This is a genomic window from Bacteroides sp. 11BF, assembly GCF_019633765.1.
In the GTDB taxonomy this organism is placed as follows: domain Bacteria; phylum Bacteroidota; class Bacteroidia; order Bacteroidales; family Bacteroidaceae; genus Bacteroides; species Bacteroides hominis.
The window spans coordinates 115,344-173,014 of sequence record NZ_JAFKPJ010000012.1; the positions used below are offsets into that span (position 1 = coordinate 115,344).

General features: G+C 49.0%; 35 protein-coding genes (2 of these 35 cut by a window edge). 23 read left to right on the top strand and 12 right to left on the bottom strand.

Annotation, left to right across the window (positions count from 1 at the left end; translation table 11 throughout):
- Positions 1-1,776, bottom strand: partial view of an ATP-binding protein gene (locus JZY04_RS13935; RefSeq protein WP_122142799.1) — the 5' portion only. It extends 594 nt beyond the left edge of the window; only the first 1,776 of its 2,370 coding nucleotides appear in the window; the start codon lies at positions 1,774-1,776; its stop codon lies beyond the left edge, outside the window.
- Between the two features lie 202 nt (positions 1,777-1,978).
- Between JZY04_RS13935 and JZY04_RS13940 the strand changes: the two genes are divergently transcribed.
- Complete coding sequence (locus JZY04_RS13940) at positions 1,979-3,505, top strand: M48 family metallopeptidase (RefSeq protein WP_005780648.1); 1,527 nt, start codon at positions 1,979-1,981, stop codon at positions 3,503-3,505.
- A gap of 109 nt (positions 3,506-3,614) precedes the next feature.
- On the opposite strand, the gene JZY04_RS13945 is transcribed toward JZY04_RS13940, so the two are convergent.
- The 4 genes from JZY04_RS13945 to JZY04_RS13960 all read right to left on the bottom strand — a co-directional run bounded on the left by JZY04_RS13945 (position 3,615) and on the right by JZY04_RS13960 (position 12,920).
- Positions 3,615-6,473 (bottom strand): alpha-amylase family glycosyl hydrolase, encoded by a 2,859-nt coding sequence (locus JZY04_RS13945; RefSeq protein WP_122142800.1) that lies wholly within the window; start codon positions 6,471-6,473, stop codon positions 3,615-3,617.
- Between the two features lie 174 nt (positions 6,474-6,647).
- Entirely contained in the window at positions 6,648-8,246 is a 1,599-nt protein-coding gene (locus JZY04_RS13950) for a SusF/SusE family outer membrane protein (RefSeq protein WP_122142801.1), read from the bottom strand.
- Positions 8,247-8,280: 34 nt separating this feature from the next.
- A complete protein-coding gene (locus JZY04_RS13955) occupies positions 8,281-9,900 on the bottom strand; it encodes a RagB/SusD family nutrient uptake outer membrane protein (protein WP_122142802.1) in 1,620 nt (539 codons plus the stop codon).
- 11 nt (positions 9,901-9,911) lie between these two features.
- The gene (locus JZY04_RS13960) at positions 9,912-12,920 is read right to left on the bottom strand and encodes a TonB-dependent receptor (RefSeq protein WP_122142803.1); all 3,009 of its coding nucleotides are present in this window, start codon (positions 12,918-12,920) and stop codon (positions 9,912-9,914) included.
- 488 nt (positions 12,921-13,408) lie between these two features.
- On the opposite strand from JZY04_RS13960, the gene JZY04_RS13965 reads away from it, so the two are divergent.
- Both JZY04_RS13965 and JZY04_RS13970 read left to right on the top strand, forming a co-directional pair.
- Complete coding sequence (locus JZY04_RS13965) at positions 13,409-14,419, top strand: LacI family DNA-binding transcriptional regulator (protein WP_032531661.1); 1,011 nt, start codon at positions 13,409-13,411, stop codon at positions 14,417-14,419.
- A gap of 142 nt (positions 14,420-14,561) precedes the next feature.
- Positions 14,562-15,878: an SLC45 family MFS transporter gene (locus tag JZY04_RS13970; RefSeq protein WP_044301019.1), complete on the top strand. Its 1,317-nt coding sequence runs from the start codon at positions 14,562-14,564 to the stop codon at positions 15,876-15,878.
- 169 nt (positions 15,879-16,047) lie between these two features.
- Here the strand turns inward: JZY04_RS13970 and JZY04_RS13975 are convergent, their stop codons facing one another.
- On the bottom strand, positions 16,048-18,375 hold the full coding sequence (locus JZY04_RS13975) for a PL29 family lyase N-terminal domain-containing protein (RefSeq protein WP_122142804.1): 2,328 nt from the start codon (positions 18,373-18,375) through the stop codon (positions 16,048-16,050).
- Positions 18,376-18,975: 600 nt separating this feature from the next.
- Between JZY04_RS13975 and JZY04_RS13980 the strand changes: the two genes are divergently transcribed.
- The 4 genes from JZY04_RS13980 (at position 18,976) to JZY04_RS13995 (ending at position 23,879) form a co-directional block, all read left to right on the top strand.
- Entirely contained in the window at positions 18,976-19,290 is a 315-nt protein-coding gene (locus JZY04_RS13980; RefSeq protein WP_234059284.1) for a hypothetical protein, read from the top strand.
- A gap of 115 nt (positions 19,291-19,405) precedes the next feature.
- Positions 19,406-20,383: a Lin1244/Lin1753 domain-containing protein gene (locus tag JZY04_RS13985; protein WP_122142805.1), complete on the top strand. Its 978-nt coding sequence runs from the start codon at positions 19,406-19,408 to the stop codon at positions 20,381-20,383.
- Positions 20,384-20,858: 475 nt separating this feature from the next.
- Positions 20,859-21,773 (top strand): Rpn family recombination-promoting nuclease/putative transposase, encoded by a 915-nt coding sequence (locus JZY04_RS13990; RefSeq protein WP_122142806.1) that lies wholly within the window; start codon positions 20,859-20,861, stop codon positions 21,771-21,773.
- Positions 21,774-22,010: 237 nt separating this feature from the next.
- On the top strand, positions 22,011-23,879 hold the full coding sequence (locus JZY04_RS13995) for a bifunctional DNA primase/helicase (RefSeq protein ID WP_122142807.1): 1,869 nt from the start codon (positions 22,011-22,013) through the stop codon (positions 23,877-23,879).
- 18 nt (positions 23,880-23,897) lie between these two features.
- Here the strand turns inward: JZY04_RS13995 and JZY04_RS14000 are convergent, their stop codons facing one another.
- Entirely contained in the window at positions 23,898-24,143 is a 246-nt protein-coding gene (locus JZY04_RS14000) for a DUF4248 domain-containing protein (RefSeq protein ID WP_005807688.1), read from the bottom strand.
- 372 nt (positions 24,144-24,515) lie between these two features.
- Here JZY04_RS14000 and JZY04_RS14005 point away from each other — a divergent pair, with 372 nt between their 5' ends.
- From JZY04_RS14005 to JZY04_RS14060, 12 genes are all read left to right on the top strand, one after another.
- Positions 24,516-24,995: an HU family DNA-binding protein gene (locus JZY04_RS14005; protein ID WP_250706995.1), complete on the top strand. Its 480-nt coding sequence runs from the start codon at positions 24,516-24,518 to the stop codon at positions 24,993-24,995.
- A gap of 28 nt (positions 24,996-25,023) precedes the next feature.
- A complete protein-coding gene (locus JZY04_RS14010; protein WP_005807693.1) occupies positions 25,024-25,119 on the top strand; it encodes a smalltalk protein in 96 nt (31 codons plus the stop codon).
- 141 nt (positions 25,120-25,260) lie between these two features.
- Positions 25,261-27,576: a family 65 glycosyl hydrolase domain-containing protein gene (locus tag JZY04_RS14015; protein ID WP_005780672.1), complete on the top strand. Its 2,316-nt coding sequence runs from the start codon at positions 25,261-25,263 to the stop codon at positions 27,574-27,576.
- Positions 27,577-27,859: 283 nt separating this feature from the next.
- A complete protein-coding gene (locus tag JZY04_RS14020) occupies positions 27,860-28,912 on the top strand; it encodes an efflux RND transporter periplasmic adaptor subunit (protein ID WP_005807695.1) in 1,053 nt (350 codons plus the stop codon).
- A gap of 160 nt (positions 28,913-29,072) precedes the next feature.
- The gene (locus JZY04_RS14025) at positions 29,073-32,108 is read left to right on the top strand and encodes an efflux RND transporter permease subunit (RefSeq protein WP_032535708.1); all 3,036 of its coding nucleotides are present in this window, start codon (positions 29,073-29,075) and stop codon (positions 32,106-32,108) included.
- Positions 32,109-32,134: 26 nt separating this feature from the next.
- A complete protein-coding gene (locus JZY04_RS14030) occupies positions 32,135-33,409 on the top strand; it encodes a TolC family protein (RefSeq protein WP_032530678.1) in 1,275 nt (424 codons plus the stop codon).
- A 229-nt stretch (positions 33,410-33,638) separates the two neighbouring features.
- A complete protein-coding gene (locus JZY04_RS14035; RefSeq protein WP_122142808.1) occupies positions 33,639-34,931 on the top strand; it encodes an LruC domain-containing protein in 1,293 nt (430 codons plus the stop codon).
- Positions 34,932-35,205: 274 nt separating this feature from the next.
- Positions 35,206-36,558: an LruC domain-containing protein gene (locus tag JZY04_RS14040; RefSeq protein ID WP_250706976.1), complete on the top strand. Its 1,353-nt coding sequence runs from the start codon at positions 35,206-35,208 to the stop codon at positions 36,556-36,558.
- Between the two features lie 237 nt (positions 36,559-36,795).
- Positions 36,796-40,500: a phosphoribosylformylglycinamidine synthase gene (purL, locus tag JZY04_RS14045; protein ID WP_122142810.1), complete on the top strand. Its 3,705-nt coding sequence runs from the start codon at positions 36,796-36,798 to the stop codon at positions 40,498-40,500.
- Between the two features lie 172 nt (positions 40,501-40,672).
- A complete protein-coding gene (locus tag JZY04_RS14050) occupies positions 40,673-44,668 on the top strand; it encodes a two-component regulator propeller domain-containing protein (protein WP_122142811.1) in 3,996 nt (1,331 codons plus the stop codon).
- 29 nt (positions 44,669-44,697) lie between these two features.
- Positions 44,698-45,240 (top strand): chromate transporter, encoded by a 543-nt coding sequence (locus JZY04_RS14055; protein WP_005807708.1) that lies wholly within the window; start codon positions 44,698-44,700, stop codon positions 45,238-45,240.
- Between the two features lie 25 nt (positions 45,241-45,265).
- A complete protein-coding gene (locus tag JZY04_RS14060; RefSeq protein ID WP_005780686.1) occupies positions 45,266-45,814 on the top strand; it encodes a chromate transporter in 549 nt (182 codons plus the stop codon).
- 141 nt (positions 45,815-45,955) lie between these two features.
- Here JZY04_RS14060 and JZY04_RS14065 read toward each other — a convergent pair whose 3' ends face one another.
- Positions 45,956-47,464, bottom strand: a complete 1,509-nt coding sequence (locus JZY04_RS14065) for a glycoside hydrolase family 10 protein (protein ID WP_005807709.1) — start codon at positions 47,462-47,464, stop codon at positions 45,956-45,958.
- A 169-nt stretch (positions 47,465-47,633) separates the two neighbouring features.
- Here JZY04_RS14065 and uvrA point away from each other — a divergent pair, with 169 nt between their 5' ends.
- Positions 47,634-50,411 carry an excinuclease ABC subunit UvrA gene (gene uvrA / locus JZY04_RS14070; RefSeq protein WP_122142812.1) on the top strand — a complete coding sequence of 926 codons (2,778 nt, stop codon included), beginning with the start codon at positions 47,634-47,636 and terminating at the stop codon, positions 50,409-50,411.
- Between the two features lie 168 nt (positions 50,412-50,579).
- Here uvrA and JZY04_RS14075 read toward each other — a convergent pair whose 3' ends face one another.
- From JZY04_RS14075 to JZY04_RS14085, 3 genes are read right to left on the bottom strand one after another with little or no spacing between them, the layout of a single operon-like run.
- Positions 50,580-51,062 carry an outer membrane beta-barrel protein gene (locus JZY04_RS14075; protein ID WP_005807711.1) on the bottom strand — a complete coding sequence of 161 codons (483 nt, stop codon included), beginning with the start codon at positions 51,060-51,062 and terminating at the stop codon, positions 50,580-50,582.
- A 7-nt stretch (positions 51,063-51,069) separates the two neighbouring features.
- Complete coding sequence (locus JZY04_RS14080) at positions 51,070-51,300, bottom strand: hypothetical protein (RefSeq protein ID WP_005807712.1); 231 nt, start codon at positions 51,298-51,300, stop codon at positions 51,070-51,072.
- Between the two features lie 7 nt (positions 51,301-51,307).
- The gene (locus tag JZY04_RS14085) at positions 51,308-52,753 is read right to left on the bottom strand and encodes a carbon starvation protein A (protein ID WP_101603395.1); all 1,446 of its coding nucleotides are present in this window, start codon (positions 52,751-52,753) and stop codon (positions 51,308-51,310) included.
- A 266-nt stretch (positions 52,754-53,019) separates the two neighbouring features.
- Between JZY04_RS14085 and JZY04_RS14090 the strand changes: the two genes are divergently transcribed.
- Complete coding sequence (locus JZY04_RS14090; RefSeq protein WP_122142813.1) at positions 53,020-54,528, top strand: glycoside hydrolase family 10 protein; 1,509 nt, start codon at positions 53,020-53,022, stop codon at positions 54,526-54,528.
- 6 nt (positions 54,529-54,534) lie between these two features.
- On the opposite strand, the gene JZY04_RS14095 is transcribed toward JZY04_RS14090, so the two are convergent.
- The gene (locus JZY04_RS14095; RefSeq protein WP_181996428.1) at positions 54,535-55,716 is read right to left on the bottom strand and encodes a hypothetical protein; all 1,182 of its coding nucleotides are present in this window, start codon (positions 55,714-55,716) and stop codon (positions 54,535-54,537) included.
- A 750-nt stretch (positions 55,717-56,466) separates the two neighbouring features.
- Between JZY04_RS14095 and JZY04_RS14100 the strand changes: the two genes are divergently transcribed.
- Complete coding sequence (locus tag JZY04_RS14100; protein ID WP_005780701.1) at positions 56,467-57,645, top strand: ATP-binding protein; 1,179 nt, start codon at positions 56,467-56,469, stop codon at positions 57,643-57,645.
- Between the two features lie 18 nt (positions 57,646-57,663).
- Positions 57,664-57,671: the 5' portion of a DUF4870 domain-containing protein gene (locus JZY04_RS14105; RefSeq protein WP_122142814.1), read on the top strand. The gene runs 568 nt beyond the window's last position; 8 of the gene's 576 nt are visible here — the first part of the coding sequence; it begins with the start codon at positions 57,664-57,666; its stop codon lies off the right edge, out of view.

Sequence of the window (57,671 nt, forward strand, 5' to 3'; positions counted from 1 at the left end):
GGCCGTCTCGTCTACCAGGATGTTGGTGAAACCGACGATGGCATTTAGCGGTGTACGTATTTCATGGCTCATATTAGCCAGGAACGACTGCTTCAGTTCAGCGTTTTCCGCAATCTCTTTCGCCCTGATCAGTTCGTCCTCCCTTCGTACCAGTTCCTGTACATTCTGGATGACACCTGCTATCACCAATTCTCCCTGATTATCCTTCAGGCTGTCGCAACGGCATTCAAACCACTCGTACCCTGCCTCATCAAAGCAGAACCGCAGCCGCTGCAGAGCCATCACCTGCAACTCTCTCGTCTCCCTGAATAATTTCTCAATGCACTTCATGTCATCGGGATGCAGAAACTTTAAAAAATGCCTGAAAGCATAGTGCCGGCATTTGATACCGGTAAGTTGTACAAAGTTCTCGTCCAGATTCAGCTCTCCCCTGCGTATATACCACAAAGAGATATTTCCTCCCGAGGTGGAAAGAGACAAATGCTCGTGTGCGCTCTTCAAAGCCTGTATATCTTCATGTTCACGACGGACTTTGCGCCGGATGCGCAGCAGGGCAACGATCAAGCCAACAAACAGGCAGACAAAAATAACCCCGGAAGCATACATTTCCCGGCGATATTTATCGTAGAAAGGCCGATTGAGTATCTTTACATTCTCCGGCACCGTGCCCACGTCGAAAACCTTAAAAGCAGAAAAGGGGGTCCAGTCCAATACATATTCCTTGGCAAGCTCCCGGCGTTTAGGCTCTTTGGCACCATTCCCCGACCAAAGGCCTTCTACCAAAGAAGCTACGGCTTCCGCCGATATTTCATCGGTAGCCATATATCCACCCACAATGCCGATATTTTCGTTAAAACCCTCACGGATGCAACTGAATGAAGGAATATTCAGCGTACGGGAAACAGGCATGGTAGAGACATCCCATTTATCCAGCAAGAAAGCCGTATCGTACTGCCGTTCTTCGGGCATGGAGGTGATCCCGAGCAGAACCAATCCTGCCATATAGCGGAAAGGGAACATTCTTATCGTAAAATCCCGGGGTTCTTTATTTTGAGGAAAATAGTCCTGTATGGTCAGATTTTCCTTTTGGGCCATATCATACAGTGACTGATAGATGTTTAAACTGAAAATACCGTTCTGTCTTCTCCACATCACAATATTCTTTTTATCCGTATCATCCAGTAACTTCTTCATTGAACATTTTCCCAGAAAAGTCAGATCCTGATTATAGACCACAGTGATATTGTCACGGTCAAACAACCGTTTCATAAATTCGATGTTCGACTTAAAATCGGGCTCGTCGGAAAGCAAATATACCGGAGCATCCGCATATTGCTTCAACTGTCCCTCGTTGGGAAAATGAATATTACTCAGCACCACAGGATGCTTCCACAGTAAAGGGTGTGCCGACTTCAAGACCGAATAAGCAGCCTGATCTCCCACAACCAGCAGCATATCCACACTATCTTCGCCAACTGTGTTGAGATAATCGCGCATACGTTCCACCTCTTCCTGCTCTCTATAGAATTCACAATTAAGATAAAATTCTGTAATCCGTGGAACAAATCCCCTTTCCTTCAACTCGTCTTCCAGATTCTGCCGGAACTTACCATACCCTATATCATCCGCGGCAAACGAATAAACCAATTGTATATTCAGTTGTATATTCTTCTTCCTCTGTTCCGTCCGCCGACTTTGTGCAGAATACACCCAACCGGCTGTTAAAATCAGAAGAAAGCCGATAACGGCGATGTATAGAATTCTGGAACGCTTCATTAAGACTCTTGCTGACGTTTGTTTTCCCTTTCAATTTTAAAAAGTACAAATATAGACTATATTATTTATATATAAATACAAAGAGGCACATTCTTTATAGGGAAAATCCTATTGCACAATAGGGAAAAAAGCTGTGACAGAGGGAACTTCTTTTGTATCTTCGTAACATCTAAATAATAAATTTACTAAAAAAGATACGACTATGAAACGACTTGCTATTCTGTTTGTGCTTGTTCTGACATCGTGCATCCTGTATGCCAGAAGTGGAAAAGGGGATAATCTCAGCGGTCCTATCGCGCTGAAAGGCGAATTGACGGAGAAATATCAAAACTACTCAAAAGGGACTCCGGTCGTCATACGCGGAGTGCGAAAGATGAGAATTTCGCCCAACGATGCGGTGGGCATCACTTACGGAGTGGAAATCGACGGACTGCAATATCCTATCGGAGAGGAAGAAGCCAACAAAATCATCCGGTTGAAACCGGAAACGGTCCTTGAGTACTGGCAGGGGATTTACCTGTCCCAAGGCATGTACGATTACTACGACCGGAAAGGATACCGCTATGACATGCGGCAAGAGCTGGACGAGGAGTGCCTGGACTATCTGGACAAATTAAACGAAATCAGTTATAAAGACGCTTACATCGAGGATTACGTACAAGCCATTTTTGCCAAAGTCAATCCGGGAGAGGTGGATTCCAAACGTCCGGAACGCCTGAATGTACGCATCATCCAGTCGCCCGAACCGGATGCTTATATGTTGCCCAACGGCGCTATGCTGGTAAGTACCGGTTTACTGTGCACACTCGACTCCGAAGAGGAACTGGAAGCCGTCATTGCCAACGAAATGGTTCACTTCATCCTCGATCATCAGGTGAACAACGTGTCACGTGCCGAAACCCGTGCCAAACGTGCCGCTTTCTGGGCAGACGTGCTCGGTACGGTAGCCATGGCGGCCGATGACACCAACTGGATGTACGGATACGACGAACGGGTGGGCGCCATTGAACTGGCCGCCAGCATCGGAACCATTGCGGCATTGGTCAACGTACGGACAGTAAACCGCCTGGGAATGGATTACAACAGCAAGCAAGAGATACAGGCCGACCGGATTGCAAGAGACTATCTGGCGTTCAAAGGATTGAACCCCGATGCATTATCCTCGGCTATCGCAAAAATAAAAGATTTCTATGGTTCAACGCACCGTTACAACAACCTGACACGATATGACAGCTATGCACGACTGAAAGAACGACTTGCCAAACTGGGAGAAAAAGAAAGCATCCACAGCCATGCTTATCAGAAAGCGACATCGGATATCGTGACGTTCAACGCAGCCATGTACCAGGGAGACAAACGCTACAAAATGGCCGAACAGCTTGTATGCAAGAACATAGACAACAAGGTGGCTTCGGACCACGATTACGTAATTCTGGTGAAAGCACGCATGGCACAGGAAAACACTCCCGAAAGCAATGAATCCTGCCTGAAACTGCTGGAGAAAGCCAAAGAGATCGCTACCGCCCGCAACCTGGACATCAACAAACAGGAGATCCTGCTGCTGATGCGCATGAACAAACAGGTAAAGGCTGCCGATAAGCTGAAGGAATACAGGGATCTGCTGATGCAATACCAACAGCAGAACGCACTCGGTTCGGAAGAATCCGGATGGATCGGTGAAGAGATGAACTGGACAGAGAAGATGCTGTCGAAGATCAGCCTGCTGTAAAACCCAGTCACCAATATTTCAAAGGGTGTAGCCATCCGACCGCCGTGGCTACACCCTTTGCTGTGTATGGCTACACCTTCCGGAACAGAGGGTGTAGCCCTTTTTATAATCAGAAGTTAGTATAGACGCGACATCCATGGGCAGGTATCGTCAGGCCGGTCTGCATCGAGGTCACATGGAGTTTCGTACCATTCAGATACTCCGTCCAGACTCCCGTTGCCGGGAAGGTAGTGATTGCTTCTATCGGCTTAGCGGTGAAATTGCCCACCACCACCAACTTCTTGCCGTTGGCTGCCTCGAGGGTGAGAAAACGTCCTCCGGTCCAGTTGGCCGTCTTCACCAGCCAGGAGAACGTGGCTCCGGGATCAAAGAGTTCAGCATGTTCCCTCCGCAGTTTCAACAGCTTTGCGTACGTATCACACAATTCTTTCCGGGCTCCATTATCCAGATATTCCCAATGCAGGGGTTTCTTACCGGTCCGCCCTCCCTCTTCAATCGATACATCATATCCCATTTCACCAAACTGCCAGACCATCTTAGGCCCGGGTGCCGTGAAAAAGAATGAAGCATTCGTGGCAAGCTGTTTCATACGGGCATTCAGATCCGATTTTAAAGGCTCCCCGCTGTAAGCAATCTGCTTGAAGGCTGTCCGTTCTTCGTCATGGCTTTCCATAAAACCAACCCATCCTCCGTAGGGCATGGTAGTTCCGAAAGTGACCAACGGAGTAAAATCACTGTCCGACTGATAGCCCATTGCCGACTGGCAATAAGCATTGTTCAGGTTGCGCCAAAGCTGCATGCCCTCTTCCGCCAACTCGCTCTCCTCTTTTTCGTCACAGAAATGCTCAAGGATGACGACAGCCTGCGGATTCACTTCACGAATTGCCCCGTTATAATCTTTCAGGATGGCAATACGCGAAGCATCATATTTTCCGGCGGTAGCCTCCGTACTGCTGTTCTGCGTGAATCCCTTCGTCATGTCGAAACGGAAACCATCGATGTGATACTCTTCCAGCAGGAACTTCAGATTCCGTTTTACAAATGCACGCACCAAGGGCGATTCATGGTTGAAATCGTGGAAGACACCGTAAGGATGGGGCTCTTTCACATTAAACCAGGGGTTATCGGCTGCCGTACGGTTGTTTTTGGTATCCCAATACAAACGGGCAAAAGGATGCGAACCACTGGCATGGTTGTAGACCACATCAAAAAGGACAGCCATACCCGCTTCGTGGCATTTATCGATGAAAGCCTTATACATGCGGTCCGTACCGTAAGCCTTGTCCAGAGCGAAATAGAAACAAGGATTGTATCCCCAACTGTCGTTTCCGTCGAACTCCTGCACCGGCATCAGTTCGACGGCATTGAAGCCCAGACTTTTCAGATACCCTATCTTCTCCATCGCCCCGTTCAGGTCGCCTGTAGCAGTGAAGTCGCGCAACAACAGTTCGTAGATCATCAGGTTCTCTTTATCGGGTATCCGGAAGTTTTTGACCTTCCAGTCATAAGCATCCTCCCGTATCTTGAACACAGAAGCAATGCCGACAGCCCCCGAAGGATACTCTTTCGCATCGGGATAGGTAGAAGAGGAAATGTATTTATCATTATCCTGATCGAGTATCTTACGGCTGTAAGCATCGGCCAGACGAAGGGTCTCCCCTTCCCTCGTACCTACATAATACTGAAAAGCATATTCACGGGCGGGCTGAAGTCCGGTCAGCGTAATCCACCAGCACCCCGCAGCGTCATCCCGGTTCATCTGGCTGTTGCTTTCATTGCTCAGCTTCCAGTCATTAAAGTCGCCCACGACATGTGCAAAGTCCTTATGTCCTCCCTTTTTGTCTTTATCATACAGCACCAGTGTGACAGTCGACGGGTCCACCGGATTGATGCCTTCCTGCAAACCGCCGGGCATGGAGGCATATTTGACAGCCGCCGGCTCAAAAGGTTTGTACAAACGATCGGTAACAGTGACAAACGAGTCCCCGTCCAGTCCCTTTTTGCTGCCGTCGGCACTGCGGATGACGATGCCCAGCTGCCGGACCGGAGTCTCGCCCGAATCGAACCATTGGCGTATCGAAGGCTCCAGCGTAATGCTCCAGATATTATCTGCCACCCGGTTCATTTTGCACTTGTCCACATTGGTATTCCAGTCCGCAGGCACATGCATCCAGCTCCCTTCCGACACCACTCCCGCATGTACATAAACATCACCCGTATAGTCATAAAGCGGAGAATCCTTCGTTGCTTTAAAGTACAGGGTCAGTGGGAGATCGGCATCCGGAGCCCCGGGCCGGAAACTCAGCCCGTCGTCACAGCTCCCCTCCTGTGTGATCCGGAGCTTTTCCGAAAGGCTGCCGCTCCTGATCACAATCTCTCCTTCACGCCCAGCCGGCCCCTGATTGGGAGCCACCGCAAAAGTCAGGTTGGCAGACACCAACCCGCGGGTATTGACCTGAGAAATCCAACTGCGGCCCGCTTCCGGGATTTCGACCTCAAATGCGATATTGGCTTTTACTTCCACCTGCACATTTCCTCCTTCTTTGCCTATTTCGAAGCGGGAGGCCGTCAGTGTCAGCGCATCTTTCTGCTTTTGTGAAACGGTAAAGCTCTTTTCAATTCCTCCTGTCACCAAGGTCAGTTTCACGCTCCGGCTGTCATAACCGGTGTTTTCCTGTGTACTGACAGTGACGGAAGCGTCGCCCGCCCCACCCGAAGACGGAGTCACCGTACACCAGTCTGCCGCCGTACGTGTATCCGCACCGGTCAGCGAGATCCGCCACGGACGCCCTGCCGAAAACGACAAAGTCCGTGTTCCCGAAGCAGCGGGAAAGTCAATGCCTTGCTCAAAATAAGTTTCACTATCAGACGAAAAGATCAGAGAATCGGTTTCTTCTTCATCCGACGAACAACCGAAACCAATCAGCGGAAGCAGGAGAAGCAGAAACGGAAAAGATAAATATTTCATAGATTAAAAGGTATTATTGTATATAAAAAGAAGAGAGGGGTATATAAAAATTCACCACAGAGGGTACAGCGTAACACAGAGTCGATTTTTATGTCACTGATTATCGACATGAATACTCTGTGTTACCCTGTGTTCTCTGTGGTGAGAAAATTACCTGTGGTAAAAAAGACAGGATTATTTCTTAGTCATGGTAGCCGTTTTGGCATCCGGATTCAACACAATGGTATAAGTTCCGGCTGCCACCTTCATATTGTCACCATCCTGAGTCAGTGCTCCCAGAGCGCCGCCCAGATTGACAGTCCATGCACCATCCCATCTGAACTTCATCTCACCGGCCACCAGAACAACATCCACCGACCAGAGTTTGGTTGCCGGATCATAATTCATCAAGGTTCCTTTATCCCATCCGCCGGGCGTGGCGTCACCGATCACTTCCCATCCGGTCTTGGTCAACGAAGCTGTCAGCTTCTTCATATCGGCACCTACCCGATAGTAACCGGCTGTTTCAATCTTGATGTTATCGCCGTCGCTGGGTTTCACAGTAAATGTCCCTACGTTCTTATCTCCATCCCAACTGATAGGGTCCATCATACCGATCCATACCCCGGCATCCCAGAATTTGAATTTGGTATCGGCATCGAAATAGTGTGTCCCGGTATAGATAAAGTCGCGGGCGGCAGACACTACTTTGTAGCAATCGTCTTTCTCGGCATCCCATCCCTGATAGCTTCCCGGCAGCGCCATTTCCGCACTGGACAGTTCAACGGTGGTTTCCACCATGCTATAAGAATATTTACCGGCATTTGTCAGATTCAGGGTAATCACGTACGGGCTGGCTTTCAGCACCTTGAAGTTAGTAGGCCCTGCCACCAGTTCGCCTTCAAGCTCAGACTCCTTACCGGGCACTGCTCCGTAGTTATCGGAATCCCAGCTATTGTTCGACCTGAATTTAAACTCTTTGTCAAGCAACGGAGTAGTCACCGTCCATAAGCGGGTAGTGGCATCATAATCCATTTGCGTGTCCTTATCCCAACCACCGGAAGTAGCGTCTCCCACCACTCCCCATACAAGGGGTTCGGTCTGTTCTACCTTACCTTCGGCATCTACTTTGATTCCGTAAAATCCTTTTTTCGCAACCGTCAGGTCCTTTGCCAGAACCTTGGTAAGATCACTTCCGTCCACAATGGCATACGAAGCGCCGTCCGCGTCAAAGTTGGCATATCCCTGATATACCCCGTCGCCATCCGGGTCGCCCAGGAGGTAAGCATTCATATAGTCCCAGTCGGGATAACCCACGGCTACATAAGCAAATTTCCAGTCAACCGCATTCGGATCAAAAGGAGTAGCCTTGAAAGTAATCGAGTTCGAAGCCGGATCAGCTGTCAAGTCATACGCCTTAGAAGTCAGCGTAATCGTAAAGTTATAAGTCTGTCCCGGATAAGCGCCCACTTTGGCCATCATAGCGTTCATCTGCGCATTGGTAAACTTCAGGACGGTAGCCCCGGTTTCACCTAATAAAACGGTTTTCGCATTCGCGTCATTCGTCAGCGTAACGTCATAGTTCACCACTGCCTTCACTCCATAGTCCGCCGGCGTCCATTTAATCTCGGGGAACTCCGCCGCAGCATTTTCATCGTTGAAAGTAAAGTCGCTTTGAGAGAAAGGCTCAAAAGCAGAGGCTTTCTGCAACTCCATGACGGGCGACTTCTCGTCTTCGCAAGCCGTAAAAGCCAGAAGCCCTAACAACAGTGTATAGAAATATATTTTTTTCATAATCTTATTCGTTGTTTTTAATGGTCATTCGATTTTAGTATCCTTCATTCTGCTTGAGATTCGTGTTAGAACCGATATCGTCTGACGGAATCGGGAACACGTTGTAGAAGCTCTCTACAGCCTTACCTTTGGCTGCACCGCCCTTCCAGGGCCATACATAACCGGCAGTAGTAAACAGTCCGAAACGTACCAGGTCCGTACGGCGTTGTCCTTCGAAGAAGAATTCACGGCCCCGCTCGTCAATGATGAAGTTCAATGTCAAATCGGAATCGGAGATAGGAGCCAGCGTTTTATCACTGTAAGCTCTTTTACGCAGATCGTTCACATAACGGAGAGCAGTAGCTCTGTCGCCACCCTGACCGCCTCTGAGCACAGCTTCCGCATACGTCAGGTAGATCTCACCCAGACGGAAGAGCGGGAAGTCAACATAAGCTTCCTTAGAAGGAGGCAGCGTTCCGTCCTTGTTCACATTGAAGTATTTGGTAACAGGAATACCATTATTCTGGAATGTATTTTCGTCAATAATTTCAATACTGGTTGTCAGATCGGTACGAAGCATTGCCTTACGGGTATCCGCATCGCTGCTGCTCTCTTTAAGGAACAGGTTGTAGAGTGAAGATTTTGCCCTCACACCCTGCCATGCTCCTTTGGCGTTGACTTCATCCTGAGTTGCCGTAGCCCCCCAACATAAGAAGGCGGTCATACCACCCCAGGTCATCGTCTGGTCGCCTTCATAGCGTACCGGGAAGATCATTTCGTTAGACAAGTGATTGTCTGCCTTGAACATATCCACATAAACAGGTTCCAACTGATAGCCCACTTCGATCACCTTCTTTGCATACGTGATACATTCGGTGTATTTGTTCAGGCCGACGTAAGTCTCCGCATTGAGGTACAAGCGTGACAAGAGTGCCCATGCGGCAGCCTTGTTGGCATGTCCGTAGTCCTGGTTGTATCCCACTGCCGGTTCCAACATATCTTCCACACACTCAGTCAGTTCTTTCTCAATCCAGTTGAACAGGTCGGCAGCCATGATCTGCTTCGGCGGAATGCTTCCGATCGGGCTGTTTTCGTCTACAAACGGTACATTGCGATACAGGTCGAGCGCATACTCATAGCTCAGTGCACGCAGGAAACGGGCTTCGGCACGCCATGTCTTGATCGAGGCTTTCAGTGAAGCGTCGCAACCGCGGGCATCCAGTTTATCTTCGGTCGTTTCGCGCAGATAGGCGTTGGCTACGTTGATCTGATAGAACAGGCGGTAATATGAACCCTTGATCCACGGACTGGATGCACCCCAGGAGATGTGGTTGAATTCAGGGATACCGGGGTCGTTCCATGCACAGTGTGCGATGTCTGAAGGCAGATCCTGCATATTCCACAATACACGGAGGAAGGAAGCCTGGCTACCGCCGTCGATACCTACCACATCCTGATCGGAGTCACCTCCGCTGTTACCACCGATGGCCATACCCGCATAAATCTTAGCAAGGCTCTGTTCATAAGCTAAAGGCTCGTTCCCGAAAACAACGTCGGAAACCAATTCGTCTTTGTCCAGTGGAACCGTATCGAGGTCGTTCACACAAGACGCTACTCCTAACATCATTCCCAGCAATGCACAGGGAAGAAGATATTTAAATTTTATTGTTTTCATGTTTTACAGATTTAAAAATTGAGATTAAGGCCGATCATGAATACACGGGGGCGAGGATAGATGTTGTTATCGATTCCTTCACCACTGATTTCCGGATCCAGTCCCTTGTACTTAGTGATGACAAACGGATTCTGTACCGTAGCATATACGCGTGCACTCTGTTTATCATTGAAGAGCTTGTTGAACGTATACCCTAAAGAGATGTTGTCCATACGCACGAACGAAGCATTCTGAACGTAATAGCTCGAACGGTATTGAGCGTTCTTGAAGTCGGTGCTGCGGGCAGAGGTCAGACGGTTCTTCAGGAATCCGGTCTGGTCATACATATTGGCGCCTTCGTATGCTTCACGGTTGGACTGTACGTTGTTGTAAACATAGTTACCAAAGCTACCGCGCAAAGCAAATGAAAAGTCCCAGTTTTTATAAGAAAGTTGTGAGGTCAGCCCCATGAACACGTCGGGAGCAGCTTTCTTGAAGCAGATCAGGTCGGCGTCGTTAATCTGGTTATCGCCATTCTGGTCTACATAGGCACCTTCGATAGGTTTACCGTCGGGACCGTAAATCTGCTCGAACACGTAGAAGGAGTTGAATGCCTCGCCTACCCGGTGGATCAGGGCGTTGTATCCTGTACCACCGTCGATACCGCCATGGATGACACCGGCATAGTTGGGGTCGTCATTGAAGGTCATCTTGGTGATCTTGTTCTTATTGTAAGAGATGTTGTAGCCGATGTTCCAGTTCCAGTCTTTGGTTGAAACGGCATGGGCATTGATGCTGAATTCAAAACCCTTGTTCTCCAATGTACCTACATTGGTCAGCAGTTGATTGCTGAAGTTGGTTCCGGCAGGGGCCGTAACGGTGTTCAGCAAGTCCTTCGTTTTACGGAAGTAATAGTCGATTGTACCCGTGATGCGTCCATTCAGGAAACCGTAATCGATACCTACGTTCCAGGTAGTGGTTTCTTCCCACTTCAGGTTCTGGTCGTAAGGTTGCGGAGCAATCAGAGAGTATTCGGTGTCACCGAAATAATAGTTGGCACCTGCCTTGGAGTACATATAGCGGGCCATATACGGATAATCTCCGTTACCCAGGTTCTGCTGTCCGGTCACACCATAGCCCAAACGCAGCTTCAGGTCCGAGATAGCGTTCACATTCTTCAGGAATGACTCCTCGTTCAGTTTCCACGCCAGTGCAACGGACGGGAACAATCCCCAGCGGTTGTCCGGGCTGAAACGTGAAGAACCGTCGTTACGCAAGGTGAATGTCACCAGATAACGGTTCAACAATGTATAGTTGAGACGTCCGAAGAAAGAAACCAGGTAGCTTTCGCTCGCATAGTCATCCCCCTTCTTATAGAATTCTTCCCCGGTCTTCTCTGCATAAGCGGCCGAGTAGGGATAAGAGTTGGTAGTCGAATTATAGAAATGCTGCCAGGAGTAACCTGCCATGACGTCGATGTAGTTGACTCCGAACGTATTGGTATAGTTCAGGTAGAAATCGAGCAAGGTGTTGCGCTTCAACTGTGTATAATGGCTGTTTTCACCAAAACCGCTTTTGAAGTTACCCGTACAGTAACTCAACGGTGAATTGTCGGCGATAATCACGTCACCCTTACTCTTCGATACGTCATAACCTAAATTCAGGTTAGCGCGCAGTTCGGGCAGGAAGTGGAATTTATAATCGATCTGCGCATTGCCGATACTGCGGTAAACGGTCGATTTATCATCTTTCTCTTCAAGCATGGCAACAGGGTTGGCCAGACCGATATCAATCGGAGAAATCTTGTCTCCCTCCTGCTTCATATACATAAAGTATCCGTTTCCATAAGGGTTGCCTTCCATATAGACAGGCTGTGTGGGGTCATACTGGGTAGCCAGACCGATAGCTGCACGGTCGGCAAAACGGTTCTTGTTGTACACTCCCTTCACATTCAGCTGGATGTTGAGCTTCTTGTCGAAGAAGTTGGGGTTCAGGTTAATGGCACCTGTCAGACGTTGCATGTTCGAAGTCTTCAGGATACCGTTTTCGTTTGTATACGCCACAGACACACGATAAGGCATATGCGGAACGGCTCCGGATACACTTACATTATGGTCGGTGCTGAAAGCCGTGCGGAATATTTCATCCTGCCAGTCGGTAGAGGTTTTGCCCAAAGCGTTGGCCTGAAGACTATTCTCGCCAAACTTCTCGATCACGAAATTACGGAAATCGTCTGCCTTCATCACATCGACCGTATTCGACTTCGTACTGATAGAGAACGTGCCGCTGTAGTCCACCTTCACGCGTCCCGACTGTCCCTTCTTGGTGGTAATGATGATAACACCATTGGAGGCACGCGAACCGTAAATAGCAGTAGCAGAGGCATCTTTCAGAATCGTAAACGTCTCGATGTCATTGGGGTGGACGGTAGAGAGCGGATTGCCCATACCTTTGATTTCGGTGTTATCGACAGGCACCCCGTCAATAACGATCAGCGGGTCGTTGCTGGCCGACATGGACGAACCTCCGCGCACACGGATCGTAGCCCCGGCTCCCGGAGCGCCGCCATCGGTAATCACGCTGACACCTGCGGCCTTACCCACCAACAGGTCGGAAGCCGAAGTAGCCATACCTTTTACCATCTTGTCCGCATCGATTGCCATCACCGAGCCGGTCACGTCATTCTTCTTCACGGTACCATAACCGATCACCACCGCTTCCTGAAGCATCACCGCGTCATCTTGGAGGGTCACCGTCACACTGGGAGCAGCTTTCACTTCAACCGGCTTGTAACCGATGAAAGAAATTACAAGAGTTGAATTTTGAGGAACACTCAGAACAAAGTTTCCGTTCAGATCGGTAATCGTACCGATAGAAGAATTATCCTTCACAACCACATTCGCGCCGATTACGGGTTCACCCGTTGAATCTTTCACATGTCCCTTGACAGAGACTTGCTGTGCATAAGCGCTCAATGACAAGAATAGCCCAAACAACAGGGGCAGAATCATACGACAGATTCTAAGATTAACTTGCTTCATGCATTTAAAAATTAAAGTTAACAATATAAATATTAATATGATTTCTAAACTTTACATAGAGAATGAACGACTCCATTCCCGTTCTTGATTACGTAGCAAAAATAGTATATTAAGCGACAGCCACTTATTTAATGTCCGACAAATCCGCTCCCGCAACTACGCAAACGATTGCACCGTAAAAGCGGGGTTATAGCACATTGTCACCGAACTTTTTAGCCTCCTTTACACTATTTTTGTATCATATTAAACAAATCCGTAAATACATTGGTTTTGTTTTTATATAAAATCATTTACCTTTGGGTGAAAAACGAATTATTCACCACAGAGGGACACAGAGTTTCACAGAGATTAATCAGCTGCGCTCTATTTGTTTTCAGACAACAGAACAGATGAACAAATAAAGGATAGTATATCCTTTGGTTCTTATGTCTAAAAAAAAACTCTGTGCCCTCTGTGTCCTCTGTGGTGAATTTCAAAACCAATCAACCATGAATAAACCGCAAATCACGATCAAAGACATCGCCCGCGAACTGGGAGTCTCCCCCTCCACCGTATCGAGGGCCCTGAAGGACAATCCCGACATCAGCCAGGAAACAAGGGACGCTATACATAAGTACGCGCGCGAACATAATTATAAGCCTAATGTATTGGCACTGAACCTGCGCACGAGCCGTTCCAACACCATCGGGGTCATCATTCCACAACTCGTGCACCACTTTTTTTCGTGTGTGCTGAGCGGCATCGAGGAGACGGCGGCAAAAGCCGGATACAACATCCTGGTGGCACAGAGCAACGAAGAGTATGAACGGGAAGTGAAAATCGTCCACTCTTTTCTCGCGGCACGGGTTTGCGGGGTCATCACTTCCCTGGCCAAAGACACCTCCCAATACGACCATTACCAGGAGTTGCTGGACAATAATATCCCCATCGTGTTTTACGACCGTATCTGTACCGGAATCAATACCGAACGGGTGGTGGTGGACGATTACGCGGGCTCGTTTGCGGCGGTGGAGTATATGATACAGACCGGATGCAAACGCATCTTTTTTTACAGCGCCGCCCCTCACCTCGAAATCTCCAAGAACCGGCGGAACGGTTATCTGGATGCCATGAAGAAGTACCGGATTCCGGTAGACCAGAGCATGATCAAGCTGTGTGATACCCGCGAGAAAGCAATTGCCATTACTCCCGCCCTGCTGGAAGGCCCCGACCGTCCGGACGGTTTCTTTGCCATCAACGACGAAACAGCATCGGGCATCCTCTATTCCTGCAAACTGGTGGGACGGAAAGTGCCGGACGAAGTGTCCATCTGCGGGTTCACAGACGGAGCCATTGCCCAAAGCACAGACCCGAAACTGACCACGGTAGAGCAGCACGGCGAGGAGGTAGGCAAAAGTGCCATCAGGCTTCTGATAGAAAAACTGGAGGGAAACGATGAAGGAAAAAGCAGCAACAAAATCGTGCGGACCAACCTGGTGGTACGAGGAACAACGAAATAAACCGGGTTCACCACAGAGGACACAGAGGACACAGAGAAGATTTTCTCTTAAAATAATCCGACAAACAAGAGATTAAAACTCTGTGCCCTCTGTGTCCTCCGTGGTGAATCCATTTCTAACGAAATCATTTATCATAAATATCATGAAAGTAAAACCTGACTTAAGTTTTTGGAAGCTGTGGAACATCAGCTTTGGTTTTTTCGGCGTACAGATTGCATACGCACTGCAAAGCGCCAACATCAGCCGCATATTTGCCACATTAGGCGCCGATCCGCACAGTCTGAGCTATTTCTGGATACTCCCTCCGTTAGCGGGAATCATCGTACAGCCCATCATCGGTTCGGCAAGCGACAAAACCTGGACACGCTTCGGGCGGCGCATCCCTTACCTTTTTGTAGGTTCGCTGATCGCGGTGCTCGTGATGTGCCTGCTGCCCAACGCAGGCAGTTTCGGCATGGCAGTGGGCACGGCGATGACCTTCGGACTGGTGTCGCTGATGTTCCTCGATACTTCGATCAACATGGCCATGCAGCCTTTCAAAATGCTGGTGGGCGACATGGTAAACGAGAAACAGAAGGGACTGGCCTACTCCATCCAGAGCTTCCTATGCAATGCCGGCAGCCTGGTAGGTTATCTGTTCCCGTTCATCTTCACGTTTATCGGCATCAGCAATACGGCGGGCAAGGGGACGGTACCCGATTCGGTGATTTACTCGTTCTACATCGGTGCCGCCATCCTGATCCTGTGCGTCATCTACACCACGGTAAAAGTGAAAGAGATGCCCCCGAAAGAGTTTGAAGAATTCCACGGTATCACAGCCGACGAAAAGAAAGAGAAAACCGACTTCATCTCTCTGCTGAAGCATGCCCCGAAAGTATTCTGGACGGTAGGCCTGGTACAGTTCTTCTGCTGGGCGGCCTTCATGTACATGTGGACGTATACCAACGGTGCCATCGCAGCCACCGTATGGGGCACCACCGACGTGCAGAGCGCAGGCTATCAGGAAGCGGGCAACTGGGTAGGCGTGCTGTTTGCCGTACAGGCCATCGGCTCGGTCATCTGGGCAGTGGTGCTCCCCCTGTTCAAGGCACGCAAGCAGGCCTACGCACTGAGCCTCGTGCTGGGTGGCGCCGGATTTATATCCACCCTCTTCTTCCACAACGAATACCTGCTGTTTGCCTCCTACCTACTGATCGGCTGCGCCTGGGCAGCCATGCTCGCCCTGCCGTTCACCATCCTGACCAATTCTGTTTCGGGCAAGAACATGGGCGCTTACCTGGGATTGTTTAACGGGACAATCTGCGTTCCGCAAATTGTAGCGGCACTCGTCGGCGGAGGCATCCTCCACCTTGTCGGCGGACATCAGGTGAACATGCTGGTATTGGCGGGCGTACTGCTGATCGTGGGAGCCGTTTGCGTCTATTTCATCAAAGAGACGGTGGTGCATCACGAAGGGTAAGCGGAAGAGGAGTGTGTGTCGAAACCCACCACAGAGGACACAGAGTAACACAGAGGCGATTTAAAGTTGTTGATTATTAATAAAAAGCCTCTGTGATACTCTGTGTTCCTCCGTGGTGAAAAGGGTGCTGACACATCTTCCTCTTCCGGTCACTCAACCTCGCCTGTCACTATCGGGATATGATCTTAGCGTTTTCGTCATACTGATAAGGAACGCCCGATGCAGCCCGGTTCATATCACTGACCTTACCGGTGACAGGACCCGCGATAATTTCCACATCGGTCAGCGTCAAACCGGTTTCATCAGACCCGGTCCCAAATCCATAGGTTCCTTTATTGCAAGTGGTATAGCACCCGGTCATTCGGGCTACTCCATCATAGAGGGTATATTGTCCGAACAGTCCGCCTACATTATCACCATAGCTGCCGGTCGTGCCGACGGTTCCCGTAGCGTAACAAGCCTGTATAGATTGCGTAGATTGCTGTTGCTGTGAAGCGCCGATAAGTCCGCCCAAATAATTCTCCCGCTCATTGGTAGCGGACGACACGTCCCCCGTGGCGTAACACAGCACAATGCTTTGTGTAGCGCCATTCATCCTATTGGCCCCTATCAGCCCTCCCAAGTTAACTGGGGCGTTTCCATCGTAAGTAACTGTTCCGGTAGCATAACAGGCCATAATCGTCTGCGCGCTAAAATTACCGAAGTTTCCCCCGATCAACCCACCGGCAAAGGACCCTCGCACACCGGTCAGAATTACATTGCCCGTGGCAGAACAGTCCGTAATGGTGACTTGCTGGGCCATACCTATCAATCCGCCCACAGCATTTTCGGCAGCCACAGCACAGGCAGCCCTGCTATGAAGAACGGTACCTGCATTGACATCCCCTATCAATCCGCCTACAGCACTCTGTCCGATAATTTCTCCGCCAAGCACCGTACAAGATTCTATATCACTGTTTTCCGTCACTCCTATCAGGCCGCCGATATATCCACAATTCTCACCGTTAACTTCTATATCCGTCACCTGACAACCGGTAACCGTACTGCTCCGGGCTCCTCCGATCAGTCCGCCTATATGCTCCCTTTGAAGCACCTCGAATTTCGGAGATTCAATCCGGATATTCTTTATCTCCGCCGACACAGCGTAGCCCACTAATCCGTAGTAATCAAAGACATCCGCTTTTTCTATTTTCAGGTTCGACACCGTATGATCCTGTCCGTCCAGCACACCGCTGAAGCCGGGCGAACCGTCTTCCCCTCCGATAGGCGTCCAGCGGGTTCCGTTCAGGTCGATGTCCGCTTCAAGCCTGAAATGCCTGCCGCTGTACGCATCGCCCCGGTTCACACTGTAGGCCAGCCCCATCAGGTCCGCTTTGTTCCTGATCCGGTAGGGTTTGGCTGCCGTACCGTCATTTTCGGCGTTCTTCGTCAGGCTCAGGAGGTAGAAGGTGCTGTGTCCCGCATTGTCCGTAGCCATCAGCGTCACGTCATTCTTTCCGGTGATGGCGGTGGCGTCGATCTTCCTGTTTGTCTCGTCAACAGTCACAAGCCACCCGTCATTGGTTTGCCTGAACAGCGATACACGCACTTTACCGGCATCTCCCTTTATTTGATAGGTGATTCCGTCCATCTCGTCCATGGCGATGGCCCGGCTCAGGTCTATGGGAGTGGTCCCCGAAAAGAAATCCAGTCCCAGCGCGATATACTTAGGGATGCGCAAAGTGGGGTTGTCCGTCAGATCGTCCGGAGTGTTATCAGACAGAATGAACACGACGTAGTCCGGATCCGAATTGTCCATGCCCGCGAAAACAGCGTCTTTTCCATCGGTTCCGTTGGTTCCGTCAACCCCGTCAGTTCCATTAGTTCCGTTATCGCCGGATACTTTCGTCCATGTCCCGCCGCCATCTACCGAAAGATACACAGCGTCCGCTCTGTATCCGTCCCCCAATTCCGACCCGGTTTTCAAAGTCGGGGAAATTGCCTTATCACCTTCATCACCGGTGGTACGTATCTTGTCTCCATTGGCATCCGTCATCCAGGCCGGAGCACCTGTGCCCGTCTGCACGGTCCAGTAGTACAGGCCGTCGGCGGCTTTGGCCACTCCTATAACCGGGCTTACTCCGTTGACTCCGTCCTTGCCATCTTTGCCATCCCCACCGTCTTTGCCGTCTTCACCATCTTTACCGTCTTCACCATCCTGACCGTCCTTGCCGTTCTTTATGGTAATATTGCCTCCTTTCGAGAACGTGATGACATACCCCTCTTCTGACGGCATCACCCCGGTCACAAAATCATTATTTTCCAGAGCTTCCACCAATCCTTTCAATGATAGAATCTCTTGGTTTACGGTAGTACACCACTTTTCCAGTTCGGCTACTTTACTTTCCACCTGATCCAGACGCCCCCTTAATTCGGAGTCGTCATAATAGCAAGAAGACACTGCAAATAAGGATATTCCTATCAGCGCAGTTCTAATACATAAAAATGACCTTTTCATAAATATTCAATTATCATATTAACAAAACGAATTAGCAGCCAAATGCTTACAAAGGTACTCTTTGTCGTATTTCAAGACACGGGCACGATATAATCATTTTATTATCAGTACATTGCAAGCTCCAAGCAGTATCTTTCATTACTATTTGTGTTTCAAAAAACGTACGTCTTTTGGCACTCCACTTTTCAAGTTTTAGTTCACATTTCATTGTATCAGCTTTTCAACCTTCTCACCCGATGGTCAAAAATGCCTTGAAACCACGATAAAAACGCCTTTTGACAAACATAAATACATTTTATCCAAAAATATTATTTATAAATTATTTGGATAAACAAGAAGAAGAGACTATTTTTGTGCCAAAAGACGTACGTTTTTTGAAACAAATAAATCAGCATATTCTTCTTATAATCAACAATATATTTCAAACGCCTCCTGACACTCTTTATTTATTAAAGAATGTTATCAAAGCCTCTAAACCGTTCGTTTTTCACTAATATACCTTAATTTTGCAGCCTTACTTATTGTAAATAATAATAAAATTATGAAGAAAGAATTTTTTTTAAATGTGAGGCTGAAATCAACGAAGGAAGCCTGAAATTGGTGTTTGAAGACCCGGAAGAGATTCTGGAAGTATGTAACAAGATTTACTCTACGAAAGAGGATCGCATTGTCATACAAAGAGAAAGAAATCAGTTACTTACGTTTGCTCTCCGGAATGCGGTCAGCCTCGATACCTTCGATCCGGACAAGCCGTTCATCCCCCATCTGACACACCAGCTATGCCGTGCCTATGACTTCCGGAGCATCTACCGTCCTCAACAGTCCGTATCGGAGGAATACATTGAAAGAGAGCTATTTAAGCTCTGGAACGAGATGAAAGAGAAAAACAATGAAGAAACACTCCAGAAGGCGTAGAACGCCTCCGGAGGATTATATGGAAATACGCACCCGAAGCCCTACCTTTGCTGCTACAGAATAGGTTTGAAAGAAAGCACTCAGCACAGAATCAAATCATTTAACTTGCACTATTATGAAATACGAATTATTTTTCCGCTATCGCGTCAGCATGATGTCCGACGACCGGGTGATCGCCCTATGCGAACAGAACGGCATAGAAGGCATAGGCATCTATACCGTCCTGCTGGCCGAGTTACGACAACACGAGGGGTATCGCTGCGCCTTTGCTTCACTGCCTGCACTGGCACGCCGCTGGAATGTATCCCTGGAAAAGCTGCAAAAGATAGTGTGCGACTTCCGCCTGTTCCGCCTCTACGCGGAAGACGAAAGCGGGCGCAGCTTCTCAAGCATCTATCTCGACGAAGAGATGAACACCGAACCGGATACCCCCGTCCGGAACCGCATTTCAACCGGGACGGACCGTCGAGAATCCGCTGCAACCGGGACTGCGGTTGCCGGAGCCACCACCGCGGGTGGAGTAAAAGTCACCGTGAAACGTGCTGCCAACGGGCGTTTCACCGCAACACGGTGTAAGAAAAAGAATATATTAAAAGAAAAAGAAGAAGAAGAGATAATCAGGGCTGCCCCCGAGCCTCCTTCCGTCCCAATAACGGAACCGCCCCGACAGCCCTCGCCGCAAAGATGGGAAACATACGTGGAGAGTGCTTTCGGCGAACAGTCGTGGCTGGAGGTGCAAGCCATGCACTCAGGCATGGGTTTCCGCTTCATGGAGCTGCTGCCACACATCCGGACATTCTTCAAGCAACATATCGTGACGTATGGCAAAGAGCAAACCCTCTTCTCCATAGCCGACGCCAAAAGTTACTTCAGCAACTTCATCCGTCGCGGCTCTACCACCCGGCAGGCGCTGGACACTGTGCTGAACCGCCTGGAAGCAACGGAACGCCGAGCAGACGCTTACCGCTTTGAGCAGCGCGACCCGCTGACAGGAGCCCGCTCTTATTGCGGAGAGCACATCCCGGACGAAGCACCGCCCCGCCCGTCGGAGAACGCCGTGTGGAGCTCCGAGTCGGGGAAGTGGACGGAATGACGGCACCACCGGAGACTAATGGCGGCAGGGAGAACGGTCTCTGCCGGCAGGAAACGTAAAGAAAACCAATATCGCTCTTTGACTTATCGGAAACGGACATTCACCACAGAGTAACACGGAGTTTTTTTAGACAAAAGAACAAAAGATTCTTTATATGTTCTTATGTTCTTTTGTCTGAAGACTCACCACAAAGTATCACAGAGTTTTTTTAGACAAAAGAACAAAAGAACAAATTATTCTTTATGTGTTCTTATGTTCTTTTGTCTGAAAACTCACCACAGAATATCACAGAGTTTTTTTAGACAGATGAACAAAAGAACAAATTATTCTTTATGTGTTCTTTTGTCTGAAAACAGACAGGGCGCAGCCGATTAATCTCTGTGTGAGACTTTGTGGTAAATTAAACAGGCTCTAATTTGGAATCATCCCTTTTAAAAGCTATATTTGCGGGATATGAATACAAAGAGGAGGTACGATAATGGATTATACAGACAGATATATCCGATTTGACTGGGCGGTGAAACGGCTGTTGCGCAATAAAGCCAACTTCGGCGTGCTGGAGGGTTTCCTCACAGTGCTGCTGAACGAACCGATACGCATCGTAGAGATACTGGAAAGTGAAGGAAACCAACAGCGCGAAAACGAGAAATTCAACCGCGTGGACATCAAGGCCCGGAACAGCAAAGACGAAATCATCATCGTAGAGGTGCAGAACACCCGCGAAATCTATTATCTGGAGCGAATCCTCTTCGGAGTGGCAAAGGCCATCACAGAGCATATCGAACTGGGAGAACTCTACTCGGAGGTGAAGAAGGTGTACTCCGTCAGCATACTCTATTTCGACATCGGACGGGGAAACGACTACCTGTATCACGGGCAGAACACTTTCGTGGGGGTACATACAGGCGACTTCCTTGAAGTGACCACTAAAGAGAAGAACGCCATCATACGGAAACTGCCTGCCGAAATCTTCCCCGAATACTTCCTGATCCGGGTGAACGAATTCAATAAAGTAGCCGTCACTCCCCTCGAAGAATGGATTGAATATCTCAAAACCGGTATCATCCGCCCGGATACAAAAGCACCCGGACTGGAAGAGGCACGCCGGAAACTGATTTATTACAACATGGATAAAAAAGAACGATTGGCGTATGACGAGCATATCAATGCTGTCATGATACAAAATGACGTGCTGAGTACAGCCGCACTGGAAGGCAGACAAGAAGGCAGACAGGAAGGACTGGCGGAAGGCAGACAGGAAGGACTTGAGAAAGGACGGATCGAAGAGAAAAGAGAAAACGCCCGAAAGATGAAATCACTGAACCTCCCGCCCGAAACCATTCACCAAATAACGGGCCTGCCCATTGAAGAAATAGAAAAGCTATCTTAAGGATACTCACCACAGAGTAACACGGAGTAGCACAGAGTTTTTTTTAGACAGATGAACAAAAGAACAAACGATTCTTTATGTGTTCTTCTGTTCTTTTATCTGAAAACTTACTACAGAGCGCAGCTAATTAATCTCTCTGTGCCCTCTGTGTCCTCTGTGGTGAAATCAAAACCATTACCCAGGTTTCCGTTTCCGGCAAGTTTAGAGCAAACGCCTAAAAACAAATGGAAATCGACCATGAAATCATTTAATTTTCGTGAACTCGGCATCGAATTTGATGCCTACGGCCGCACAGCAGGCCACATCAAGACCAAATGTCCCCGATGTATCGGGCAGAGAAGCAACAAAAGTGACAAGTCCCTTTCGGTGGACCTGGACTCAGGACTCTACAAATGCCATTACTGCGGATGGAGCGGAGTGGCAGACGACGGAAGCGGAAAGCATGGCGGACGAAAGACAGGAGATCCGCTGGTGGACTTCCCCGCCGAAAGAAACCGGACAAGCCCCCGGACAACAGCCCCGGACGGCACCGCTGCCCCCCAACGCCCCCAAAAACCTGCCAACGAAACCCCTCTCACTCCGGTACAACTGAAATGGCTGGCGGACGAACGCCACATCAGTGCACACGCGGCGGAACAACTGCACATCACCTCGTCGGTGCAATACATGCCCCAAAGCGGACTTGAAGAACCCTGTCTCTGCTTCAACTATCTGGAAGAGGGACGGCTGGTAAACATCAAGTTCCGTGCCACGCTCCATAAACACTTCAAAATGCTCACCGGAGCGGAACTGATTCCCTACAACATCGACGGCATCAAAGGCACCCCGGAATGTATCATCACCGAAGGAGAGTTGGATGCAGCCGCCTTTGTCACGGCAGGGCGCACTGACGTGATATCGGTGCCCGGAGGTGCCAACCGTAACCTGAAGTGGATGGACCGCTTTGTGGACAGCCATTTCGAAGATAAGCGGGTGATCTACATAGCCGGCGATGCCGACCCGAAAGGGGAAGAACTGAAACAGGAGTTGCTCCGCCGCCTGGGACGCGAACGTTGCAGGGTGGTCAGCTACGGCGAAGGGTGCAAAGACGCCAACGAGCTCTTGGTAAAGGCAGGTCCGGAAGCATTGTCGCAGGCGCTTGCCGACGCTCCGGAGATGCCGTTGGAAGGCGTATATACAGCGGCCGATGTGGACGAAGAGATGCGCATACTTTTTGAAAACGGACTGTCACGGGGAGCGGAAACGGGACTGAAGAACCTGGACGACCTCTGCACCTTCGAGACCGGAAGGCTCTGCGTCATCACGGGACACCCGGGCGACGGAAAATCGGAGTTCACGGACGAACTGGTGCTGCGCCTCTGCCTCAACCACCAATGGCGGACAGCTTATTTCAGCCCCGAAAACCAACCCCTCCCCTATCACCTGGCCAAACTGACCGAAAAACTGACCGGACAGCGTTTCCGCAAGGGACTGATGACCGAAATGCTCTACGAGAAAGCGCAACGCTATCTGGCGGAAAACATTTCGAGCATCCTGCCCAAAGAAGATTTCACCGTAGAATCGATACTGGAACGGGCACGCCAACTGGTGAGGAGGCGGGGCATCCGCATACTGGTACTGGACCCTTTCAACCGGCTGGAACACCGCATCCCGGGCGGACAGACGGAAACGCAATATATCTCGGCATTCCTCGACCTGCTGGCAAACTTCGCCCAAAGACACCAATGCCTCGTCATCCTCGTGGCGCATCCACGCAAGATGCAGACAGACCCGCTGACGAAACGCCTGCCCGTACCCACACTGCAGGACATCAACGGATCGGCGGCATTCGTCAATAAATGTGACTTCGGACTGGTGATAGAGCGCGACCGGCAGGCAGGGGTGACACGGGTACACGTGAAAAAAGTGAAATTCCGCCATTTAGGGAATATCGGTGAGTGCAGCTTTGTGTTCAACCCGGTCAACGGGCGGTACTCACCCTGCGAAGAGGACACCACGGCGGAACGCACCGGCGACCGGATACGGAACACACAGTTCGACTCCAAACACTGGTTCGGAATGGGCGGAAATGCGGAGACCGAAAAAACGCTCGATTTCCTGCCGTGAAAGGCCGCCCCGCCATCGTCATCCCGGTTCGCCGATCGCCTCTACGATCAGTTCCACCTGGGCGGGCGTATAGCGCTTGTCTTTAGTACGCAGCCCGGTAGCGGAAAGGGCCTCCGTCAGACCGGGAGACTTGCCGATCCATTTGCGCAATTCGCTTGCGGCACTCTTAGGACTGATTTCGGGCATATAGAGCGAGGCCAGTTCGGACTTGCCATAACTCTTTATCCGGAACTTTTTCTCTGTGGTTTCTGGTTTCTTTTCCATACTGTTTTTTTGAGTTGGGTTCACCACAGAGGACACAGAGGACACAGAGTTTTAAATTCTTGTTTATTAAGATCTTTAAGAGAAAAATATTCTCTGTGTCCTCCGTGTACTCTGTGGTGAACCGGATTCATTTTTGCTTTGTGACACTTATTGATTCAGAGTACTAAGATACTAAAAAAGCAGTGGACGGGCAAGGCTTCTTGTCCGTTTTTATCTTCAAAAAGGCACTTACGGGACCAAAGTGCCGCCAATGCCCGCATCTTGCCCCGGACAGCCTGTGGGATAAAGCATAAGTACTACCTTTACATCGTAATCAGAAAGGCCTTGATGTATTACAGAAAGAAAACATTTTATGAATCCAAAAAACATTTTATTATGGCAGTACCTGTGATGCGCTATCAGCGCTACAAAGATCTGAGCGACAAATCGTCGCCCCAAAAGTATTATCTGAAACAAGAGCCGGGCAGCTCCAAAACAGCTACCATCGCCTCCATCGCCAAAGAGATAGAAATCACCGGAGCCCTGAGCGCGGAAGACGTGACACACGTCATGCAGGCATTCGTCCGGCAACTGAAAAAGTCGCTGGTGGAGGGAAACAAAGTGAAGGTGGACGGGCTCGGTACGTTCTACATCACGCTGACTTCCGCCGGAACGGAAACGGAAAAAGAGTGTACCGTAAAGGGTATCAGGCGTGTACATATCCGCTTTGCCGTGGACAACAGTCTGCGACTGGCAAACGACAGCACGGCTACCACCCGCGGAGGAGAGAACAATGTGTCGTTCTACATCAAGAGTGAAACGCCCTCCGGCAACGGAGGCGACGGAGATATTGTAGATGATCCGACGGCATAAAAATGAATATTTTAAAACACACGAAGCAATGAAAAAAACAATCTGGCACAAAGTGCTGAAAGTGGTGATAGCCGTGGCTACTGCCATACTCGGAGCATTGGGAGTCAACGCAATGAATCCTTAGACGATCGATTATCGACATGAATACCCTGCGGGACCCTGTGTCCTCCACGGTAAAAAAAAGACTTTTGATGCACAATGATTGTGCATCAGAAGTTTTTTTTGTATCTTAGGTGCCGATCTAAAAAACACAATCCCAATGACCATGAAAAAATTCCTCAAGGTAGACGAATGGAACATCATAGAAGAAGGTTTTCACGCCGACAACCTTCGCGCTTCGGAAAGTATATTCAGCCTCGGTAACGGACGTTTCGGACAGCGGGGCAATTTTGAAGAGTCCTACAGCAGCGACTCCCTGCAGGGATCATACGTAGCAGGAATCACTTTTCTGGACCGCACCCGTGTGGGATGGTGGAAAAACGGTTACCCGCGATTCTTCTCACGCATACCGAACACTCCGGACTGGAGCGGCATCTACGTGCGCCTGATCGACGAGGAACTGGATCTGGCACACTGGGATGTGGAGAGCTATGAACGCAGGCTGGACATGAAGGCGGGAATCTCGTACCGTGACTTCAGGGTGACTTCGCCCAAAGGCAACACGCTGGAAGTGCACGTAGAGCACATCAACAGCATGGACAACCAGAACCTGTGTCTGATAAAATACAGTGTGACATCGGTGAACTATGAAGGCAAAATCTCGCTGGTACCCTATCTGAACGGCGACGTGAAGCACGAAAGCGCCAATTTCGACGAAAAGATGTGGAACATCCTGCGTGCCGAAACCACCAACGACTACGCTTACCTCTGGGCGCAAACCCGGCGGGAAGATTCACAAATCTGCTGCGCACTGACGTACCGTTTTTTCAGGAACAGCAAGCAGATAAGCGTCAGCCCCATCAAGATAGAAAAAGAAAAACTGACAGGATTCAGCGCCGGAGCGGACGTGAAGCCCGGCGAGAAGGTGACTCTTATCAAGTACACCGCCATCGTGTCGTCGCTGCAATGTGACCGTCAGGAGTTGGTAGAGCGCGCTGTGAACGAAGCCAAAGCAGCCAGGGAGCAGGGATGGGAATCGCTGACGGCAGCCCATAAGGAGCGGTGGGCAAAAATCTGGGAGGAGACGGACGTGGAGATCAAAGGAGACCCGGAAGCACAGCAGGGCATACGGTTCAACATCTTCCAGCTGAACCAGAGCTATCAGGGAGACGACGAGCGGCTGAACATCGGTCCGAAGGGATTCACGGGAGAAAAATACGGCGGCAACACGCAATGGAACACAGAATTGTGCTGTGTGCCCTACTTCCTGCTGTCCACCCCGAGAGAAGTGTGCCGCAAACTGTTGCTCTACCGCTATAACCAGTTGCCCAAAGCCATCGAAAACGCACGTAAACTGGGATTTACCGACGGGGCGGCACTCTATCCGATGGTGACCATCCACGGAGAAGAATGCCACAACGAGTGGGAAATCACTTTCGAAGAGATACACCGCAACAACATCATAGTATATGCCATCATGCAGTATGCCAGGGTGACAGGCAACAAAGAGTACATTGCCCGCTACGGACTGGAGGTGATGATTGCCATCTGCCGGTTCTGGAGCCAGCGGGTATCCTACTCGCAGGCACGGCAAAAATTTGTGCTGTTGGGAGTGACGGGGCCTAACGAATACGAAAACAACGTCAACAACAACTGGTACACCAACTTCTCCTGCGTGCAATGCCTGCAAAGCACCATAGACAGCATCGAGATGGTGGCCCACGAATTTCCGGAAGAGTATGCACGGGTGCGCCGTGTCACCCGCTTCAATTATGCCGAAGAGACTTCGCGCTGGCAGAAGATCATCGACGGAATGTATCTCCCCCGGGACGAACAACAGGGCATCTTCATACAGGATGACGGCTATCCGGACAAGGAGCTGACCACGGTGGACGATATCCCGGCAAACGAACGGCCGATCAACCAATGGTGGTCATGGGACCGTATCCTGCGTTCGTGCTACATCAAGCAGAGCGACGTGCTGTTAGGACTGTTCCTGTATTACGAAAACTTTGACCGTGAAACGATTCTCCGGAACTTCCGGTTCTACGAACCCCGTACCGTACACGAATCATCCCTGTCACCTTTTGTCCACGCCATTCTGGCTGCCTGGATAGGCGACACGGAAGAAGCCTACCGCCTCTTCCTGCATGCCACGCGCCTGGATCTGGACGACTATAATAATGAGGTACACCAAGGATTGCACATCACAAGCATGGCAGGAAGTTGGCAGGTCATCGTACGCGGATTTGCGGGAATGAAAATACTGGACGGACAGCTCGACTTCAACCCCATCATCCCCCAAGCGTGGGACAGCTATACATTCAAAGTAAATTTCCGTGGATGCACCCTGCAGATGAAAGTCGAAAAACAGGCGATAAAAATCTCTCTTTTAGAAGGATGTGAGTTGAACATCCGTATCTCCGAAGTTGTTTATAACCTGAAAAAGGGTAAAGATTTGACTGTACCGAGGCAGAAATAAACGATCAACGGTTTTCAACGATGAACGAGGGCTCACCACAGAGGACACAGAGGACACAGAGAAGATTTTCTCTTAAAATAATCCTATAAACAAGAGATTAAAACTCTGTGTCCTCTGTGTCCTCCGTGGTGAGCCCTCGTTCATCGTAACCAAGTCTCGCCACACCCGCCTCAGGTTGTTAATAATATTAAATTATCAAACCGGAAAACTGTTTATAGTTTTTCAGTTTCATATCTTTACCCCCTCAAAATGAGACTAAACAGACTCTTAATCAATGGGAAATATGAGAAAAAACTATGGATGTATCCTCGCAGCACTTATTCTATTAACGGCTTGCGGACAAAAAAAAGAAGACAATGCGGCAACAGTACGCCCCGTAAAGACGGCCAGGGTAGAGTCCCGGTCGGAAATCAGAAAGGACTTTTCGGGCATTGTAGAAGCTGTAGATTATGTGAAACTGGCCTTCCGCGTGAGCGGACAGATCATCAACCTGCCGGTGGTAGAAGGCCAGCGGGTCAAAAAAGGACAACTGATTGCGGCCATCGACCCGCGCGACCTGGCCTTGCAGTATGCAGCAGACAAATCGGCTTACGAAACCGCCGCTGCCCAAGTGGAACGTAACAAACGATTATTGGCACGGCAGGCTATCTCGGTACAAGAATATGAAATCAGCGTATCGACTTTCCAACAAAAGAAATCGGCTTACGAACTTTCGAGCAACAATATGCGCGACACCAAACTGACCGCCCCTTTCGACGGGTCTATCGAGAAAAGGTTAGTGGAGAACTATCAGCGCGTGAACTCGGGCGAAGGCATTGTGCAGCTGGTCAACACCAAGAAACTGCGCATCAAGTTCACCATCCCCGATGCTTACCTTTATCTGCTCCGTTCCAAAGACCAACACTTCCGCGTGGAGTTCGATACATACCGCGGACACATCTTCAATGCCAAACTGGAGGAATATCTCGACATCTCGACGGACGGTACGGGTATCCCGGTGACGATCACCATCGACGATCCCGCTTTCGACCATGCCCTGTATGAGGTGAAACCGGGTTTCACGTGCAGCATCCGCTTCTCGGCCGATGTAGGTCCGTTCCTGGAAGAAACCATGACGGTAGTGCCACTGAGTGCCATATTCGGTGAAAGCGAAGGAAACAAAACCTACGTGTGGGTACTGAACGGGAATCAGGTAAACCGCCGTGAAGTAACCGTTTACTCTCCGACGGGAGACGCACAGGCCTTTATCTCGAAAGGACTGAAAGCAGGGGAAACGGTAATAATAGCCGGCGTAACACAACTGGTGGAAGGCGAAACGGTGAAGGAACTGAAATAAGAGTGCCCACTCAACGCAATAGAAATGAATACGATTCACCACGGAGGACACAGAGGACACAGAGTTTTAATCTCTTGTTTATAGGATTATTTTAAGAGAAAATCTTCTCTGTGTCCTCTGTGCCCTCTGTGGTGAATCAAACTCAAAACCATATACAATCATGAATTTAGCCAAATATTCATTAGACAATACCAAAGTCATCTACTTTTTTCTGGCTGTATTGCTGATCGGAGGTATCTCCTCTTTCAGCAGCCTGGGTAAGAAGGAAGATGCTCCTTTTGTCATCAAATCGGCCGTCATCATGACGCGCTATCCCGGTGCCGAGCCCGCCGAAGTGGAACGGCTGATCACCGAGCCCATCTCCCGTGAGATACAGAGCATGAGCGGAGTATACAAGATCAAGTCCGAATCCATGTACGGCATTTCCAAAATCACGTTCGAACTGCTCCCCTCGCTACCGGCTTCCTCCATCCCCCAGAAATGGGACGAACTACGGCGCAAAGTGCTCAACATACAACCCCAATTGCCAAGCGGAGCTTCGGTACCCACAGTATCGGACGACTTCGGTGACGTATTCGGTATCTACTACGGCCTGACAGCCGACGACGGATTCAGCTACGAAGAAATGAGGGACTGGGCCGAACGCATCAAGACACAGGTGGTCACTGCCGACGGGGTGATGAAAGTTGCACTGTTCGGCACACAGACCGAGGTGGTGAATATATTCGTCTCGGTGAACAAGCTGGCAGGCATGGGTATCGATCCCAAACAGCTGGCAAGCCTGCTGCAATCGCAGAACCAGATTATCAACACCGGAGAAATCAGCGCCGGCGAACAGCAGTTGCGCATAGTAGCCAACGGTATGTATACCACGGTGGACGACATCCGGAACCAGGTAATCACCACCCGCGCCGGACAGGTAAAACTGGGTGACATCGCCGTCATAGAGAAAGGATACATGGACCCGCCGGGCACCATCATGCGTGTCAATGGGAAACGTGCCATCGGTATCGGCGTATCTACCGACCCGCAACGCGACGTGGTGCTGACGGGTGAGATGGTAGACCAGAAACTGGCCGAACTCCTCCCACTGATGCCTGTGGGACTGAACCTGGAAAGCCTTTATCTTGAAAACGTCATAGCCAAAGAGGCGAACAACGGATTTATCATCAACCTGATTGAGTCGATCCTGATCGTAATTGTCATCATCATGCTGGTGATGGGGATGCGTGCCGGAGTATTGATCGGCTCTTCACTGGTCTTCTCCATCGGAGGTACGCTGCTTATCATGTCCTTCATGGGTGTAGGACTCAACCGTACGTCACTGGCGGGATTTATCATCGCCATGGGTATGCTGGTGGACAACGCCATCGTGGTGACGGACAATGCGCAGATAGCCATCGCCCGCGGAGTGGACCGCCGGAAAGCATTGATCGACGGAGCCACCGGACCACAATGGGGATTGCTGGGAGCCACGTTCATCGCCATCTGCTCGTTCCTGCCGCTTTATCTGGCACCTTCGTCCGTGGCGGAAATCGTGAAGCCGCTTTTCGTCGTACTGGCCATCTCACTGGGATTGAGCTGGGTGCTGGCACTGACACAAACCACCGTATTCGGAAACTTTATCCTGAAAGCCAAGGCCAAAAATGCAGGCAAAGATCCGTACGACAAACCGTTCTACCACAAATTCGAAAAGATACTGAGCGTCCTGATCCGGCGCAAAATTGTGACGTTAGGGTCGATGATCGTGCTCTTCATCGTCTCACTGGTGGTGATGGGAATGATGCCGCAAAACTTCTTCCCGTCACTGGACAAGCCCTACTTCCGCGCCGACGTGTTTTATCCGGACGGATATGGGGTGAACGACGTGGCCCGGGAGATGAAGAAAGTGGAAGCCCATCTGCAAAAACTGCCGGAAGTGAAAAAAGTATCGATCACCTTCGGAAGCACTCCGCTGCGTTACTACCTGGCGTCTACCTCCGTAGGGCCGAAGCCGAACTTTGCCAATGTATTGGTGGAACTGAACGACAGCAAGTATACCAAAGAGTATGAAGAACAGTTCGACGGTTACATGAAAGCCAACTTTCCGAACGCCATCACCCGTACGAGCCTCTTCAAACTGTCGCCGGCTGTGGATGCAGCCATCGAAATCGGTTTCATCGGGCCCAATGTGGACACGCTGGTGGCACTGACCAACCAGGCACTGGAGATCATGCACCGGAACCCTGACCTTATTAATATACGTAACTCGTGGGGAAATAAAATACCCATCTGGAAACCGATCTACAGCCCGGAACGGGCACAACCCCTGGGAGTCTCCCGCCAAGGCATGGCTCAAAGCATCCAGATCGGGACAAACGGCATGACTCTCGGTGAATTCCGCGAAGGAGACCAGGTGCTGCCGATTCTGCTGAAAGGCAACAGTGTGACGGATTCCTTCCGCATCAACGACCTGCGTACATTACCGGTATTCGGCAACGGGCCGGAAACCACCAGCCTGGAGCAGGTAGTATCGGAGTTCGACTTCCGCTATCGCTTCTCAAATGTGAAGGATTACAACCGCCAGATGGTGATGATGGCGCAATGCGATCCTCGGAGGGGAGTGAATGCCATCGCGGCCTTCAACCAGATATGGTCGCAGGTGCAAAAAGAGATCAAGGTTCCGGAAGGATACACCCTGAAATACTTCGGCGAACAGGAAAGCCAGGTGGAATCGAACGAAGCTCTGGCAAAAAACCTGCCGCTGACCTTCTTCCTGATGTTCACCACCCTGCTGCTGCTGTTTAAAACCTACCGCAAGCCGACGGTAATCTTGCTGATGCTGCCACTGATATTTATCGGTATCGTACTGGGATTGCTGCTGTTAGGCAAGTCGTTCGACTTCTTCGCCATCCTCGGTTTGCTGGGACTGATCGGTATGAACATCAAAAATGCCATTGTACTGGTGGACCAGATCGACATCGAAAGTCGATCGGGACTCGATCCGCGCGAAGCCGTGATAAAGGCAACCGTCAGCCGTATCGTACCGGTGGCCATGGCTTCGGGTACAACGATCTTAGGTATGCTTCCGTTGCTGTTCGACGCCATGTTCGGCGGAATGGCGGCTACCATCATGGGCGGACTGCTTGTGGCTTCGGCACTGACACTGTTTGTGCTTCCGGTAGCTTATTGCGCCATCCACAGGATTAAGGGATAAAGAAATGAACTAAAATTAAAAAGTATATGATGAAGAATAAACTTATACTTCTGTTTGCATTGGGACTTTGTACACAAGTGCAGGCACAAGCCCCGCATCTGAGCCGTGAGGCATATCGTGACCGTGTGGAAGCTTACAGCCAGGTGCTGAAACAGCAGCATCTGAAATCAATGGCAAGCACGGACGCACGGAAAATAGCCTTTACAGGATTCCTGCCCAAAGTGGACATCTCCGCCGAGGGAACACTGAACCTGAAAGAGATGGACTCCTGGGACGGACCGGCCGGACAATACCGCAACCACACTTATCAAGGGGTATTCGTCGTGTCGCAGCCACTCTATACAGGCGGTGCCCTGCAAGCCCAAAACCGTATAGCCCAAGCTGACGAAAAACTCGATCAGCTGAGCGAAGAGCTGACACGCGACCAGATTCACTATCAGAGTGATGCCTTTTATTGGAACGCCTCTTCAGCCCGTGCCATGCTCGACGCTTCGGCACAATATCAGGAAATCGTAGAGAAACAATATGAAATCATCCAGGACCGTTTTAAAGACGGCGCTATCAGCCGCACCGACCTGCTGATGATTTCGACACGCCGTAAGGAAGCCGAACTTCAATACATCAGCGCACGCCAGAATTATACACTGGCTCTACAGAAACTCAATATCCTGATGGGAGAAGAACCCAACGCTCCCGTAGACAGCCTTTGCTCCATCGGTGTCGTGTGTCCGCCTGTCACCTTGCTCCCACTGGACGATGTGCTGCAACGCCGTGCCGACTTTGCCAGCACAGAAGTCAACATCCAGAAAAGCGAGGCGCAACGCAAGGCAGCCCTGAGCCAGTACAATCCGCAAGTAAGCATGTACGTCACCGGCGGATGGGCCACCGCTTCTCCCAACATGGGATATGACGTGAAGTTTACCCCCATCGTAGGCATGAGCGTAAATATCCCCGTGCTACGCTGGGGAGCCAGGTTCAAGACCAACCGGCAACAGAAAGCCTACACGGGTATACAGAAGTTGCAGCAAAGCTACGTAGTAGACCAGATCAACCAGGAACTGGCTGCCGCACTGACCAAGCTGCAGGAAACGGAAGAGCAGGTGAAGACAGCCAAAGAAAATAAAGAGCTGGCAGAAGAAAACCTGGACCTGATCACCTTCTCCTACAACGAAGGAAAAGCAAATATGGTCGACGTACTCTCGGCACAACTTTCGTGGACACAGGCACATACCAGCCTGATTAATGCTTACCTGGCAGAGAAAATGGCAGTGGCAGAATACAGAAAGGTTATCAGCGAATAAACGAAAGCTCTATTTTATACAGACAGAGGCTCTATTCTGGGTGAATAGAGCCTCTGTTTCGTATATACGCAGCCTCTATTCCGCCAAAAGTTGACTATTCCAACCACATATACACATAGAAAATCAACATTTTATATAAAAATCAGACATAGAGTAACATAATATACAACTTTTCATTGTATATTTGCAGTCACAAACGAACAAGTAAATAATCCTAATCACAAAAATAATGAAAACAACGCATTGGATGATGTACACCCTACTGGGAGCAACACTTGCTTTAACAGCATGTGTTGAGGATGACAAAGACCTCTCACAACCCAAAGAACCGGAAAAAACGACAGACCTGGTCATACCGGATGACGCGGACTGGACCACTACAAGGAGTGTCAATCTCTCCATTACTTCGCCCGTGGCAACACGAGTGGCGATTTATACCGACGCATCATGCACCAACGCAAGTTTACTGACAGAACTGCCTGTATCCGACGTTGCCAAAAACATCCGGCTGGATGTAGCCAAGGCAGACCGGGCATTATACATACAGTATGCTACAAGCAAAGGGAAAGAAATGATGAACATCCCCCTCAATACGGCTTCTACACGTGCAGAGACCTTGGTCAAACTGCCGGAAAACGTGAGTGGATTTGATACAAACGGAGGAGAGGGTGCATACAGATATCAATGGTATCCCGCAAAAGGAGAAACGGCAACCCTGATGATGGAAGATAACTGGCCCGAAATGGGAGATTATGATTTCAACGATTTCGTTATCTGGTATCACGCGCAAGCGATCTTCTTTGACGGCGGCAACGGAAGCAAAGATTCTTATGACGCAGACGGAGTTGAATTTGAAATCACTTTCCGTGCAATGGGAGGCTATCTGCCTTATCGCCTGGGACTGCAATTGGACCAAACATCTGCCAGATATATCGACGAGGTGATCGAAATAAACGGGAACAACCTTGTTAAGATGGAACTTCAGAATCCCGGAGAAGACGCTCCTGCTATCTTCATATTCACCGGCACCGATCAATTACGGAAACAGAATAACGGCGGAACATTCTATAATACCGAAGCCGACCATCAAATAGCAGCCAATGACCTGGTAACGATTAAATACAGATTAAAGATGAACTGCTTCAATGACAAAGAAAAAACAAAGGCATTATGGGCGACGGCAACCTCAGAAAATCAGAACTTCTTCCTCCAGAAAGAAAAGAACGGAGGACGCGAAATTCACCTGAGAGGTTACGAACCGACAGCTTATTACAGTGGTTCGTATGCCGGTGAAGCCGGAAACAATATGCGCAGTGACATCAAATATTGCAGTACCGACAATTTCGTGTGGGGTATCAAAGTGCCTGTTAAGCTTGCACATCCACGTGAAAAAACAGATATCATGAAAGTTTACGGCAAGTTCAGAAGCTGGATCACTAATCCGAATCTCTCACTGGACAGTCCGGAAGACTACAACGAAAACTGGTATAAATATCTCGATTCATCTCAAGCAATAGAATAAACCATCAAACATTTCATACCCCGATCCTATTATTCGGATAGGTATTTGTTTGATTTATTTTTCAGCCTGCTCGGTCATTCCCCCCTTGACTGTGGCAGGCTGAAGTTTTTCTTTATTGATTCTCTTCGCACGAATAGACTATCAAACCCTTAAAAGTTGAACATTTCAACCATTTCCACCACATTCTTTGCGTGATTTGACAATATATACAATAAGTTTGTATCAAGATTCAAACAGAACACACAGCAAACTTACATAGAATATACATCAAATCATGAAAAGAATGAAAACAGCAATGTACACATTAGCAGGATTAATGTGTCTTTTGACATCTTGTGTAGAAGATGACAAAGATCTTTCAGTGCCTACCGCGCACACCACCGATCTGGTTATACCGGATGGTTTCGATTGGTCTACTACACGCAACGTTACTCTCGCAACCAATGCGCCACATGCCATTTCCGCTTCCATCTATCTGGACAAAGCATGTTCCGAACAGATAGCAGACCTTGCCATCCCGGAAGGGGGCAACAGTGCCTCTTTGGAAGTACCGAGTGCAAATAATGCCATCTGGATCAAATATCCGGTAACGAATGGGGGATACGAAACACAAAAGATAAGCATCAAGTCGAAAGCCACCACACGGAGTGAATCATATGTATGGACCGCCGACTGCCTGTTTCCAGACAGGGGAACAGTAGAAAGTGGCTGGCCTGCTTCCACTGTATATAAACCCGCTAAAAATGGATATGGTACACTTATGTTTGAAGACATGTGGCCTGAAATGGGAGACTATGATTTCAACGACTTCGTGATAAACTATCGGGCGCAAACAACTTGGGGCGGTTCCTCCTCCTTTGGCAAAAATAGCTATCTGGATATTACCATCAGCCTGAAGCTCCGTGCGATGGGAGGAAGTTTACCTTATCGTTTCTGCATTCAGTTGCCGGGTAAAGCAACGGATATGGAGGGAGACCCTATCTCTTCACCTACATTCAGCAGAGAACTGATCAAAGATTTTAAAATCGAATCGGCTACTAAAGGTATTGGTGTAGAGTTTCTCGCAAATACCCAAAGCCCCATATTCGCCTTGACAGGGCTTAATAACTTAAAGGGGACGGACGGAAACCAATTCTACAACACACAAGCAGGTAAATTGATCGCATCCAGTGCGGAAACGCCGACCCTGGTTTTCTCCTTCAAATTACAATTAAGCCCGGAGACTGCATCCAGTACATTTGGCAATTTCTCTACTGCATACGACTTTGACTATTTCCTCCAGAATACCAATAACGGACGTGAAATACACTTCGTCGGATTTAAACCCACAGAATTATATAAAGGTTATGAAACTGACCGGAAAGAGGCAGGAAAGAACTATTATTGTAATAAAGGCGGCTTTGTATGGGCACTGAAAGCACCTGTTGAAATGGGATGGGCAGTAGAGAAAATAGATTTGCTGGGAGTTTATCCGAGATTTAAGAGCTGGTTGGAGAACGGAGGATCCGATTTAACAGGAGAGCCCGATATACCCGGATCTGGAGATCCGGAAGGAGAATCGAACAAAGAAAGCAGGTGGTATAATTACCCCGAAGGCAGTTCGTACATCAATCCCCAAAAACACTAATCATTCATCTCAATAGTAAAAATTAGTATCGGTTTTCTAATGACTATGCGAATGTTGCCGACAGAGTCCGCTCTCAGTCCGACAATTTTAGAATCACAAATCAGATCAGTTTTTGCCTTCAGCCTGCCCGTTGTCTCATTCCACGGCAGGCTGAAGTTTTTTTATTGCATTTCTTTCTCACCACCAACGAATTTGCTTATCTTTGCACACAAAGAAAACAAAATCGTATATACACACATGATTCTTTTTTTCAGAACCCCTTCCAAGAGCGTGATTGCCGTAGAGAGCAACCACGAACTTAACGCGAACGACAACAACAAACTCTGCTGGCTTTTTGGTGAAGCCGTGCCGGAAAGTGAAGAAAACCTGCAAGGCTGCTTTGTTGGGCCACGACGTGAGATGATTACTCCATGGAGTACCAACGCAGTAGAAATCACCCAGAACATGGGACTCGAAGGTATCAGCCGTATCGAGGAGTATTTCCCTGTAAAAGATGAAAATGCCGACTATGACCCAATGCTGCAACGCATGTACAAAGGTCTCGACCAAAACGTATTCACGACCAACCGCCAACCGGAAGCCATTATCTATATCGACGATCTGGAAGCCTACAATGAAAAAGAAGGTCTCGCCCTGTCAAAAGAAGAAATGGACTACCTGAAAAAGGTAGAATCGGATCTTGGACGCCGCCTGACTGACTCGGAAGTTTTCGGATTCGCACAAATCAACTCGGAACACTGCCGTCACAAAATCTTTGGCGGAACATTTATCATCGACGGCGTAGAGCAGGAATCGTCCCTCTTCCAGATGATTAAAAAGACTACTCAGGAGAATCCGAACAAAATCATCTCAGCTTACAAAGACAACGTGGCTTTTGCCGAAGGTCCGGTAATTGAACAGTTTGCCCCGGCAGACCACTCCAAACCCGATTTCTTCCGGATAAAAGATATCAAAAGCGTCATTTCGCTGAAAGCGGAAACCCATAACTTCCCCACCACAGTAGAACCTTTCAACGGTGCATCGACAGGCACAGGAGGAGAGATCCGCGACCGTATGGGCGGAGGTAAAGGTTCATGGCCGATTGCCGGAACAGCCGTCTACATGACTTCTTATCCACGTACGGAAGAAGGACGCGAATGGGAAGAAATCCTGCCGGTACGCAAATGGTTATACCAGACTCCGGAACAGATCCTGATCAAAGCTTCCAACGGAGCGAGTGATTTTGGCAACAAGTTCGGCCAACCATTGATCTGCGGTTCGGTACTGACTTTTGAACATACGGAAAACAATGAAACTTATGGTTACGACAAAGTAATCATGCTTGCCGGAGGCGTAGGTTACGGCACACAACGCGACTGCCTGAAAGGACAGCCGGAAGCCGGAAACAAAGTAGTAGTGATCGGCGGTGACAATTACCGTATCGGATTGGGCGGCGGTTCGGTTTCGTCGGTAGATACAGGCCGTTACAGCAGCGGTATCGAACTGAATGCCGTACAGCGCGCCAACGCGGAAATGCAGAAACGCGCCAACAATGTGGTTCGTGCCCTTTGCGAAGAAGACGAAAACCCGGTAGTATCTATCCATGACCACGGTTCGGCCGGACACGTAAACTGCCTCTCCGAACTGGTGGAAGAGTGCGGCGGACTTATTGACATGAGTAAGCTGCCTATCGGTGACAAAACTTTGTCGGCCAAAGAAATTATAGCAAACGAAAGCCAGGAACGCATGGGACTCCTTATTAAAGAAGAAGCCATCGAACACGTACGCCAAATTGCCGAACGTGAACGCGCTCCGATGTACGTGGTAGGTGAAACGACCGGAGATCATCGTTTTGCTTTCCAGCAAGCCGACGGTGTCCGTCCGTTCGACCTGGCCGTAGACCAGATGTTCGGTTCTTCTCCCAAAACTTACATGATAGACAAGACCGTAGAACGTCACTACACAATGCCGGAATATGAAACATCCAAACTTCACGAATATCTGACCCGGGTGTTGCAGCTGGAAGCCGTGGCTTGTAAAGACTGGCTGACTAATAAGGTGGACCGTTCGGTTACGGGTAAAGTAGCCCGCCAGCAGTGCCAGGGAGAAATCCAGTTGCCTTTGAGCGACTGCGGTGTCGTTGCACTCGACTATCGTGGCGAGAAAGGTATCGCTACTTCTATCGGACATGCTCCGCAGGCCGCACTGGCCGATCCGGCAGCAGGTTCCATCCTTTCCGTATCCGAAGCGCTGACCAATCTGGTATGGGCTCCGCTGGCCGAAGGTTTGGACAGCGTATCACTTTCCGCCAACTGGATGTGGCCTTGCCGCTCTCAGGAAGGGGAAGATGCCCGTTTGTATACAGCCGTTAAAGCACTGAGCGATTTCTGCTGTGCATTGCAGATCAATGTTCCGACCGGAAAGGATTCTTTGTCTATGACTCAGAAGTATCCGAATGGAGAGAAAGTAGTTTCTCCGGGAACGGTAATCGTATCAGCCGGCGGTGAGGTTTCGGACGTGAAGAAAGTGGTTTCTCCCGTCCTTGTCAACAATGCCAAAACTACACTCTACCATATCGACTTCAGTTTCGACAGCCTGAAACTGGGTGGCTCGGCATTTGCGCAGTCATTGGGTAAGGTAGGTAACGAAGTGCCTTGTGTACAGGATGCCGAATACTTCCGCGACGCTTTCCTGGCAGTACAGGAGTTGGTGAACAAAGGACTGATTCTTGCCGGACACGACATTTCGGCAGGTGGTCTGATCACTACGCTGCTTGAAATGTGCTTTGCCAACGTAGAAGGTGGCCTGGAAATCGAACTTGACAAGATGAAGGAAACGGATATCGTGAAGATTCTGTTTGCCGAAAACCCGGGTATCGTTATCCAGATCAGCGACAAGCACAAAGACGAAGTGAAGAAAATCCTCGAAGATGCCGGCGTAGGCTTCATCAAGTTGGGTAAACCGACGGACGAACGTCATATTCTGGTAAACAAGGACGGTGCTACTTACCAATTCGGTATAGACTATATGCGTGATGTGTGGTATTCTTCTTCTTACCTGCTCGACCGCAAACAGTCAATGAACGGATGCGCCAAGAAACGTTTTGAGAACTACAAGATGCAACCGCTTGAATTCGCATTCATGCCGGGCTTCAAAGGCAAACTGTCTCAATACGGCATCACTCCGGAACGTCGTACTCCGAGCGGTATACGTGCCGCCATCATCCGTGAAAAAGGTACGAATGGCGAACGTGAAATGGCATACTCGCTCTATCTGGCAGGTTTCGACGTGAAGGATGTCACCATGACCGACCTTATCAGCGGACGCGAAACACTGGAAGATGTAAATATGATCGTTTACTGTGGAGGGTTCTCTAACTCAGATGTATTGGGTTCTGCCAAGGGATGGGCCGGAGGTTTCTTGTTCAATCCAAGAGCAAAAGAGGCGCTCGATAAGTTCTACGCACGTGAAGACACACTGTCATTGGGCATTTGTAACGGTTGTCAGTTGATGATGGAACTGGGATTGGTAAATCCGGAACACGAGAAGAAAGGAAAAATGCTGCACAATGAATCACATAAGTTCGAATCGACCTTCATCGGAGTCACTATCCCTACCAACCGCAGCGTTATGTTCGGCTCACTGAGCGGCAGCAAACTGGGTATCTGGGTAGCACATGGAGAAGGAAAATTCTCTCTGCCATACGATGAAGACCAATACAACGTAGTAGCCAAATACTCCTACGACGAATATCCGGGCAACCCGAACGGTTCCGATTATTCGATAGCTGCCTTGGCCAGCACAGACGGCCGCCATCTGGCAATGATGCCTCACCTGGAGCGTGCCATCTTCCCATGGCAAAACGCCAATTATCCTGCCGACCGCGTACACAGCGATCAGGTAACTCCATGGATGGAAGCTTTCGTAAATGCACGTAAGTGGATCGAAGAAAAGACTAAATAACAGGATATGCAACAATAAAGAAGGGCGGGTCTCAAAGTGAGGTCCGCCCTTTTTCGTCATTCAGCGTCCGTAACAAATACTTTCGTAAAGTTTGCACTTCTCCACTCTTTTTATTAATTTTGTAAAATCATTCGCCCCCCGAAAGAATAATCATTAAAGGATTCCAGCTTGTATGAAAAAAATTCTTTTTCTTCTGCTCTTATTGCCTCTTATGGTCTCTGCACAAACCTACAAATATATCGGTGTAGAGGATGGGTTAAGCAACCGGAGGGTATATTACATCCAAAAAGATAAAAAGGGATATATGTGGTTCCTTACCCATGAAGGTGTGGACAGATATGATGGCAAAGAGTTCAAACGATATAAATTGATGGATAACGGTGAAGAACTGAATTCACTGCTTAACCTGAATTGGCTATATCTGGACCACGAAAATACCTTATGGGAAATAGGAAAGAAAGGAAAGGTGTTCCGTTACGACCCGTTACGGGATGAATTCACACTTGTCTACAAGCTACCGGAAGACGTGGTCAAAGACCGCCCCGCTCCCATCAGCTACAGTTTCATCGACAAGAATAACAACATCTGGCTGTGCAACGATGAATATCTTTATCTATACAACACCCATACGCAGCAAACCCTGCAGATCAGAAATGAAATTGAAGAAGATATCACTGATATCGAACAAATAGACGAAACACATTTCTTTATCGGTACGGAACAAGGCATTCATCACGCCGAACTAAAAAATCGGGCATTGCATCTGCTTCCGTGTGACAAACTGGACAATCTCCCGATACAGATCAACGAACTTTATTTCCACCGCCCTTCACGCAAATTATTCATCGGTACTTTCGAACGCGGCATATATGTCTATGACATGAACACCAAACAAAGTACCCAACCCCGAATGAGCCTGACAGACGTCAGCATCACACGCATAAAGCCACTGAACAATAAGGAACTGCTTGTTGCAACAGACGGTGCAGGAGTATATAAGATAAATGTAAACTCTTATCTGACCACTCCGTATATCATAGCCGACTACAACCAACACAACGAAATGAACGGCAACAACATCCCCGACTTTTATGTGGATGACGAACAGCGCATCTGGCTTGCAAACTATCCAATCGGCATCACGGTGCGCAACAACCGCTATTCGGGCTATAACTGGATAAAACATTCCATTGGCAACAAACAATCACTAATCAATGACCAAGTAAACTCAATCATTGAAGATAGTGACGGAGATTTATGGTATGGTACCAACAATGGAATCAGTTACTACAATTCCGCCAACGGGACATGGCATTCGTTCATGAGTTCCTTCGAAAAGGACGAACGTTATAAGAATCATATCTTCCTTACTGTGTGTGAGGTAGAACCGGGGGTCATCTGGGCTGCCGGCTATAGTTCGGGGATTTACCAGATAAACAAACGGACCCTGTCTGTCGAGTATGTTACTCCGTCTTCACTGTATGGAATCAATATCCGGCCGGACAAATACATCCGTTCTATCATGAAAACAGCCAATGGCGATATATGGTCGGGAGGTTATTACAACTTGAAGCGCATCAACTTTAAAAACAGAACTCTCCGCCTATATCCAAGACTCAACTCCATCACCTCCATTATCGAAAAAGACAGCAAACAGATGTGGATAGGTACGGCAACCGGGCTTTATTTACTCGAGAAGGAATCCGGTAAGTATCAACGCATCGACCTGCCGGTAGAGTCTATGTATATTTATTCGCTGTACCAAGCAAAGAATGGACTTTTATATATCGGGACAAGTGGTTCGGGGCTATTGATATACGATCCGGAAAAGAGAAGCTTCACCCATTACCACAGAGATAACTGTGCGTTGATTTCCAACAATATATACGCAATCCTCTCGGATGCGGATGAAGACATCGTCATGAGTACCGAAAACGGGCTGACCAGTTATTATCCGGCAGAGAAGCTATTCCATAACTGGACCAAGGATCAGGGACTGATGGCCAGTCATTTCAATGCCGGAGCAGGCACGTTGCGTAAAAACGGAAACTTTATATTCGGCAGTTCCGACGGTGCCATCGAATTTAGCCGAACGATGAAGATACCCAGAAAGTATAATTCCAAAATGGTACTCAGCGATCTGAAGATTTTCTACCAGACTGTTTATCCCGGCGAAGAAAGTTCTCCGCTAAATATGGATATTGATGACACCAAGGAGCTGAAACTGAGCTATAGCCAGAATATATTCTCACTCAAAGTATCGTCTATCAACTACGACTATCCGTCGAACATTTTATACTCGTGGAAACTGGAGGGATTCTACGACCAATGGAGCCGTCCCGGAAATGAAAACATCATTCGCTTTACGAACTTGAGCCCGGGTGAGTACACCCTCCACATCCGTGCGGTATCCAATGAAGATAAACGCATCGTACTTGAAGAGCGTACCATGGAAATCAGTATTGCCCAACCCATCTGGCTCAGTTTTTGGGCTATGCTGATTTATGCCGTCGTACTGGCGGTGATAGCCATCATTGCCCTACGCATGATTATCCTCCGGAAACAAAGGAAAATATCGGATGAAAAGATCCACTTCTTTATCAATACGGCACATGACATCCGTACTCCGCTGACACTGATCAAAGCTCCGCTCGAAGAGATACGCGAACGGGAAGCATTGACCAAAGACGGTATCAGCAACATGAACACGGCTTTACGAAACGTGAATGCACTGTTGCGCCTCACCACTAACCTTATCAACTTTGAACGGGCAGACGTATACTCGTCGGAACTTTATATTTCGGAATATGAACTGAATACTTACCTGACGGAAACCTTCAATGCGTTCCGTCCATACGCTGCCGTGAAACACATCAACTTCACTTATGAAAGCAATTTCCGTTACCTGAATGTATGGATCGACAAAGAAAAGATGGATTCAATCCTGAAAAACATCATCTCGAATGCCTTGAAATATACTCCCGAAAACGGCAGCGTACACATTTACGCTTCCGAAACGAACGATACGTGGAGCGTTGAGGTGAATGATACTGGTATCGGAATCCCTGCCAATGAACAAAAGAAGCTATTCAAGATACATTTCCGGGGAAGCAACGCAATCAACTCCAAAGTGACCGGAAGCGGCATCGGGCTGATGCTTGTATGGAAACTGGTTCATCTGCACAAAGGAAAAATCAACCTTAACAGTGTAGAACATCAGGGTTCGTCTATCAAAGTGACTTTCCCGAAGGATAACAAGCATTTCCATAAAGCACATCTGGCTACCCGCGCACGCGAACTCAGCACGGAGCAAGTACCTCCTGTTTCTCCCGCCGATATTTACGAAAAGGCGAAAAAACAGCATGACCAGAACCTGCAACGTTTACTGATCGTTGAAGACAATGATGAATTGCGTAATTACCTCACCCACACGTTATCGGATAATTACACCATCCAAACTTGTTCCAATGGCAAAGAGGCACTGACTATCGTAAAAGAGTATATGCCGGAATTGATCATTTCGGATATCATGATGCCGGAAATGCGGGGAGACGAACTTTGCGCCGCCATAAAAAATGACATTGAAACGTCACACATTCCCATCATCCTGCTTACGGCGCTGAATGATGAGAAGAATATCCTGGAAGGACTGAAAATAGGAGCAGACGAATACATAGTCAAGCCATTCAACATCGGCATTCTGAAAGCAACCGTTGCCAACTTGCTGACAAACCGCGCACTGCTGAAAAGCAAATATGCCAACCTTGAAGTCAGCGAAGAGGAAGAGGCCTCTCCCAATTGTGCAACAGATCTCGACTGGAAATTCATTGCTACGGTCAAGAAGAGTGTCGAAGAAAACATAGACAATCCTGCCTTCAATGTAGATGTACTCTGCAACCTTTTGAATATGAGCCGCACGAGCTTCTATAATAAGCTAAAGGCATTGACCGATCAGGCTCCCGGAGATTATATCAGACTGATCCGCCTGAAACGGGCTGCAACATTATTAAAGACCGGACAACACTCCATCACCGAAATATCCGAGATGACGGGATTCAGTGACGTCAAGTATTTCCGTGAAGTATTTAAGAAACATTTCAATGTGAGTCCCAGCAAGTACTCTAAAGAGGGCGGCAAAGAGGATAAGGAAGAAGACCCACAAGAGTAAGAGAAAAGAGAATAAGAGTAACATATCAAATGAATATTTATCTTGAAGCGTTCGGCATCTTTTTCAAGATTGGTGCCTTTACTATCGGAGGCGGCTATGCCATGGTACCTCTGATAGAAAACGAAATCGTAACCAAACGGAACTGGATTTCCAAGGATGACTTCGTTGATCTGCTTGCCATATCCCAGTCGGCACCGGGCATCCTGGCGGTAAACATTTCCATCTTTATCGGATATAAACTGCGCGGTATACGCGGAAGCCTTGTAACTGCCCTTGGAACGGTGCTCCCGTCGTTTATCATCATACTGGCCATTGCCATGTTTTTCCATAACTTCAAAGATAACCCCATCGTAGAACGTATCTTCAAAGGTATCCGCCCGGCAGTGGTCGCACTGATTGCGGCACCCACTTTCAGTATGGCGAAATCTGCCAAAGTCAACCGGTATACAATCTGGATTCCGGTTGTTTCTGCCCTGCTTATCTGGTTACTGGGCTTCTCTCCTATCTGGATTATTATCGCGGCAGGCGTAGGCGGCTTTTGCTGGGGAAAATGGAAACAGTCACATCGCTAATCATCCACTTTGACATTTAAACATTATGATCTACCTGCAACTCTTTTATACATTCTTCAAGATCGGACTATTTGGCTTCGGAGGCGGATATGCCATGCTCTCGATGATTCAGGGTGAAGTCGTGACACGCTATGACTGGGTTAGTACTCAGGAGTTTACCGACATTGTAGCCATCAGTCAATCCACTCCCGGACCTATTGGTATCAATGCCGCCACTTATGTGGGTTTTACGGCTACGGGCAGTGTCTGGGGATCTGTCATCGCCACGTTTGCAGTAGTGCTCCCCTCTTTTATCCTGATGCTCACCATCAGTAAGTTTTTTCTGAAATACCAAAAACATCCTGCCGTAGAAGCTGTTTTCAGCGGACTCCGACCTGCCGTAGTAGGACTGCTGGCGTCGGCAGCACTGGTCTTGATGAATACGGAGAATTTCGGTTCACCGACAGGGGATACTTATACATTTGTAATCAGCATTATCATCTTCTTAGTGGCCTTTATCGGAACGAAAAAGTACAATGCCAACCCGATTCTGATGATTATTGCCTGCGGAATAGCAGGACTGATATTATATTAGGAGAGGATTGATGAACCACAGGATGACACATTGATGAACCACAGAGTTTTCAGACAAAAGAACATAAGAACAAATAAAGAATAGCCTGTTCTTTTGTTCTTATGTCTAAAAAAGCTCTGTGTTACTCTGTGGTGAACTACTTTATAATTTCACCTTCTTACTTACCGATTTCGATTCATTGTGCAAGCGGTCGAGTGCTGTCACAACATAACGGTATTTGGTCTTTCCGTCATCGTAGGGAAGTTTATAGAAATTGTTTCGGGTAATGGCAACGATATGCGAAGCGTCATCAATGTTCACTTTCTCTTTTCCATCAAAACGGTAAACCACATATTGCACGGCACGGTCCATCTCGTCTTTTGCTTTCGGAGCAGTCCAGAAAAGCATATAGCCATCTTCCGTCCACACTTTTTTCACTTTACGCACCTTGCCCGGAGCCTTATCGTCCATAAAATCGAAGACAGGAACCAGAGCAGGATACTTATGATACTCTTGCACAAGTGCGTCCCGATACTTCCCGGCATTTTCCACCACAGCGCTTGCCGGCCATTGGCAACTTCCGCCGATAGTCTGATAAGCTCTTTCCAGAGCCATCTTGCGAGGCAACTGATTGATAGACGGATTTTTCGGATCGGCATTCTGAACCGTATTCATTACGGATTGGCCGATGAACAAAGGACGGTTCTCCGTATTCTTTGCCCACCACTTCACCAGGGTTTCATAGTCGGCAGCGGGGTGACCTATCTGCCAGTATATCTGCGGGATGTTATAATCCACCCAGCCATTACGCGCCCAGAGCAATACATCGGCATACAGGTCATCGTAATTCTGCAAACCATTTGTTTTACTACCCAACGGATCGTTCTTCTCGTTACGGTAAATACCGAACGGACTGATACCGAATTTCACCCAGGGTTTCAAGCCACGGATGGTTTCATGAATCTTCTGGATCAGTATGTTCACGTTGCTTCGGCGCCAGTCGGCACGGTTGGTGAATCCTCCGCCGTAACGGGCAAAGCTCGCATCATCGGGGAAGTCGACACCCTTTGCCGGATAAGGATAAAAGTAGTCGTCCATATGGATGGCATCCACATCGTAACGCGAAACAATGTCTGCCACCACCATACAGATGTGACGGCGGCTCTCGGGCAATGCCGGATCAAAATACAATTGATTATTGTAGGTGACAAACCATTCAGGATGGATATTGTACAGGTGATTGGCTGCCAGTTCACTCTTGAGCGATGTCTTTACCCGATAAGGGTTGATCCACGCATGGAACTCCATTCCCCGTTTATGGCATTCGTCAATCATAAACTGCATCGGGTCCCAATAAGGCGAAGGTGCCTGTCCCTGCACACCGGTCAGGAAACGGCTCCACGGCTCCAATTGCGAAGCATACAAAGCATCCGCTTCGGGGCGCACCTGAAATATGATTGCATTGATACCTGCTCCCTGCAAAGAGTTGAGCTGATCAATGAGTGTCTGTTTCAGCTTCTCGGTAGGTATGCCACGGAACTGACCATTCACTGCCTGTATCCACGCTCCGCGGAATTCTCTCTTCGGATAAGGGCTTTGTTGTTGGATTTGTGCCCCCACTCCTGTTGCAAGGAAGAGAGCTAAAAGAAGAATCAATTTTCTCAGGTTCATAATCGGTTTCATAAAAATGTGGTGCAAAGATACAATTTTGCTCCTCATTTGCAACGGCTAAGCGAGCAATTCACTATTCGCAAGGTGTTTTTAAGATAAAAGTTCCTTTCTCTGTTAGGTTAAACGTTTCCGACTCGTTATCTTTGCAGTCCAAGTAACGAAAACGCTTATGACTGACAGTAAATACATCTCCATAAAGGGGGCCAGAGTCAACAATCTGAAGAATATTGACGTAAACATTCCCCGCAATAAACTGGTGGTGATAACCGGCCTTTCCGGTTCCGGAAAATCATCGCTTGCTTTCGACACCCTCTATGCCGAGGGACAGCGCCGCTATGTAGAAAGCCTCAGCAGTTATGCCCGCCAGTTCCTGGGCCGAATGAGCAAACCGGAATGTGACTTTATCAAAGGGATTCCGCCTGCCATCGCCATCGAACAGAAGGTAAACAGCCGCAACCCGCGCTCCACGGTGGGTACTTCGACCGAAATCTACGAGTACCTGCGCCTGCTTTATGCCCGTGTGGGCAAAACCTACAGCCCTGTCAGCGGTGAAGAAGTGAAAAAACACTCCATCGAGGACATTGTAAACTGCATGCTCTCATATCCCGAAGGAACCCGCTACACGGTGTTGACGCAGATTTTCCTGCACGACGGACGCACACTTGAACAGCAATTGGAGATCGACCAGAAACAAGGTTTCAACCGTCTTGAAGTGAACGGTGAGATGGTGCGTATCGACGAATACGCTGCCGGCAAAGACGACGTAGTCTACCTTCTCGTCGACCGAATGACGGTGGCAACAACCAAGGATGCCGTCAGCCGCCTGACCGACTCGGCCGAAACAGCCATGTACGAAGGCAATGGCATGTGTATGCTTCGCTTTTATCAACCAGACGGATCAACCCGGCTTCACACCTTCAGCACCAAGTTCGAGGCCGACGGTATCATATTTGAAGAACCGAACGACCAGATGTTTTCGTTCAACTCACCGATCGGTGCCTGTCCGGTATGCGAAGGATTCGGCAAGGTGATCGGCATCGACGAACATCTGGTAGTGCCCAACCGTTCGTTGTCGGTCTACGACGGAGCCATCGTCTGCTGGCGGGGCGAGAAGATGGGTGAATGGCGCGAAGAACTGATTCACAATGCAGAAAAATTCAACTTCCCTATTTTCACCCCTTACTACGAGCTGACCGATGAACAGCGCCGGGTGTTGTGGGAAGGAAACCAATATTTCCACGGCATCAACGACTTTTTCAAGATGCTTGAAGAGAACCAGTACAAGATTCAATATCGTGTGATGCTGGCACGCTATCGTGGAAAGACGCTTTGTCCGAAATGCCACGGTACCCGCCTGAAACCCGAAGCGGGATACGTGCGCGTAGGTGGCAAAAACATCTCGGAACTGGTGGACCTGCCCATCACCGAATTGCAGAAGTTCTTCGATTCGCTTGAACTGAACGAACACGACCAAGCCGTGGCACGCCGCATCCTGACAGAGATCAACAGCCGCATCCGTTTCCTGATCGATGTGGGATTGGGGTATCTCACCCTGAACCGGCTCAGTAATTCGCTCTCGGGCGGCGAAAGCCAGCGCATCAACCTGGCCACTTCGCTGGGAAGCAGTCTGGTGGGCAGTCTCTACATCCTCGACGAACCCAGTATCGGGCTTCACAGCCGGGATACGGACCGCTTGATCCACGTACTCCGCCAACTCCAACAGTTGGGCAATACGGTAGTGGTGGTGGAACATGACGAAGAGATCATACGTGCAGCGGACTACATCATCGACATCGGCCCGAATGCCGGCCGGCTGGGCGGACAGGTAGTCTATCAGGGGGATATGAAAGATTTACAGAAAGACAGCAACAGTTACACTGTGAAATACCTGCTGGGCGAGGAAAACATTCCCGTACCGGAACACCGCCGCCCATGGAACAACTATATCGAGATAAAAGGTGCCCGCGAAAACAACCTGAAAGGAGTAGACGTACGCTTCCCGCTCAATGTGATGACCGTCGTAACAGGAGTCAGCGGATCGGGAAAGAGCACACTGGTACGTGACATCTTCTACCGGGCGCTGAAGCGTGAACTGGACGAATGCACTGAACGCCCGGGTGAGTTTGCATCCATCGGAGGCGACCTGCGCAACCTGCGCAACGTGGAGTTTGTCGATCAGAACCCCATCGGTAAGTCCTCCCGTTCGAACCCGGTAACCTACATCAAAGCATACGACGAAATCCGTAAGCTCTGGGCAGATCAGCCACTGGCCAAGCAGATGGGCTATACGGCAGGCTATTTCAGCTTTAACAACGAGGGCGGACGCTGCGAAGAGTGCAAAGGCGACGGAACCATCACAGTGGAGATGCAGTTCATGGCCGACCTGGTGCTGGAGTGTGAATCATGCCACGGCAAACGCTTCAAAGCCGATACGCTGGAAGTGAAGTTCCAAGATAAAAACATTTATGACGTACTGGAGATGACGGTCAACCAAGCCATCGAGTTCTTTACGGAACACGGGCAAAAGAAGATCGTAAAGAAGCTGATCCCCCTGCAGGATGTCGGTTTGGGATATATCAAGCTGGGACAATCATCGTCCACCCTCTCGGGAGGAGAGAACCAACGCGTGAAACTGGCTTATTACCTGAGTCAGGAGAAAGCGGACCCGACTTTGTTCATCTTCGACGAACCGACCACCGGACTGCACTTCCACGATATACGCAAGCTGCTCGACGCATTTGATGCGCTGATCCGTCGCGGACACTCCATCGTGATCATCGAGCACAACATGGATGTCATAAAATGTGCCGATTACGTGATAGACCTCGGACCGGAGGGCGGAGACAAAGGCGGTAATATTGTGGCAGTCGGGACACCGGAAGAGGTGGCTGCCTGTGCGGCAAGTTATACGGGACAATTTCTGCAGGAGAAACTGAACCACTTGTAAAACAAGTAAGGGTTCTCTAATCAATTTTATCGGGAACTCACCACAAAGGGGCTGTCAAAAGTCTTTTCACCACAGAATACACAGATTATCAATATGGATAATCAATGACTTAAAATTCACCCTGTGTTACTCTGTGCCCTCTGTGGTGAGTTCCTTTTAAAGGAAAAATCAGAAGTAGAAGCCGAAGCCGACTTTCAGTCCGAACTTCGACCAATCGCTGTCCTTAAAACTCAAATCATAGTAAACAGCCGGCTCTATGGTCACTGTCCGTGTCAGGAAAAAAGCATAACCGGCCTCTGCACCAAGCGCAAAGTCGGTGGTGTCTCCCACCTTCCAGTTATAGCGGTTCATCTTCAATCCGGCACCTAAATAAATGCCACACTTATCAAAGTAATATCTTCCTCCGACACCCAGCGTGTATTTATCCTCAGGTTTGCTCCAGTTGGCACCGGCTGTAACCATCAACGCCACATTGTCCACCAGAAAGGCTCCGCCTTGCGCCTGCAATCCGAACTGTGTTTTCTCGGACTTGCTGTAAGAGAGTCCCAGCCCCGTCACCGAGGGATTCACAATCCACTTTCCTTTCTCAAACTGTGCCTGTGCCGTCACTGAAACAACAAGCAGACATACCATCCACATTAATTTCTTCATAACATTTCTATTTTTTCAGGTTGTTCATATGTTCTTCCTCCCGGCGGCGTTGCTGCATCTGTTCCTTTTTCCTCAGCACCAGCCAAAGAACGAGAACAATGACATACGAAGCAGCCAGGGTGAGATACTTCTCTGTATCGCTTACTTCATTATTGCGAGGCAGCAGATAAGCTGCTGTCACAGACACGTAGATCAGTAGGGCGACAGTAACCCAGGTTGATTTCTTTACTTTCTTCATACGAGTGTTAATTATGTAATAACTTCTTTAACTCCTGATTCGAGTTAAATCTATTTTTCCAAACAGCAAACCAAACGGCCGCCCCCAGCGTGCAAATACCTCCTATCGCATACGAAACGGCGTGTGACAATCCCAATCCTTCGGGAGCAATGCAAATATAAGTGGAGCAGACAGCTGTCATGAACAGGGCCGGAACCAGCGTCAATCCATACATCTTACGGGCACACGCCAGATAGACCGTAATGGCCCAGAGGGTAAATACCGACAAGGTCTGGTTGGCCCAGGCAAAGTAGCGCCAGATCATGTCGAATCCGTCCTTATCACGCAAACTATAAAGCAGCAGCCCGATGGCGGCAATAAACATCGGGACACAAATATACAAACGGCGGCGAATGCTTTTTTGTTCCAGTTTCAGGAAATCGGCAACAATCAGACGTGCCGAACGAAACGCGGTGTCGCCCGACGTAATAGGGGCAGCAATCACTCCCAGAATGGCAAGCACGCCACCCACTGCGCCGAGCCACCCTTTCGTGATGGCATCCACAATGACAGAAGCGTTGTTTTCCTCCATACCATGCTCACGATAAAAATAAGTGGCGGCAGCGGCCCAGATCAAGGCGACGATTCCCTCGGTAATCATGGCACCGTAGAATACGGGACGGCCATGACGCTCGGAAGTCATGCAACGGGCCATCAACGGGCTTTGTGTAGCATGAAATCCGGAGATGGCCCCACAGGCGATACTGACAAACATGATTGGAAAGATAGGCAATGCGGCTGCATCCGGATGGGTATTCTGCAATCCGTCCCACAACTCGGGGAGCGCCGGATGATGGACATAGAGCATCACAAGGATGCCCACTGCCATAAACAGCAAAGCTACGGCAAACAGGGGATATATCTTTCCGATGATTTTATCGACCGGCAGCAATGTGGCGAGAATATAATAGATGAATACGACAATGATCCAGAAGGTGGTATCGAGGCTGTCGGGAGTGAGCTTTGCCAGCAGTCCGGCCGGACCTGCCACAAAGACGGCACCTACCAGAATCATCAGGATGACGGTGAAGCCGCGCATCACCTGCTTGGTGGTCAGCCCCAGGTAGCGGCCGACAATTTCGGGTAAGCTCTCACCTCCGTTGCGAAGTGAAAGCATACCGGCAAAGTAGTCGTGCGTGGCACCGGCAAAGATGCTTCCCAGCACAATCCACAGGTAAGAAGCCGTACCGAACTTTGCGCCCATAATAGCTCCGAAGATGGGGCCGAGACCGGCTATATTCAGAAATTGAATCATAAAAATCTTCCAGGTGGGGAGAGGGATATAATCCACTCCGTCGGCATGTGTCAGTGCCGGGGTCTTTCGGTCGTCGGGGCCAAAGACACGCTCCACCAATCGTCCGTAAATGAAGTAACCTGCAACCAATGCCAGCAGGCAAATTGTAAATGTAATCATGGCGTGTTGAATTGTTAATCAGCGCAAATGTAACATAATCTGTGGAAACTACACAACTTTACAAAGGGTTTTGCTAACTTTGCGGACTTCTGTTCGCCACGGAAGGCAGTTTAGAAGACGTTTCACCACAGATTACACGGATTAACACAGATTAATACGAATTGATACGGATTGATACGGATTCTTTAACCGGATTCTCAATGAAATAAATTATCAATCTGTGTTAATCCGTGTAATCTGTGGTGAACATCAAAACCATTATATTTATGAATACCATCTATAAAAGCCATAACGACTCTTTCTCAGTGAAAAAGAGAGCCGGAAGAGGAACGTCCCTCCTCTTTCTTTTTCTCCTCTCCTTACTTCCGCTCCATGCGCAGACCTCCCCGAAACACGAGGTACGGGCTGCCTGGATCACTGCCGTCTACGGACTGGACTGGCCACGCACCAAAGCAACCACTCCCGCAGGCATCCGGCGGCAGAAGGAGGAGCTGATCGACATCCTCGACCGCCTGAAAGAAGCCAACTTCAATACAGTCCTTTTCCAGACACGTACCCGTGGAGATGTACTCTACCGTTCGGACATTGAACCTTTTAACTCCATACTGACCGGCAAGGTCGGCGGCGATCCCGGATACGACCCTTTGGCCTTCGCCATCGAAGAGTGCCACAAACGGGGTATGGAGTGTCATGCCTGGATGGTGACCATCCCACTTGGAGGCAAGAGACACGTAGCCTCACTCGGCAAACAATCGGTAACCAAACGCCAGCGGGACATCTGCGTGCCTTATAAAAACGAATATTTCCTCAACCCCGGACATCCCGCCACCAAAGAGTATCTGATGAAGTTGGTACGTGAAGTGGTCAGCCGCTACGACGTGGACGGAGTTCACTTCGACTACCTCCGCTATCCCGAAAACGCGCCCCGCTTCCCGGACAGTTACGACTTCCGCCGCTACGGTAAAGGACGTTCGCTGGCACAATGGCGCCGTGACAACCTGACGGACATTGTGCGTTACATCTATAACGGAGTGAAAGCCATGAAGCCCTGGGTGAAGGTGAGCACCTGTCCGGTAGGGAAATACCGCGACACGTCACGATACTCCTCCAAAGGCTGGAATGCTTTTTTCACCGTCTACCAGGATCCGCAGGGATGGCTGGGCGAAGGCATTCAAGACCAGATCTACCCGATGATGTATTTCCGCGGCAACGGCTTCTACCCCTTTGCGCTCGACTGGCAGGAGCAAAGCAACGGACGCCACATCGTGCCCGGACTGGGAATCTACTTTCTTCATCCCGACGAGGGTAACTGGACCTCCGAAGAAGTGGAACGCCAGATACATTTCATCCGCGCCAACCACTTGGCAGGCGAAGCGCATTATCGGGTAAAGTACCTGATGGACAATACCCAGGAAGTATACGACATCCTCCGGGAGCAGTTCTATCAATATCCGGCACTGCAACCGCCCATGCCGTGGATCGACAACGCGGCTCCTACCGCACCGTCGGAGCTAAGTGTAGTTTCCACCGGCGACGGATATACCCGGCTCAGCTGGAAAGCTGCCACGGATAATGACAGGCAGAATGCACCGATGTACATAATTTACGCTTCGGACACCTATCCGGTGGACATTACGAACCCGGAAAACATTCTCGTACAAAACCTGCGGGACACGCACTACACCTATGCTCCCATCCGTCCGTGGATGGCCCGGAAGTATTTTGCCGTCACGGCAGTGGACCGCTGCGGAAATGAAAGTGAGGCATGCAGATAACACGTCTCAGTCCTCCACAAGGATATATGCCCGGTAACGGCTCGTCTTCAGGACGGGGACCAATGGCAGATACCCCTTCACCACCCTGCCGTCTTCCGTATGCAGCGGGTGCCCGGTCTTCATCGCATTGTGTTCCTGCAATGCCTGCCCGTCGGATGGATAATAAGAGACACGAAACACCCCCGAAGCCCCGGATTGTACATAACGGTCGTATATCAGGCGGGACACAAGCCCCATATTCATGCGCAAATTGATTTCCACACAAGGATGGATGCGAAACGCCGGAAGAGCCCCGGACCGGCAAATCATCATATCCACCCCCAGATAACCGGCATATTCATTCCCTAAAGAGGCGGACAACTCTTTTTCCAACTCCTTTTGAATCCGGAACAAAGCATCCACAGGCACGTAAGCCGACAATCGCCGTTCGATCTCCGCGTCGGACAGCAGACAGTTGCCTTCATAAGCTCCACCGGCATTGGTGTGAAACAAAGAATATCCGGCAAAACGAACCTTCCCCTCCCCATCGGAGCAGAACTCCATCGCAAAATCTTCCACCTTATTATATACAGGTTCGCCAACAACGCCTCCCTCCCGGTCTATGACCCGGGCACACCAGCGCTCTATAAGAGGAGTGAACTCTCCCTTACACCAGTTCAGTCCCTTACCGCTTCCGGACAAGGGCGCTTTGAGCAGACAGCATTCCCGATCCTCTATAAATGTACGGCAATCGGACAAAGTCGTCAGGTAGAAAGACTCTCCGCAAAACCTTTCATCCACTTGCAGATGTGGCAACAGCTTCACAGCCTGCGACCGATGGGAGAGGTTGCGCAACCGCTCCATCTCGCCCACCGAAGGAAGAACAGCATCGGATATCCCCAACGAAAGCAAACGCTTCCGGAGTGCCGGATTCCATCCCCAGGGAATTACCGAACGAACGTCAGAAAAATCCTCTGCCTGAGTCCTTAAGGAAACAGGAAGTGGAAAAAGCCGGAGCATCTCTTCCAGAAAAGGCTGGTTATAAGCAGACGGAGCAAGCACACTGCACTCCCCGTCCGCAAACCATATCGGGAGCAGCGCCAACTCTTCTGCCATCTTGCGGGCAGAAGCAGGCGCCATATAATTGGTCTCACCACTGGCGAGAGCCAGATCCTGATCCGGATTAAACAGGTAAAGAAGGTTTGTCATTACAATCAATCATTAAAAAACAGGAAGTGCCATTAATCTTGTCAAACGGATGGTCTACTGTCCTTTTGTTTCCATTTCCGGTTTTTCACTTACAAGCCTTTGGGATACAAAGAGGCAACCGGCCGAAAAACCGATAAGTTTCCCGCAAATATATGCACAAAAACGCACATAAAGCCGGGTAAACCGTCACTTTCTGCCGGGCAAAGCCTCACTTACCCCCGGGCAAAGGCTCTGCTATCCCCGGAGGGTGTGTCGGAATTCACCACAGAGGACACAGAGGACACAGAGTAACATAGAGTGAATTTTAAGTTATTGACCATCAATATTCTTATTCTGTGATAATCTGTGTAATCTGTGGTGAAAAGAGGATTATCCGCAAACCAAGGCTCTTCTCCCCTTCCCCGACTCTATTTCCTCTCTCCCGGCGAAGCATTTCAAACTAACAAAAGAAACCCTTTTTCAAAGAAATACCGGCATAAACTACCGAAAATGAAAAACTATATTTATATTTGCAAGCAAACACTGAAGTAGACAAGCAAAAGCATAATTGCCCGATTGAACTGGCTGCGTTTTTTCAGAAGCAGCTTGCCGTTGACCCGAAATAACGCCTCTACCACCTATCAGGAATACCGTTTTGACAAAATGAAGCAAAAGATAAACTTGCTAAACGAAACTACAATTTTGCTATCTCTACTTTGCAATTTCTAAAAAAAGGCTTATATTTGCCCCCCGAAAAACCCAAGAAAAGAGATGGAAACATTCTACCGCACACATGCCTACCTTGTTGAGCACACCAATGCCCCGGTCCGCCGCGACTTGATGGACGAAATAAACTGGAGTGACCGACTGATTGGTATCAAAGGAACACGTGGCGTGGGAAAAACCACTTTCCTGCTTCAATACGCCAAAGAGAAATTCGGAACCGACCGTTCATGTCTCTTTATCAACATGAACAATTTCTATTTCTCCGGACACAGTATCGTCGACTTCGCCAATGAATTCCAGAAACGGGGCGGAAAGGTATTGCTGATCGACCAAGTATTCAAGCATCCCGACTGGAGCCGCGAATTGCGTATGTGCTACGACCGTTTCCCCAATCTGAAAATTGTATTCACCGGTTCATCCGTCATGCGCCTCAAAGAAGAGAATCTGGAGTTGCGCGACATTGTGAAGAGCTATAACCTCCGGGGCTTTTCGTTCCGCGAATTTCTGAACCTGCAAACAGGCATGAAATTCCGCCATTATACACTCGAAGAGATATTAAGCAGCCACGAACAGATAGCCAAGGGAGTACTTTCAAAGGTCCGCCCGTTGGATTATTTTCAAGACTACCTCCACCACGGTTTCTACCCCTTCTTCCTTGAGAAACGCAATTTCTCGGAGAATCTGCTCAAAACCATGAACATGATGGTAGAAGTAGATATCCTGCTTATTAAACAAATTGAGCTAAAATATCTCTCAAAAATAAAAAAATTATTATATTTGTTGGCTGTAGACGGGCCGAAGGCCCCAAACGTAAGCCAATTGGCAAGCGACATACAAACATCACGCGCCACGGTGATGAATTACATCAAATATCTGGCCGACGCACGACTGATCAACCTGGTCTATCCCAAAGGGGAAGAATTCCCCAAGAAACCATCGAAGATTATGCTGCACAACCCCAATCTGATGTATTCCATCTACCCTGTAAAGGTGGAAGAACAAGATGTGCTGGACACTTTCTTTGTAAACACGATGTGGAAAGACCATAAAGTGCACAAAGGTGACAAAAACACCTCGTTCATGGTAGACGAAGTGATGCCTTTCAAGATATGCTGCGAAGGGGCGAAGATCAAGAACAACCCCGGAGTGACGTATGCTTTGCATAAGGCCGAAATTGGCCGTGGCAACCAGATACCTCTCTGGATGTTCGGTTTTTTATATTAACATCTAATCTCAATCATTATGGATTA

What these genes read in the sequence shown, in the direction of transcription:
- JZY04_RS13940 (WP_005780648.1), top strand. Translation starts at nt 1,979, where the DNA reads ATGAAACGACTTGCTATTCTGTTTGTGCTTGTTCTGACATCGTGCATC.
- JZY04_RS13945 (WP_122142800.1), bottom strand. Translation starts at nt 6,473, where the DNA reads ATGAAATATTTATCTTTTCCGTTTCTGCTTCTCCTGCTTCCGCTGATT.
- JZY04_RS13950 (WP_122142801.1), bottom strand. Translation starts at nt 8,246, where the DNA reads ATGAAAAAAATATATTTCTATACACTGTTGTTAGGGCTTCTGGCTTTT.
- JZY04_RS13955 (WP_122142802.1), bottom strand. Translation starts at nt 9,900, where the DNA reads ATGAAAACAATAAAATTTAAATATCTTCTTCCCTGTGCATTGCTGGGA.
- JZY04_RS13960 (WP_122142803.1), bottom strand. Translation starts at nt 12,920, where the DNA reads ATGAAGCAAGTTAATCTTAGAATCTGTCGTATGATTCTGCCCCTGTTG.
- JZY04_RS13965 (WP_032531661.1), top strand. Translation starts at nt 13,409, where the DNA reads ATGAATAAACCGCAAATCACGATCAAAGACATCGCCCGCGAACTGGGA.
- JZY04_RS13970 (WP_044301019.1), top strand. Translation starts at nt 14,562, where the DNA reads ATGAAAGTAAAACCTGACTTAAGTTTTTGGAAGCTGTGGAACATCAGC.
- JZY04_RS13975 (WP_122142804.1), bottom strand. Translation starts at nt 18,375, where the DNA reads ATGAAAAGGTCATTTTTATGTATTAGAACTGCGCTGATAGGAATATCC.
- JZY04_RS13985 (WP_122142805.1), top strand. Translation starts at nt 19,406, where the DNA reads ATGAAATACGAATTATTTTTCCGCTATCGCGTCAGCATGATGTCCGAC.
- JZY04_RS13995 (WP_122142807.1), top strand. Translation starts at nt 22,011, where the DNA reads ATGAAATCATTTAATTTTCGTGAACTCGGCATCGAATTTGATGCCTAC.
- JZY04_RS14000 (WP_005807688.1), bottom strand. Translation starts at nt 24,143, where the DNA reads ATGGAAAAGAAACCAGAAACCACAGAGAAAAAGTTCCGGATAAAGAGT.
- JZY04_RS14010 (WP_005807693.1), top strand. Translation starts at nt 25,024, where the DNA reads ATGAAAAAAACAATCTGGCACAAAGTGCTGAAAGTGGTGATAGCCGTG.
- JZY04_RS14015 (WP_005780672.1), top strand. Translation starts at nt 25,261, where the DNA reads ATGAAAAAATTCCTCAAGGTAGACGAATGGAACATCATAGAAGAAGGT.
- JZY04_RS14020 (WP_005807695.1), top strand. Translation starts at nt 27,860, where the DNA reads ATGAGAAAAAACTATGGATGTATCCTCGCAGCACTTATTCTATTAACG.
- JZY04_RS14025 (WP_032535708.1), top strand. Translation starts at nt 29,073, where the DNA reads ATGAATTTAGCCAAATATTCATTAGACAATACCAAAGTCATCTACTTT.
- JZY04_RS14030 (WP_032530678.1), top strand. Translation starts at nt 32,135, where the DNA reads ATGATGAAGAATAAACTTATACTTCTGTTTGCATTGGGACTTTGTACA.
- JZY04_RS14035 (WP_122142808.1), top strand. Translation starts at nt 33,639, where the DNA reads ATGAAAACAACGCATTGGATGATGTACACCCTACTGGGAGCAACACTT.
- JZY04_RS14040 (WP_250706976.1), top strand. Translation starts at nt 35,206, where the DNA reads ATGAAAAGAATGAAAACAGCAATGTACACATTAGCAGGATTAATGTGT.
- purL (WP_122142810.1), top strand. Translation starts at nt 36,796, where the DNA reads ATGATTCTTTTTTTCAGAACCCCTTCCAAGAGCGTGATTGCCGTAGAG.
- JZY04_RS14050 (WP_122142811.1), top strand. Translation starts at nt 40,673, where the DNA reads ATGAAAAAAATTCTTTTTCTTCTGCTCTTATTGCCTCTTATGGTCTCT.
- JZY04_RS14055 (WP_005807708.1), top strand. Translation starts at nt 44,698, where the DNA reads ATGAATATTTATCTTGAAGCGTTCGGCATCTTTTTCAAGATTGGTGCC.
- JZY04_RS14060 (WP_005780686.1), top strand. Translation starts at nt 45,266, where the DNA reads ATGATCTACCTGCAACTCTTTTATACATTCTTCAAGATCGGACTATTT.
- JZY04_RS14065 (WP_005807709.1), bottom strand. Translation starts at nt 47,464, where the DNA reads ATGAACCTGAGAAAATTGATTCTTCTTTTAGCTCTCTTCCTTGCAACA.
- uvrA (WP_122142812.1), top strand. Translation starts at nt 47,634, where the DNA reads ATGACTGACAGTAAATACATCTCCATAAAGGGGGCCAGAGTCAACAAT.
- JZY04_RS14075 (WP_005807711.1), bottom strand. Translation starts at nt 51,062, where the DNA reads ATGAAGAAATTAATGTGGATGGTATGTCTGCTTGTTGTTTCAGTGACG.
- JZY04_RS14080 (WP_005807712.1), bottom strand. Translation starts at nt 51,300, where the DNA reads ATGAAGAAAGTAAAGAAATCAACCTGGGTTACTGTCGCCCTACTGATC.
- JZY04_RS14085 (WP_101603395.1), bottom strand. Translation starts at nt 52,753, where the DNA reads ATGATTACATTTACAATTTGCCTGCTGGCATTGGTTGCAGGTTACTTC.
- JZY04_RS14090 (WP_122142813.1), top strand. Translation starts at nt 53,020, where the DNA reads ATGAATACCATCTATAAAAGCCATAACGACTCTTTCTCAGTGAAAAAG.
- JZY04_RS14095 (WP_181996428.1), bottom strand. Translation starts at nt 55,716, where the DNA reads ATGACAAACCTTCTTTACCTGTTTAATCCGGATCAGGATCTGGCTCTC.
- JZY04_RS14100 (WP_005780701.1), top strand. Translation starts at nt 56,467, where the DNA reads ATGGAAACATTCTACCGCACACATGCCTACCTTGTTGAGCACACCAAT.